This window comes from Streptomyces sp. CB02056 (assembly GCF_001905545.1).
GTDB lineage: Bacteria > Actinomycetota > Actinomycetes > Streptomycetales > Streptomycetaceae > Kitasatospora.
This window is the reverse complement of sequence record NZ_LIPD01000004.1, coordinates 344,130-401,563: the sequence shown is the minus strand read 5'-3', so window position 1 is coordinate 401,563 and position 57,434 is coordinate 344,130. Positions and strand designations below refer to the sequence as shown.

The window sequence follows — 57,434 nt, the reverse complement described above, 5'->3', positions numbered from 1 at the left end:
CATGCCCGAGATCTTCTCCGGCAGCTCCTCCGGACGGCCCTTGACCAGCTCGGTGAGCTGGGCGACCACGGTGTGCTCACGGGCCAGGAACCGGTAGGCGTCGCTGCCGACCAGCGCCTCGACGCGGCGCACGCCGGAGCCGATCGAGGACTCGCCGAGCAGCTTCACCAGGCCCAGCTGGGCGGTGTTGCCGACGTGGGTGCCGCCGCACAGCTCCTTGGAGAAGTCGCCGATGGTGACGACCCGGACCTCGTCGCCGTACTTCTCGCCGAACATCGCGATGGCGCCGGCCTTGCGGGCCTGGTCCATCGTCATGACCTCGGCGGTGACCTCCAGCTCGCGGGTCAGCACGTCGTTGATCTTCTGCTCGACGTCGACCAGCACGCTGCCGGGAACGGCGGCGGGCGAGCCGAAGTCGAAGCGGAAGCGGCCGGGGGCGTTCTCGGAGCCGGCCTGGGCGGCCGTCGGGCCGAGCGCGTCGCGCAGCGCCTGGTGGGTCAGGTGGGTGGCCGAGTGGGCGCGGGCGATCGCCCGGCGGCGCTCGGTGTCGATCGTGGCGTACGCCGAGGCGCCCAGCACGACCTCGCCGAACAGCACCCCGCCGGAGTGCACGATGACGCCCGGGACGGGCTGCTGCACGTCGCGGATCTCCACCACCGCGCCGGACTCCAGCCGGATCCGGCCCTGGTCGGCGAGCTGGCCACCGCCCTCGGCGTAGAACGGGGTGCGGTCGAGGATGATCTCGACCTCGTCGCCCTCGGAGGCAGCCGGCGCCGGGACGCCGTCCACCAGCAGGCCGACCACGGTGGCCTCGCCCTCGGTGAGCGAGTAGCCGGTGAAGACGCTGGCACCGGACGTGTCGGCGACCTCGCGGTACGCGGCGACGTCGGCGTGGCCCATCTTCTTGGCCTTGGCGTCGGCCTTGGCGCGGTCCCGCTGCTCCTGCATCAGGCGGCGGAAGCCGGCCTCGTCCACCTGGAGGCCCTGCTCCTCGGCCATCTCCAGGGTGAGGTCGATCGGGAAGCCGTAGGTGTCGTGCAGCTTGAACGCCTGGTCGCCGGAGAGCACCGCGCCGCCGGACTGCTTGGTCTCGGTGACCGCGGCGTCCAGCAGGTTGGTGCCGGCCTTCAGGGTCTGGAGGAAGGCCGCCTCCTCGCCGACGACGACCGTCTCGATGCGCTTGCGGTCGCTCTCCAGCTCCGGGTACTGCGGGGCCATCGCCTTGATGGCGATGTCGGTGAGGTCCTTGGCCACCACGCCGGTGGCGCCCAGCAGGCGCATGTTGCGGATGGCGCGGCGCAGGATGCGGCGCAGCACGTAGCCGCGGCCCTCGTTGCCGGGGGTGACGCCGTCGCCGATCAGCATCAGCGCGGTGCGGATGTGGTCGGTGACCACGCGCAGCGAGACGTCCGCCTTGTGGTCGGCGCCGTAGGTGTGGCCGGTGAGCTCGGCGGCGCGGTCGAGGATCATCCGGCTGGTGTCGATCTCGAAGAGGTTGTCGACGCCCTGCAGGATGGCGGCGAGGCGCTCCAGGCCGAGGCCGGTGTCGATGTTCCGGCTCGGCAGGTCGCCGAGGATCTCGAAACCGTCCTTGCCGTCGCCGTGGCCGCGCTCGTACTGCATGAAGACCAGGTTCCAGATCTCCAGGTAGCGCTCGCCGTTGACGGCCGGGCCGCCCTCCTCGCCGTACGCGGGGCCGCGGTCGTAGTTGATCTCCGAGCACGGGCCGCACGGGCCGGGGACGCCCATCGACCAGAAGTTGTCCTTCATGCCGAGGCGCTGGATGCGCTCCGAGGGCACGCCGATGACGTCACGCCAGATCTGCTCGGCCTCGTCGTCGTCCTTGTAGACGGTGATCCAGAGCTTCTCCTTCTCCAGGCCGTAGCCGCCGTCCGCGACGGGAGTGGTGAGCAGCTCCCAGGCGAACTTGATGGCTCCTTCCTTGAAGTAGTCGCCGAAGGAGAAGTTGCCGCACATCTGGAAGAAGGAGCCGTGCCGGGTGGTCTTCCCGACCTCCTCGATGTCCAGGGTGCGCACGCACTTCTGGACGCTGGTGGCGCGCGAGAACTGCGGCTTGACCTCGCCCAGGAAGTAGGGCTTGAACGGCACCATGCCGGCGTTGACGAGCAGCAGGGTGGGGTCGTCGGCGACCAGGGACGCCGACGGAACGACGGTGTGGCCGCGCTCCTCGAAGAAGCGCAGCCAGCGGCGGCGGATCTCAGCCGACTCCATTAGTGGTCCTTCCGGTTCGGGGTGCCGCCCCGCGGCGGCAGGGCGCGGCGGGGCGTTTCTTCAGTGGTCTGGGGGGTGGTACGGGCGCTGCGGGACGGAGGCAGGGCGGCGGCCGGGCTACCGGGCGCCGCCGAGATAGCTCGGTACTGCGGCTCGCCGCGCAGGACCCGGCGGTCGCCGCGGGGCTCCACCACGGCGGTGCCGTGCAGCCCGAGGTCGTCCTTCAGCTGCTCCTCGCGCTCGGCCATGCCGGCCTTCACGTCCTGGGCGAACTGCTTGGCCAGGTCGCCCAGGTGCAGCGCGCCGCGGGCGGCGGTGCCGGAGAGGCTGTCCGGGGTCAGCCGGTGCACGGCCTCGTTGGCCTTGTTCATGGCCCAGACGGTGGCGCCGGCGCCGACCGCCATCCAGAAGATGCGTCGCACCATGCCGTCAGCCCCTCACCGCGCGCCGGACCCGGGAGAACAGTCCGCTCCTGGGCGCCGTCGCGGCGCGGACCTCGGCCCGGATCAGCCGGGCCAGCTCCTCGCGCTCGCCGGCCTGCGAGGGCACCGGCGGCACGCCGCCCTGCTGCCGGGCGACGGCCTTGCGCACGCCGTAGCTGAACGCCGCGACCTTCACCAGCGGTCCGCCCAGGGTGGCGGCCACGGTGGAGGAGAGCGCGTTGGCGTTGGCGGCGGCGTCCTGCACGTTGGCGGTGATCTCGTCCACCCGCTCCAGCTGCTCGTTGGCGCTGCGCACCGCGGCGCCCGCGTCGGTCAGCAGCGGGACGGCCTGCTCGGTGACGGCGGAGACCAGGACGGCGGCCTCCTTGAGGACCCGGGAGAGGCGGACCAGCACCACGGCGAGCAGGGTGACCAGGACCGCCCAGAAGACGGCGACGAGCAATCCGGCCAGCTCTCCCACGGACACCTTTGCGCGCTCCCTCGCCTTGCAGCTCTTCAGAGGGAACCCTATCGCGCCGACGCCCGGTTTCCGGACCGGGTTCTCTCCCCGGCGATCCGGTCGGGTGTGCGATCGGCGCGCGTAACCTACCGGCCGGTCACCTCGTTCTGCCTGGCAGGCCGTCGCCCGTACGGCCCGACGCACGTCCGGACCGCGACGGTCCGGCCTGGAGCACGGGGAGCAGCCCTTGGCCGGGGACTGGAGAGCGGAGCCCGGGGAGCCCGAGGCGGGGCCGCCCGAGCCGGAGCCCGGCCGGCTGCCGGCCGAGCTGACCGGCTTCGTCGGGCGGCGGGGCGAGCTGGCCGAGCTGGCCGGCCTGCTGGCCACGGCCCGGCTGGTGACGGTCACCGGGCCGGGCGGCGTGGGCAAGAGCCGGCTGGCCCTGCGCGCGGCGGCCCGGGCGGCCGACGCGTTCCCGGACGGCACCTGGCTGGTGGACGTGGCCCCCGTACAGGACCGGCTGCTGCTCGGCCACGCCGTCCTGGAGGCGCTGCGGCTCACCGACGGCGGCGCCCGTCCGCCGCTGGACGTCCTGACCGACCGGCTGGACGGCCGGCGCCTGCTGCTGGTGCTGGACGGCTGCGAGCACCTGGTGGAGGCCTGCGCCGAGCTGGCCGACGCGCTGCTGCGGGCGCTGCCCGAGCTGCGGCTGCTGACCACCAGCCGCACCGCGCTGCGGGCCTCGGGCGAGCACCTGCTGACCCTCGCGCCGCTGCCGGTCGGCCCGGCGCCCGCCGGCCCGGCGCGGTCGGGCGCGCTGCCGGACGCGGTGCGGCTGTTCGCCGACCGGGCCCGGGCGGTGCTGCCGTCCTTCGAGGTGACGGAGGACAACGCGGAGGCGGTCGGGCTGCTCTGCCGCCGGCTGGACGGCATCCCGCTGGCCGTGGAGCTGGCCGCCGGCCGGCTGCGCGCGCTGTCGGTGGAGCAGGTCACCGCCCGGCTGGACGACCGCTTCCGGCTGCTCACCGGCGGCTCCCGGACTGCTCTGCCCCGGCACCGGGCGCTGCGCACGACGATCGGTTGGAGCCATGAGCTCTGCACCGTGCAGGAACGTTTACTCTGGGCCCGCCTGTCGGTCTTCGCCGGCGGTTTCGACCTGGAGGCCGCCGAGTACGTCTGCGCCGGCGAGGGCATCGAGGCCGAAGAGGTGCTCGACCTGCTCGACGAGCTGGTCGCCAAGTCCGTGGTGCTGCGCGAGGACAGCGCCTTCGGCGTGCGCTTCCGGCTGCTGGACACCCTGCGCGAGTACGGCGGCCAGTGGCTGCGGGCCGCAGGCGAGGAGCCGCGGCTGCTGCGCCGCCACCGGGACTGGTACCTGGGCGTCGCCACCTGGGGCGAGGTCGAGTGGTTCGGCCCCCGGCAGGCGGAGACCGCCGAGCGCACCCAGCTGGCCCACGGCAACCTCCGCGCGGCGCTGGAGTTCTGCCTCGCCGAGCCCGGCGAGGAGCAGATCGCCCTGCTGCTGGCCGGCACCCTCTGGTTCTACTGGATCGGCTGCGGCCACCTCGGCGAGGGCCGGCACTGGCTGGACCGGGCGCTCGCCCTGGACCGCGAGCCCACCGAGGCCCGGGCCAAGGCGCTCTGGGTGACCGGCTACACGGCCACCCTCCAGGGCGACCTCGGCTTCGCCCGCCCGGCGCTGGAGGAGTGCCGCCGCCAGGCCCTGAACACCGGCGACGACCGGGCCCTGGCCCACGCCGTCCACCGCCAGGGCTGCGTCGCCCTGGTCGGCGACGACCCCGACCGGGCCGCCGAGCTGTTCGAGGAGGCGCTCTGGCACTACCGGACCATCGGCGAGCTCAACAGCAACGTGGTGATGGCCATGCTGGAGCTGGGCCTGGCCTACCTGTTCCAGGGCGACCTGGACAGCGGCGAGCTCTGGTTCGGCCAGGCCCGCGAGCTGTGCGAGGAGCACGGCGAGCAGTGGGCCTACGGGTACGTGCTCTACGCGATGGCGTACTCGCACTGGCTGGACGGCGCCGTCCAGCCCGCCCGGATGCTGGCCCGGGAGTGCGTGCGGCTGAACCACCTCTTCCGCGACCTGCTCGGCATCGTGCTGGGCATCGACCTGCTGGCGCTGCTGGAGACCGAGCCGAGCCGCCCGGGCGAGCCGGGCGACCTGCGCGAGGCGCGGGTGCTCCAGGGGGCCGCGCACCGGATCTGGCGCGCGGTCGGCAACCCGTTCCTGGGCTCGCGGAACTTCTTCGGCCCGCACCAGGAGTGCGCGGAGCGGGCCCTGGCCGGGCTGAGCGCCCAGGAGTACGAGGAGTGCTACGAGGCCGGCACCCTGCTGGACCTGGACGCGGCGGTCGCCCGGGCGCTCGGCGGCGGGGGCACGGCGGAGGGCGCGGAGCCGGTGGTGCCGGATCCCCGCGCGGTGCCGCCCGCGCCGGCGCCCTCGGCGGTGCGGAATAGTTGAAACTTGCCGATTGCTTGAGGAGGCAAGGAACTGCTCGGAAGGAGCACCATGGCCGTCCACAACGCCGCCAACGAGTACCGCATGGCGAAGTTCTACTTCGATTCCAAGGCGTACACCGACGCGGCCCGCATGCTCGAAGGCGTCCTGGCCGAGGAGCCGACCAACCTCTCGGTCCGGATGCTGCTGGCCCGCAGCTACTTCCACTCGGCCCAGCTGCGGCGCGCCGAGGCCGAGCTGCTGCGGATCCTGGAGGCCGACCCGGCCGAGGACTACGCCCGGCTGATGCTCGGCCGCACCCTGGAGCGCCAGGGCCGCGCCGAGGAGGCCCGCCCGCACCTGCGGCTGGCCGCCGCGATGGCCGGCGAGAGCATCTGACGGCAGCGGGAGGAACCGCGGGAACAGCGGAAAAGGGGCGAGCCCCCGTCGCCTCGAAAGGCGGCGGGGGCTCGCTCGTGGTGTCGCGAAGAGCGGAACCGGGTCAGCGCGAGTAGTACTCGACGACCAGCTGCTCGTCACAGATCACCGGGACCTCCTTGCGCTGCGGCGCACGGTCCAGGCGGAAGGCCAGGGCCTTCAGGTTGACCTCGAGGTACTTCGGGGTCTGGCCCTCACCCGCGTAGCCACCCTCACGGGCGACCTGGAAGGGGACCTTCTCCTTGGAGCGCTCGCGGACGGTGACCACGAAGCCCGGCTTCATCTGGAACGACGGCTTGTTGACCTTGCCGCCGTTGACCTCGATGTGGCCGTGGACGACCATCTGGCGGGCCTGGTAGATGGTGCGGGCGATGCCCGAACGCAGGACCAGGGAGTCCAGACGGGTCTCCAGGTCGGCGACGAGCGCCTCACCGGTCTTGCCCTCGGCCTTCTTCGCGCGGTCGAACGCGCGCGCCATCTGCTTCTCGCTCAGGTCGTACTGGGCGCGCAGACGCTGCTTCTCGAGCAGACGGACCTTGTAGTCCGAGTTCTGCTTGCGGCCACGGCCGTGCTGGCCGGGCGGGTACGGGCGGGCCTCGAAGTACTTGACGGACTTCGGGGTCAGCGGCACGCCGAGCGCACGCGCGATCTTGACCTTGGGACGCTTCTGGTTCGCCATGAACCAAACCTTCCTTGCTTACGAATACGGCTTCACCAGGTGTTGACGGAGGTCGCATCTCGCGACCCGGAGACAACCCATCGCCGAGGCGATGCGGTCAGCCGCTCTCCGGAGCCGGGCACGGAAGTGCTGGTCACACGGACCGGCCCGGAATCCGGGCCCGTCCGCGACACCGAAACGGTGCGCGACGCTCCTGGTGCGGGCCCCTCGAGGGGGCCTACGGCCGGTGTCCCGCTGGTGCGGCCGGTCGGTGGGGTCTCCCCCGCCGCCGTCCCGGGACATGGCACTCCGATCGAGTATACCGGTGGATCACTCGCCCTTTTCCCCGGGCTGCTCCTCGGCCGGCGCGGCCGCCTTCCGCGGCTTCTGCTCCGCCTTCTGCTCGGCCTTCTTCTCCACCCTGCGCTCCCCGCGCAGCCGCCCGCGCGTCCACTCCACGACCTCCGCGTACCGCGCCTCGCCGCCGCGCCTGGTCGGCTGGTAGTACTCCCGGCCGTGCACCGCGTCCGGCGCGTACTGCTGGGCGGCGATGCCCTCCGGCAGGTCGTGCGGGTAGCGGTAGCCCTTGCCGTGGCCGAGCTTGCCCGCGCCGCCGTAGTGCGCGTCCCGCAGGTGGGACGGGACGGCGCCCGCCAGGCCCTGCCGGACGTCCGCCAGCGCCGCGTCGATCGCCAGGTAGGCGGCGTTGGACTTGGGCGCCAGGGCCAGCGCGATGGCCGCCTGGGAGAGGATGATCCGGGCCTCCGGGAAGCCGATCAGGGCCACCGCCTGGGCCGCCGCCACCGCCGTCTGCAGGGCCGTCGGGTCGGCCAGACCGACGTCCTCGCTGGCCGAGATCATCAGCCGGCGGGCGATGAACCGCGGGTCCTCCCCCGCCTCGATCATCCGGGCCAGGTAGTGCAGGGTGGCGTCCACGTCGCTGCCGCGGATCGACTTGATCAGCGCGCTCGCCACGTCGTAGTGCTGGTCGCCGTCCTTGTCGTAGCGCACCGCCGCCTGGTTGACCGCCGTCTCGGTGGTGGCCAGCGTGATGCTCGGCTCGCCCTTCTCCAGCGCCGCCCCGGCCGCCGCCTCCAGCGTGGTGAGCGCCCGCCGGGCGTCCCCGCCGGCCAGGCGCACCAGGTGGTCCTCGGCCTCCGCGGTCAGCTCCAGCGCGCCCTCCAGCCCGCGCTCGTCGGCCACCGCGCGGCGCAGCAGCGCCCGGATGTCCTCGTCGGTCAGCGACTCCAGGGTGAGCAGCAGCGAGCGGGACAGCAGCGGGGAGATCACCGAGAAGTACGGGTTCTCGGTCGTCGCCGCGATCAGGGTGACCCAGCGGTTCTCCACGGCGGGCAGCAGCGAGTCCTGCTGGGCCTTGGAGAAGCGGTGGATCTCGTCCAGGAAGAGCACCGTCTCCCGGCCGGACATCCCGACCGCCCGCCGGGCGCCGTCGATCACCGCCCGGACCTCCTTGACCCCGGCGGTGATCGCGGACAGCTCCACGAAGCGGCCCTCGACCGCCTGGCTGATCACGTGCGCCAGGGTGGTCTTGCCGGTGCCGGGAGGGCCCCAGAGGATCACCGAGCTGGTCGCCGCCGGGCCGCGCGAGCTCCCGACCAGGCGGCGCAGCGGCGAGCCGGGCTTCAGCAGCTGCCGCTGCCCGGCCACCTCGTCCAGGGTGCGCGGACGCATCCGTACGGCCAGGGGCGCCCGGCCGGGCTCCCTGGTCTGGCGTTCCTCGGCGGCGGCGGTGAAGAGGTCCGGTTCGTCCACACCGGAAGCCTATGCGAGGGCTCGGACAGCCCGCCAAGAGCTGCGCGGGGCCCGTCCTACTCCAGCCCGGCGGCGTGGTCCGGGACGTACTTCTGGAGGTCCCGCGGCGGCCGCTCGTAGCCGCGCGAGGCGGGGCGGGGCGGCAGCTGCACCCGCGGCTCCCTGATCTCGTGGTACGGCACGGTGGACAGCAGGTGGGCGATCATGTTGATCCGGGCCCGGCGCTTGTCGTCGCTCTCCACCACGTGCCAGGGCGAGTCCGGGGTGTCGGTGTGGATGAACATCTCGTCCTTGGCCCGCGAGTAGTCCTCCCAGCGGGTGATCGACTCGACGTCCATCGGGGAGAGCTTCCAGCGCTTCATCGGGTCCTCCAGCCGGTCCCGGAAGCGCCGCTGCTGCTCGGTGTCGCTCACCGAGAACCAGTACTTGCGCAGCAGGACGCCCGACTCGGTGAGCATCCGCTCGAAGGTCGGGCACTGGTGCAGGAACTGCCAGTACTCCTCGTCGGTGCAGAAGCCCATCACCCGCTCGACGCCCGCGCGGTTGTACCAGCTGCGGTCGAACAGGACGATCTCCCCTGCGGCCGGCAGGTGCTCGACGTACCGCTGGAAGTACCACTGGGTCTTCTGCCGCTCGGTCGGTGTGGGCAGCGCCGCGACCCGGGCGATGCGGGGGTTGAGGTACTCCGTCACCCGCTTGATCGCCCCGCCCTTGCCCGCGGCGTCGCGCCCCTCGAAGACCACCACCAGCCGGGCGCCCTCGACGCGCACCCACTCCTGGAGCTTCACCAGCTCCTCCTGGAGGCGCCGCAGCTCCCGCTCGTACGGCTTCCTGGCCAGTCGCGCCGGTTTCCCGGTCCGCTGCTGCTCGGCCACCCTCGGTTCCTCCGTCCGGCTGAATGCTGATCAGCACTCACCGTAGGCGCCCACGGCCGGTTCCGCAGGTCGGCGGGGGGCCTTGGCGACCGGGGCCGGTCTCGTGGACCGGCCCTGGGGAGAGGTGCCGGGAGAGGTCAGACGGCGACGAAGGGCTCGGGGTAGCGGCAGAGCCCGCGCGGGGTGCCGTCGTACGACGGCAGCGGCAGCACCTGGAAGTACGCCTCCGGCACCTCGAACGGGCCGGTCACCTCGTGCCGCCCGGCCGGCGCGAAGCCGAACCGCGCGTAGTACTCCGGGTCGCCGAGGACGACCACGAGCTTCTCGCCCGCGTCCTCGGCCGCCGCCAGCGCGGCCCGGACGACCAGCTCGCCGACGCCCCGGCGCTGCCACTCGGGCGCCACCGCGACCGGCCCGAGCGCCAGCGCCTTGCCGTCGCCGACGAGCAGCCGGGTGAGCAGCGCGTGGCCGATCACCAGCCCGGTCCCGTCGACCGCCACCACGGACAGCCCGGGCAGCCAGGCGGGATCGCGGCGCAGCGCGTCCACCAGGTCCGCCTCGTCCGGGCCGGGGAACGCGGCCATGTGGACGCGTCTGGTCGCCGGGGCGTCCTCCGGACATTCGATTCTTGTGGTCACCTGCAAGAGTCAACCCTCCCTGTGTCACACACCGTTGTGGACCGGCCCCGGACGGCGGGTGAGCCGTCCGGGGCCGTTGCAGGTTAGCGGATGACGCGGTGTCAGGACTGGGGCTGGGCCTCGCCCTTGGCGTCCTCGCGGACCTTCGGCTTGGCGTCCACGCCGGCCTCGCGGCGCTGCGCCGGGGTGATCGGGGTCGGGGCGCCGGTCAGCGGGTCGCCGCCGGTGGACGTCTTCGGGAAGGCGATGACGTCCCGGATGGTGTCGTACCCGCCCAGCAGGGTGACGATGCGGTCCAGGCCGAAGGCGACACCGCCGTGCGGCGGCGGGCCGTAGTTGAACGCGTCCAGCAGGAAGCCGAACTGCGAGGCCGCCTCCTCCTCGGAGAGGCCGATCGCGTCGAACGCCCGCTTCTGCACGTCGCGCTGGTGGATACGGATCGAACCGCCGCCCAGCTCCGAGCCGTTGAGGACCAGGTCGTAGGCGTTGGAGAGCGCCGAGCCCGGGTCGGTGTCGAAGGTGGCCAGCGACTCCGCGGTCGGGGCGGTGAACGGGTGGTGCACCGCGTGCCAGCCCTGGAACTGGCCCTTGTCGTCCTCGATCGGCTCGAACATCGGGAAGTCGACGACCCAGAGGAAGGCCCACTGGGACTCGTCGATCAGCTCGCAGCGGCGGCCGATCTCCAGACGGGCGGCGCCGAGCAGCTCCTGGGAGGCGCGCTCCTTGCCGGCCGCGAAGAAGACCGCGTCGCCGTTCTTGGCGCCCGCGGCGGCGGCGAGGCCGGCCAGGTGCTCCGCGGAGAGGTTCTTGGCGACCGGGCCGCGCAGCTCGCCGGTCTCGGCGTCGATGAGCACGTAGGCCAGGCCCTTGGCGCCGCGCGCCTTGGCCCAGTCCTGCCAGGCGTCCAGCTGCTTGCGCGGCTGCGAGGCGCCGCCGGGCATGACCACGGCGCCGACGTACGGGGCCTGGAAGACGCGGAACTCGGTGCCCTTGAAGTACTCGGTCAGGTCGGTGAGTTCCTGGCCGAAGCGGACGTCCGGCTTGTCCGAGCCGTAGCGGCCCATGGCGTCCGCGTAGGTCATCCGGGGCAGCGGGTTCGGGATCTCGTACCCGTGCACCTCGCGCCAGACGGAGCCGACGATCTTCTCGCCGAGGGCCAGGACGTCCTCCTGGTCGACGAACGAGGCCTCGATGTCCAGCTGGGTGAACTCCGGCTGCCGGTCGGCGCGGAAGTCCTCGTCGCGGAAGCAGCGGGCGATCTGGTAGTAGCGCTCCATGCCGGCCACCATCAGCAGCTGCTTGAACAGCTGGGGCGACTGCGGCAGGGCGTACCAGTGGCCGGGCTGGAGGCGGACCGGGACGAGGAAGTCGCGGGCGCCCTCGGGGGTGGAGCGGGTGAGGTACGGCGTCTCGATGTCGAGGTAGTCGTTCTCCTCCATCACCCGGCGGATGATGTTGTTGACCTTGGAGCGCAGGCGCAGGCCCTTGGCCGGGCCCTCGCGGCGCAGGTCCAGGTAGCGGTAGCGCAGCCGGACCTCCTCGTTGACCGTGCCCGGCTCGTACTCGGCGACCGGGAAGGGCAGCGGGGCGGCCTCGGAGAGCACCTCGATCGCGCTGACGACGACCTCGACGGCGCCGGTCGGGATGTCGGGGTTCTCGTTGCCCTCGGGGCGGACCCGGACGTCGCCGACGACCTTGACGCAGTACTCGGCGCGCAGGCCGTGTACCGAGTCGAGGTCGCGGACCACGATCTGCACGGTGCCGGAGGCGTCGCGCAGGTCGATGAAGGCGACGCCGCCGTGGTCGCGGCGGCGGGCGACCCAGCCGGCCAGGGTGACGGTGGTGCCTGCGTGCTCCGGGCGGAGCGTGCCCGCGTCGTGCGTGCGGATCACAGCTGCTTCTCCTTCAGGGTGGTGACGAGTGCGTCGAGGGCGACGGGGGTCTGCTCGCCGGTGCTCATGTCCTTGAGCTGGACGACGCCCTCGGCGAGGTCCCGGTCCCCGGCGATCAGGGCGAAGCGGGCGCCGGACCGGTCGGCGGACTTCATGGCGTTCTTGATGCTCTTGACGCCGAAGGCGAGGTCGGTGGCCACGCCGGCCCGGCGCAGCTCGACCACCTTGGCGAACAGGGTGTTCTTGGCCTCCTCGCCGAGCGCGACGGCGTAGACGGAGGTGGCCGCCGGCAGGTCGAGGGCGACGCCCTCGGCCTCCAGTGCGAGGTAGGTGCGGTCCACGCCGAGCGCCCAGCCGACGGACGGCAGCGCCGGGCCGCCGATCATCTCGGACAGGCCGTCGTAGCGGCCGCCGCCGCCGATCGCGGACTGGGCGCCGAGGCCGTTGTGCACGAACTCGAAGGTGGTGCGGGTGTAGTAGTCCAGGCCGCGCACCAGCTTGGGGTCGTCCACGAAGGCCACGCCCGCCGCGGTGAGCAGCTCGCGGACCTTCTCGTCGTACGCCTTGCAGGCCTCGCACAGGTAGTCGCGCAGCATCGGGGCGCCGACCAGCTGGGCCTGCACCGACTCGCGCTTGTCGTCGAGGACGCGCAGCGGGTTGATCTCGGCGCGGCGGCGGGTCTCCTCGTCCAGGTCCAGGCCGGAGAGGAAGTCGATCAGCGCGGCACGGTAGACCGGGCGGCACTGCTTGTCGCCGAGGCTGTTGAGCAGCAGCGAGTAGTCGCTCAGCCCCAGCGAGCGGAACGCGTCGTCGGCCAGGATGATCAGCTCGGCGTCCAGCGCCGGGTCCTCGGCCCCGATCGCCTCGGCGCCGACCTGGGAGAACTGGCGGTAGCGGCCCTTCTGGGCGCGCTCGTAGCGGTAGTACGAGCCCGAGTACCAGAGCTTGACCGGCAGGTTGCCCTGCTTGTGGAGGTTGGCCTGGAGCGCGGCGCGCAGCACCGAGGCGGTGCCCTCGGGGCGCAGCGCGAGCTCGTCGCCGCCCTTGGTGGTGAGGGTGTACATCTCCTTGGAGACGATGTCGGTGGACTCGCCGACGCCGCGGGAGAACAGCTTCACGTCCTCGAAGACCGGGGTCTCGACGTAGCCGTAACCGGCCCGGCGGGCGGGCGCGGCGATGCGCTCGCGGATCGCCAGGAAGGTCGCGGAGCTGGGGGGCAGCAGGTCGTAGGTGCCCTTGGGGGCGGTGAAGGTGCTCAACTTCTCTTCCGTCACATTCCTCGTCGCGGGAAAGCCGGGGCGCCTGCCGCCCCTGCTGCCTGTCGGAGGTAGGGGTTGGTGGCGCGCTCGCGGCCGATGGTGGTCTGACCGCCGTGGCCGGAGAGGACCACGGTGGAGTCGTCGAGGGGCAGGCACACCCGGGCCAGCGAGTTCATGATCGCCTCGCTGTCCCCGCCCGGGAGGTCGGTACGCCCGATGGAGCCGGCGAACAGCAGGTCGCCCGAGAACAGCACCGGGGGGAGGTCCTCGGCACCGGGCGTCCGGAAGGTCACCGACCCCCCGGTATGGCCCGGGGCGTGGTCCACGGTGAGCTTCAGGCCGGCCAGCTCCAGCACGCTGCCGTCGGTGAGCTCGCGCACGTCGTCGGGCTCGCCGACGGTGAGCTCGCCCATCAGCTGGGTGCCCAGGGAGCGGCCGAGCGCCTTCTCCGGGTCGGACATCATGTACCGGTCCTCGGGGTGGATCCAGGCCGGGACGCCGCGGGCGCCGCAGACCGGGACCACCGAGGCCACGTGGTCGATGTGGCCGTGGGTGAGCAGCACGGCGACGGGCTTCAGCCGGTGCTCGCGGACCATCTCCTCGACGCCGCGGGCCGCCTGGTGGCCGGGATCGACGATGACGCACTCCTCGCCGGCCGCCGGAGCGACCAGGTAGCAGTTGGTGCCCCAGGCTCCAGCGGGGAATCCGGCGATGAACACGCGCGTCCTTCGGGTGTGTGGCGGTCGGCTGCGGCGGCTGCCAGTGGTGACGCCACCAGTGGTGATTCAGGTGCAGCCTACCGGCGCCGCGGGTCCGGTTGCGAACCAGATACGGGCGGCGGGGCGCCGCGGCCCGGCAGGTTCACCGGGTTCTTACAGGCCCGGTCCCTACACTTGGCCGCCGAGGGATGCGATGATCCGCTCCGGAATCCATCCACTTTTCCCGCACATCCGTAGGAGACACGGCCGGTGGTCAGCAGCGAACAGCGGCGGCGGCAGCTCGCCCGAGAGAAGTACGAGCGCCAGTTGGAGCGCCGGGTCGAGGCCCAGGCCGCGCGCAGGCGGCGCAACACGATCCTGGGCGCCTCGCTCGCCGTCGTGGTCCTGGCCGGCGGTGGCACCCTGATCGCCACCGGCGCGTTCAGCTCGGACGACAAGGGCGACAAGAAGGCCTCGAACAGCGCCCAGGCCGCGCCGACCGGTACCGAGGAGCCGTCCGCCCCGACCCGCAAGCCGGTCGAGGGCTGCGCCGCCCCGGCTCCGGGCGCGCCCAACGGCAAGCAGTGGCAGGCCGAGCCGGCCATGACGATCGACGCGGGCGGCTCGTACGCCATGACGCTGGACAGCAACTGCGGCAAGGTGACGATCGCGCTGGACGCGGCCAAGGCCCCGCACACCGTGAACTCCTTCGCCTTCCTGGCCGGTGAGCAGTACTTCGACCACACCAAGTGCCACCGCCTCACCACCGACGGCATCTTCGTGCTGCAGTGCGGCGACCCGACCGCCAGCGCGACCGTCCCGGGCGGCAGCGGCGGCCCCGGCTACAAGTTCGCGGACGAGAACCTGACCGGCGCGACCTACCCGGCCGGCACCGTGGCGATGGCCAACTCCGGTCCGGGCACCAACGGCAGCCAGTTCTTCCTGGTCTACAAGGACACCAAGCTGCCCCCGAACTACACCCCCTTCGGCAAGGTCACCGGCGGCCTGGACGTGGTGCAGAAGATCGCCGCCGCGGGCACTCTGGAGGGCTCGTCGGACGGCCACCCGATGGCCGACGTCACCTTCAACTCCGTTACGGTGGCGAAGGGTTGATCGACTCCGGGGTCGTCGGCGGGTGGCCTGCGCGCCGCCCCCGCACGGCCCCGGACCGAAATCGCCCGGCCCGGATGCGGACAGCACCGGGCCTGGTCGCCTATGTTGGCGTTGTATAGGGTGCCCGGACCCGCCTAGCCGTCACCCTCGGCAGCAAGGCACGGCGGACGGGGACGGCGGACTCTTTCGGTCCGTCGCACATCAACTGTGGACGACGGACGCGCGCCGCCCCGGCGCGGGCGCGACGTCATGTGGAGGACGCGCTATGAGCAGCGACCCGTGGGGCCGTGTGGACGAGCAGGGCACGGTCTACGTCAGGACGGCCGACGGCGAACGAGTCGTCGGTTCCTGGCAGGCCGGCTCGCCCGAGGAGGCCCTCGCCTACTTCGAGCGCAAGTACCAGGGCATCGAGGTGGAGATCGGCCTGCTGGAGAAGCGGGTGCGCACCACCGACCTGGCCGCCAAGGACGCCCTGGCCGCGCTGGAGCACCTGCGCGCCCAGGTGGTCGAGGGGCACGCGGTCGGCGACCTGGAGGGTCTGGCCAAGCGGCTGGACACGCTCACCGGCGAGATCGAGAGCCGGCGCGAGGAGCGCAAGGCCGCCCGCGCCAAGGCCCAGGACGAGGCCCGTGCGGCCAAGGAGGCCCTGGTCACCGAGGCCGAGCAGCTCGCCGAGTCGACCCAGTGGCGGGAGGCCGGGGACCGGCTGCGCGCCCTGGTGGACACCTGGAAGGGCCTGCCGCGGCTGGACCGCAAGAGCGACGACGAGCTGTGGCACCGCTTCTCGCACGCCCGCTCGGTCTTCTCCAAGCACCGCAAGGCGCACTTCGCCACCCTGGACGCCGAGCGCGAGAAGGCCCGGCAGACCAAGGAGGCGCTGGTGTCCGAGGCCGAGGCGCTGTCCTCGTCCACGGACTGGGGCAGCACCGCGGCCGCCTACCGCGACCTGATGGCGCGCTGGAAGGCCGCCGGCCGGGCCCAGCGGGACATCGAGGACGAGCTGTGGGCGCGGTTCCGCGGCGCCCAGGACGTCTTCTTCCAGGCCCGCTCCGCGGTGTTCAGCGAGCGGGACGCCGAGCAGGTGGAGAACCAGAAGCTCAAGGAGGCGCTGGCCGCCGAGGCCGAGACGATCCTGCCGATCACCGACCTCAAGGCCGCCAAGGCCGCGCTGCGCGAGGTCAACGAGCGCTGGGAGGCGATCGGGCACGTGCCGCGCGAGGTCCGTCCGAAGCTGGACGGCCGGCTGAACGCGGTCGAGCGGGCGATCCGCGAGGCCGAGGAGGCCGAGTGGTCGCGCTCCAACCCGGAGGCCAAGGCCCGCGCGGCCGGCATGGTGGGCCTGTTCCAGGCGAAGGCCGACAAGATCCAGGCCGACCTGGACAAGGCCCGCGCGGCCGGCAACGCCTCCAGGATCGCCAAGCTGGAGTCCGAGCTGGACGGCGTGCGGACCCTGCTGGACCAGGCGCACAAGAGCCAGGAGGAGTTCAGCGGCTGATCGCCCCGGCACGCTGGACGGCGAAGGCCCCCGGGACCGTTCCCGGGGGCCTTCCGCGTTCCCCCGCCGTGCTGCCGGCGGGGGCCGCCGCTACTTGCGGGCGGAGGTGACGCGGTAGACGTCGTACACGCCCTCGACGCCGCGCACCGCCTTGAGCACGTGGCCCAGGTGCTTCGGGTCGCCCATCTCGAAGGTGAAGCGGCTCATCGCCACCCGGTCCCGGGAGGTCTGCACCGCCGCCGACAGGATGTTGACGTGCTGGTCGGAGAGCACCCGGGTGACGTCCGAGAGCAGCCGCGAGCGGTCCAGCGCCTCGACCTGGATGGCCACCAGGAAGACCGAGGACTGGGTGGCCGCCCACTCGACGTCGATCATGCGCTCCGGCTGCTGGTTCAGCGCCTCCACGTTGACGCAGTCGGCGCGGTGCACCGAGACGCCGTTGCCGCGGGTCACGAAGCCGACGATCGGGTCGCCCGGCACCGGGGTGCAGCAGCGGGAGAGCTTGACCCAGACGTCCTCGACGCCCTTGACGATCACGCCCGGGTCGCCCTTGGCCCGGCGGCGCACCGCGCGCCGGTTGTCGTGGGTCGGGGTGGCGGTCTCCGCCAGGTCCTCGGTCGCGCCCTCCTCGCCGCCGAGCGCCTGGACCAGCTTCTGCACGATGTTCGGCGCGGCGACGTGGCCCTCGCCGATCGCGGCGTAGAGCGAGGAGATGTCGGGGTAGCGCATCTCGTGGGCCAGGGTGACCAGCGAGTCGCCGGTCAGGATCCGCTGGATCGGCAGGCCCTGCTTGCGCATCGCCCGGACGATCGCCTCCTTGCCGTGCTCGATCGCCTCCTCGCGGCGCTCCTTGGAGAACCAGGCGCGGATCTTGTTGCGGGCGCGCGGCGACTTGACGAAGCCCAGCCAGTCCCGGGACGGGCCGGCGTTCTCCGCCTTGGAGGTGAACACCTCGACGGTGTCGCCGTTCTCCAGCGTCGACTCCAGCGGCACCAGCCGCCCGTTGACCCGGGCGCCTATCGTCCGGTAGCCGACCTCGGTGTGCACCGCGAAGGCGAAGTCGACCGGGGTCGCCCCGGCCGGCAGGGCTATCACGTCGCCCTTGGGGGTGAAGACGAAGACCTCGTTGCTGGCCAGGTCGAAGCGGAGCGACTCCAGGAACTCGCCCGGGTCGGCGGTCTCCTTCTGCCAGTCCAGCAGCTGCCGCAGCCAGGCCATCTCGTTGACGGCGCCGGCCTTGTCGTCCTTGCGGACCTGGGTCGGGGTGTCGGTGCGGACCTTGGAGGCCCCGGCCACCGCGCGCTGCTTGTACTTCCAGTGCGCGGCGATGCCGTACTCGGCCCGCCGGTGCATGTCGAAGGTGCGGATCTGCAGCTCGACCGGCTTGCCCCCGGGGCCGATCACCGTGGTGTGCAGCGACTGGTACATGTTGAACTTGGGCATCGCGATGTAGTCCTTGAACCGCCCCGGCACCGGGTTCCACCGCGCGTGGATGGTGCCCAGCGCCGCGTAGCAGTCGCGGACGGTGTCGACCAGGACCCGGATGCCCACCAGGTCGTAGATCTCGGCGAAGTCCCGGCCCCGGACGATCATCTTCTGGTAGACCGAGTAGTAGTGCTTCGGCCGGCCGGTGACGGAGGCGGTGATCCGGGCGCCCCGCAGGTCCCCCTGGACCTGGTCGATGACGGTCGCCAGGTACTCGTCCCGCTTGGGGGCGCGCTCGGCGACCAGCCGGACGATCTCGTCGTACATCTTGGGGTAGAGGATCGCGAAGGCGAGGTCCTCCAGCTCCCACTTGATGGTGTTCATGCCCAGCCGGTGCGCCAGCGGGGCGTAGATCTCCAGCGTCTCGCGGGCCTTCTTCTCCTGCTTCTCCCGCTTGAGGTAGCGCATCGTGCGCATGTTGTGCAGGCGGTCGGCCAGCTTGATCACCAGGACCCGCGGGTCCTTGGCCATCGCCACGACCATCTTGCGGACGGTCTCGGCCTGCGCGGCCTCGCCGAACTTGACCCGGTCCAGCTTGGTGACGCCGTCCACCAGCAGGGCCACCGAGTCGCCGAAGTCCTTGCGCAGGGTCTCCAGGCCGTAGTCGGTGTCCTCGACGGTGTCGTGCAGCAGCCCGGCCATCAGCGTCGGGGCGTCCATGCCGAGCTCGGCCAGGATCGTCGCGACGGCCAGCGGGTGGGTGATGTACGGGTCGCCGCTCTTGCGCTTCTGCCCGCGGTGCCACTTCTCGGCCACCGCGTACGCCTTCTCGATGTCGCGCAGCAGAGCCGGGTCGGCCTTGGGGTCGTTCGCCCGGATCGAGCGGAACAGCGGTTCCAGGACGGGGTTGAGCACGCTGGAGCGCTGGCCGCCCAGGCGGGCCAGCCGGGCCCGCATGCCGCCGGTGGAACCGCGGCCGGAGGGGCCGAGCGAACGCGAGGAGGTCGGCGCCGGGCGTGCCGGGGTGGCCCCCGAGGGCGTGGGACGGTTTTCGGGGGTGGCCGCTTCGGCCGTGGGCACAACCTCGTCGGGCAAGGACTACTCCTCGGGGCACCGGGGCCGACCCCTGCCGAGGCCCGAACGGTCCGGGACAACCGGGAGGGGATGAATCTTCATGGTACCGAGCCGGGCGCCGGGGTGTTCATCCGGCCGGGCCAGGAAACGGAAGGACGGCGGTCGGATGTCCCGACCGCCGTCCTCCCGACGAGTCCCTCAGACCGTGACCAGCGTCTCCAGCGGAGCGCCGCCCAGGTGCCCGGCCAGCCGCTCGCGGCCGTCCAGGAAGCCCAGCTCCATCAGCACCACGACGCCCGCCAGCTCGGCCCCGGCCTCCTTCACCAGGTCCAGCGAGGCGCCGATGGTGCCACCGGTGGCCAGCACGTCGTCCACCACCAGCACCCGCTCACCGGGCGTGAAGGCGTCGCACTGCACCTCCAGCGTCGCCGAGCCGTACTCCAGCTCGTACGAGCGCCGGAACACCTCGCCGGGCAGCTTGCCCTGCTTGCGGATCGGCACGAAGCCGAGCCCGGCCGCGAAGGCCGCCGGGGCCGCCAGCACGAAGCCGCGCGCCTCCAGGCCCACGACCTTGGTCGCACCGAGCTCCGCGGCCCGGTCCGCCAGCGCCCGGGTGAGGGCGCCGAAGGCCTCGGCGTCGGCGAGCAGCGGCGCGATGTCCTTGAACAGCACACCCGGCTTCGGGTAGTCCGGGACGTCCCGGATCCGGCTGTTCAGCAGCTCGGCCAGTGCGGTGTCGGCGGTGGTCACGGTGGGTTCCTCGGGTTCGTGGTCGGGTTCAGCGCTTGGTGGACGGACGGCCCTTGGCACGGGTGCCGGCCGAGCGGCCACGCTGTCCGACCATACCCGCAGGCTGCTCCTCGTCGTCCGGCTCCCCGTCCGCCGTGACGGCGTCCCCGGCCTCCGCCTTGGCGGCGGCCGAGGCCCGGTGCTGGAGGACCCGCTTGCGCAGCGCCTTCATCTCCGGCTGCTCCTCCTTGAGCTGCGCCAGCAGCGGGGTGGCGACGCAGATCGAGGAGTAGGCACCGGCCGCGAGGCCGATGAACAGCGCGAGCGAGATGTCGTTCAGGGTGCCGGCGCCCAGGAAGCCGCCGCCGATGAACAGCAGCGCGGCGACCGGAAGCAGCGCCACCACGGTGGTGTTGAGCGAGCGCACCAGGGTCTGGTTGAGGCCCGCGTTGGCGGCCTCGCTGTAGGTGAGCTTGTTCTGCTTGGTAATCCCCTTGGTGTTCTCCTTCACGGTGTCGAAGACGACGACCGTGTCGTAGAGGGAGTAACCGAGGATCGTCAGGAAGCCGATCACCGTACCCGGGGTGACCTCGAAGCCCACCAGGGCGTACACGCCGATGGTGATCAGGAGGTCGTGGATGAGGGCGACCAGCGCGGCCAGCGCCATCCGCCACTCGAAGGCGATCGCCAGGTAGACCGTCACCAGGACCATGAAGACGACCAGGCCGGTGAGCGCCTTCTGGGAGATCTGCTTGCCCCAGCTGGGGCCGATCACCTGGGCCTCGACGGTGTCCAGCGGCACGCCGAGCTTCTGGGAGAGCTCGGAGCGGATCTCGTCGGAGCTCTTCGACTCCTCGGTGCTGACCTGGATGCGGATCTTGCCGTTGTCGGTCGACTGCACCAGCGGGTGCGAGGAGACGACCCCGTCGGCGGTTTCCTGCGCCTGGGAGACCGTCAGGCCGGGCTTGGCCACGGTGTAGACCGAGCCGCCCTTGAACTCGATGCCCAGGTGCAGGCCCATGGCCAGGCCGATCGCCGCGACCAGCACGATCACGCCGGAGATGGAGTACCAGAGCTTGCGGCGACCGACGAAGTCGAAGCTGACCTCGCCCTGGTAGAGCCGGTGGCCCAGGTTGGAGAAGCGTGACACGGTGTCAGGCCTCCTTCACGGCGGCAGAGGAGGGGTTACGGCGACGGCTGCTGCGAAGCGGCGGGCGGGCGCCCAGTCGCTTCGGGTCCAGGCCGGACCACGGGTGGCCGTTCAGGAAGAACTTGCGGCGGGCCAGCAGCGTGATCAGCGGCTTGGTGAAGAGGAAGATCACCACGACGTCGAGCGCGGTGGTCAGACCCAGGGTGAAGGCGAAGCCCTGGACCTTGCCGACCGAGACCACGTAGAGGACGGCGGCACAGAGGAAGGACACGAAGTCCGAGACCAGGATGGTGCGCCGGGCACGCGGCCAGGCCCGCTGGACCGCCGGGCGCAGCGGGGCGCCCTCGCGGACCTCGTCGCGGATGCGCTCGAAGTACACGATGAAGGAGTCGGCGGTGATGCCGATCGCGACGATCGCACCGCAGACCGCCGGCAGGTTCAGCGCGAAGCCGATCGCGTTGCCGAGCAGGCTCATGATCGAGTAGGTCAGGGCCGCCGAGACGAGCAGACCGGCGATCGAGACCAGGCCGAGGCCGCGGTAGTAGACCAGCGAGTAGGCGACCACCAGCAGCATGCCGATCGCGCCGGCCACCAGGCCGGCCTTGAGCTGGTCGCTGCCGAGCGCCGGGGAGACGGTGGTGATGTCGCTCTTGACGAACTCCAGCGGCAGGGCGCCGTAGCCGAGCACGTTGGACAGGTCCTGCGCCTCGGCCTGGGTGAAGCGGCCGGTGATCACGGCGCTGCCGCCGGGGATCGCGTTCTTGACCTCGGGGTGCGAGACGACCTGGTTGTCCAGGACGATCGCGAACTGGTTGTTCGGCGGGGCCTGGGTGGCGAGCTGGCCGGTGACCTTGGTGAAGTCGTCGGTGCCGTTGCCGTTGAACTGCAGCTGGACCTGCCAGCCGGCACCCGTCTGGGTGTCCAGGGTCGGCTGCGCCTTGGAGACGTCCGAGCCCTTCACGGCGACGGGGCCGAGGGCGAGCTTCTCGTAGTAGCCGTTCTCGGGCTTCTGCGAGCAGGCGACGACGGCCTTGTCGTCGGGGCCGGTCTGGGCGGTGCGGACCTCGGGCTTGGAGCAGTCGAGGGCGGCGAACGCGGCGCTCAGCTCCGGCGGCACGGTGCCCTGGGTCATCGCGGCGCTGAGGTCGGCGGCGCTCGGCGGGGTGGCCGCGGCGCTCGGGGCGCCGGTGGCGGGGGCGGTGGGCGCGGCGGTCGGGCTGGCGCCCTCGGCGGCCAGCGCCTCGCTCTCGGGGCGGCCCTGCTTGGTGGCGCTCGCGCCCGGGGACGGGGTGCCGGCCGTGGCGGCGGGCGGGGTCGCGCCCGGGGTGCCGGTGGCGGCGGCGGACGGGGTGCCCGTGGGAGCCGGGGCGGTGACGCCGCTGGGCGCCACGGCCAGGACCGGACGGAAGAACAGCTTGGCGGTGGTACCCACCTGGTCCGCCGCGTTCTGCTGGTTCCCGCCCTTGGGGATGTTCACGATGATCGTGTTGTCGCCCTGGGTCTGGACCTCCGCCTCGGAGACACCCATACCGTTGACGCGGCGCTCGATGATCCCGGTGGCGATGTCCATGTTGGACTTGGTGATCGCCTTGGGGTCGGTCGACTTCGCGGTCAGCGTGATGCTGGTGCCACCGGCGAGATCGATCCCGAGCCGGGGCTTGGTGGTGCCCGTCCCGAACATGAGGGCGACCAGTCCGACGGTGACGACCAGGATGAGGGCCAGCGCCCGCCCTGGGTAGCCGTCGCGCGGGCGCGACTTGGGTGTTGCCACCTTGCTCGTTTCTCCCTGTCCATGCCACTTCCCCGACCGGACCCCCGTCCGGCTCGTGGCGGGACAGGGGTCCGGCGGTTCTGCGGCCCTGAGGTCCTGTGGGCTCGCGGCACTGTGCCGCGCGGCCGGGCGGGTTGCCCGTCCGTACTACTTGCTCGCGGGAGCCCCGCCCTCGACGTCGCCCTTCTCGGCGCTGTCCTTGGAGAGCGACAGCGGCTTGTCCTCGACCGGCTCGGCGTCGGCCTCCTCGGCCTCCGGCTCGGGCAGCTCGTCATCGGCGGGGCGGCCGTTGATGATCGCGTCGTACTCCTGGGGGTCCAGGACGGCCGCGATGGCGCTCTTGGTGAAGTGGGTGACCACGCCGGGCGCGATCTCCAGCTCGACGGTCTCGTCGTTGACCGCCTTCACCTGGGCGTACAGACCGCCGATGGTGCGCACACCGGCCCCCGGCTCCAGCGCCGTCTGCATCTGCTGCATCTGCGACTGGCGCTTCTTCTGCGACCGGAACATGAGCACGATCGCGATGATCGGGAGGAGAAGGATGATGAGGTTCACTGCAGCCAGGGTCCTTTACGGGCCGCCGGCCGGCGGCCTGTGTGGTATTGGTCGGCCCGTCAGGTGAGAGGGGCGGTCCGGCGGAGTCTAGGCGACCCCGAATCGATCGGACAACGCCAAGCATCGCATCATGCCGCCGAAAGTGGCGACCCTCCGCCTGCACAGTTTCCCCGGACGCCACTCCCGGCTCCCCCGTGCGCCACCACGGGAGCACCGGCCGGGAACCGACCGGCCCGACTCACCCGTTCAGCCGATGGCGGTCAACTTTCGTCGGCGGGGAACAGCTCCGACTGCGCCGGAACACGCCCGCGGGTGGTCTGGACCGGCGGGGTCAGGCCGAGGTGCTGCCAGGCGGCCGCGGTGGCGATCCGGCCGCGCGGGGTGCGGGCGAGCAGGCCCTCGCGGACCAGGAAGGGCTCGGCGACCTCCTCGACCGTCTCCGACTCCTCACCCACGGCGACCGCCAGTGTCGACAAACCGACCGGACCGCCGCCGAACAGCCGCAGCAGCGCGTCCAGCACCGCGCGGTCCAGCCGGTCCAGCCCGCGGGCGTCCACCTCGTAGACGTCCAGCGCCTGGGCGGCGATCCCGGCGTCGACCACGCCGTCGTGCCGGACCTGGGCGTAGTCGCGGACCCGGCGCAGCAGCCGGTTGGCGATGCGCGGGGTGCCGCGCGAGCGCCCGGCGATCTCGGCCGCGCCGGCCGGGTCTATCTCCACGTCCAGCAGCGCGGCCGAGCGGTGCACCACCCGCTGGAGCTCGGCCGGGGCGTAGAACTCCATGTGCCCGGTGAAGCCGAAGCGGTCGCGCAGCGGGGGCGGCAGCAGGCCGGCCCGGGTGGTGGCGCCGACCAGGGTGAAGGGCGGCAGCTCCAGCGGGATGGCGGTGGCGCCCGGGCCCTTGCCGACGATCACGTCGACCCGGAAGTCCTCCATCGCCATGTAGAGCATCTCCTCGGCCGGCCGGGACATCCGGTGGATCTCGTCGAGGAAGAGCACCTCGCCCTCGGTGAGCGAGGAGAGGATCGCCGCGAGGTCCCCCGCGTGCTGGATGGCCGGGCCGGAGGTGATCCGGATCGGGGCGCCCAGCTCGGCGGCGATGATCATGGACAGGGTGGTCTTGCCGAGCCCGGGCGGGCCGCTCAGCAGCACGTGGTCGGGCGCGCTGCCGCGCTGGCGGGCGGCCTGGAGCACCAGCGACAGCTGCTCGCGCACCCGCTCCTGGCCGATGAACTCGTCCAGCAGCTTGGGGCGCAGCGCCGCCTCCACCGCCTGGTCCTCACCGTCGGCGGCGGCCGTGACCAGCCGGTCGGTGGGTTCCGGGTCGTACATCGTCGCGGGCTCCAGAGTCTCCGGTGTCGACAAAAGGACAGATCGTCAGTTGGTCAGCGGGCACGGTTGAGGCCGCGCAGGGCGAGCCTGAGCAGGGCGCCGACGTCCGTCACCGCCTGCGCCTCGGCCTCCGGGGTGACGGCCGCGACCGCCTCGTCCGCCTCGCGCGGGGCGTAGCCGAGGCCGGTCAGCGCGGAGTGCAGCTGCTCGCTCCACGGCGCCGGGCCGCTCGCGACCGGCTTCTGCGCGGGCACCGCCCCGTGCGGGGCGCCGAGCTTGTCCTTGTACTCCAGCAGCAGCTTGGCCGCCTTGGCCTTGCCGATGCCCGGCACCGCGACCAGCGCCTTCTCGTCGCCGCCCGCGATCGCGGCGCGCAGCGCGTCGGGGCTGTGCACGCCCAGGATCGCCTGCGCCAGCTTGGGGCCGACACCGGGCGCGGCCTGGAGGATCTCGAACACGGCGCGCTCGTCGTCGTCCGCGAAGCCGAACAGGGTCAGCGAGTCCTCCCGGACCACCAGCGAGGTGGCCAGCCGGGCCGGCTCGCCCAGCCGCAGCCCGGCCAGGGTGTTCGGGGTGCACTGCACGGCCATGCCGACCCCGCCGACCTCGACCACCGCGATCCCGGAGGAGACGGCCGCCACGGGCCCTTGCACGAAGGCGATCATCGGACGGTGCCTTTCGGAGGAGTGGAGCGGGAGGTGGCGCGGGCGGCCCGGACGGCGGCCTCCAGCCGGTTGGTCGCCCCGCCGCGCCAGATGTGGCAGATGGCCAGCGCCAGCGCGTCGGCGGCGTCGGCGGGCTTGGGCGGCGCGTCCAGCCGCAGCAGGCGCTGCACCATGGCGGTGACCTGCGCCTTGTCGGCCCGGCCGGAGCCGGTGACGGCGGCCTTGACCTCGCTGGGGGTGTGCAGGGTGACGGGGATGCCGCGCCGGGTGGCGCAGAGCATCGCGACGGCGCTGGCCTGGGCGGTGCCCATCACGGTGCGCACGTTGTGCTGGGCGAAGACCCGCTCGACGGCGACCAGGTCGGGCCGGTGCTCGTCCAGCCAGGCCTCGATGCCCTGCTCGACCTGGAGCAGCCGCTCCCCGATCTCCGCCTCGGCGGGGGTGCGCACCACGCCGACCCCGGCCATCCGCAGCGGCCGGCCCGGCGCGCCCTCGACCACGCCGACCCCGCACCTGGTCAGCCCCGGGTCCACGCCCAGTACCCGCACCACTCGCCCGTCTCCCTGCCACTCGCCACGAAGGACCTCCGCAGGCTACCGCCCGGGTCCGACAACCCCGCCGACGACACCGGCCCGATGGTCCAGGGACCACCGGGCCGGGCAGTGGGATCGATCACCCACCGACGATCACTGGGCGGTGATCACTCGGCGTCGAGCTGCGCGCCGACCTCGTCGGAGATGTCGAAGTTGGCGAAGACGTTCTGCACGTCGTCGCTGTCCTCGAGCGCGTCGATCAGCTTCAGGATCCTGCGGGCGCCGTCGGCGTCCAGCTCGACCTGCATGCTGGGGAGGAAGTTGGCCTCGGCCGAGTCGTAGTCGACGCCGGCGTCGACCAGCGCGGTGCGCACGGCGACCATCTTCGAGGCCTCGGAGACGATCTCGAACGAGTCGCCGAGGTCGTTGATCTCCTCCGGCTCCTGGTCCAGGACGACCTCGAACAGCTTGTCCTCGTCCACGCCGTCGGCCTTGGGGACGATGACGACACCCTTGCGGGTGAACAGGTACGAGACCGAGCCCGGGTCGGCCATCGAGCCGCCGTTGCGGGTCATCGCGACGCGCACGTCGGAGGCGGCGCGGTTGCGGTTGTCGGTGAGGCACTCGATCAGGACCGCGACACCGTTCGGGCCGTAGCCCTCGTACATGATGGTCTGGTAGTCGGCGCCGCCGGCCTCCAGGCCGCCACCGCGCTTGACGGCGCGGTTGATGTTGTCGATCGGGACCGAGCTCTTCTTCGCCTTCTGGATGGCGTCGTAGAGGGTCGGGTTGCCCGCCGGGTCGGGTCCGCCGGTGCGCGCCGCCACCTCGATGTTCTTGATCATCTTGGCGAAGAGCTTGCCGCGCTTGGCGTCGATCACGGCCTTCTTGTGCTTGGTGGTAGCCCACTTAGAGTGGCCGGACATCGCCAGCTCCTTTACGTCGCCAAAGGGAAATGAACAGATGAGATCTTACCGGTGTCGCCGGCGGTGGGGCGCACACGGTGGGCGGCGGTCTACCGACCGGCGAGGTGCTCCTCGACCATCCGCACGAAGTACGCGTGGACCCGGTGGTCGCCGGTCAGCTCGGGGTGGAAGGAGGTGGCCAGCAGGTTGCCCTGGCGCACCGCGACGATCCGGCTCTCCGGGCCGTCCGCGGCGGGCAGCTCGGCCAGCACCTTGACGCCCGCGCCGACCCCCTCGACCCAGGGGGCGCGGATGAAGACGCCGTGCACCGGCGCGTCGTCCAGGCCCGCGAACTCGATCCCGGACTCGAAGGACTCGTTCTGGCGGCCGAAGGCGTTGCGGCGCACCGTCATGTCGATGCCGCCGACGGTCTGCTGGTCGTCGCGGCCGTCCAGGATCTTGTCCGCCAGCATGATCATGCCCGCGCAGGTGCCGTAGACCGGCATCCCGTCGGCGACCCGCTCGCGCAGCGGCTCCATCACGCCGAACAGCAGCGCCAGCTTGGACATGGTGGTGGACTCGCCGCCGGGGATCACCAGCGCGTCGACCTCGGCCAGCTCCTCGGCGCGGCGCACCGGACGGGCGAGCGCGTCGGCCTCGGCCAGCGCCACCAGGTGCTCGCGGACGTCGCCCTGCAGGGCGAGGACGCCGATGACAGGAGTGCTCACGGTCTTCAACCTCTATCGATCGTTACGACGGACTACGTGGCGCGGCCCGCCGCGCGCCGAGGCGCTGCGGCGGGCCGGCTCGGAAACTGCGGGTGGTTACCAGCCGCGGTTGGCGTAGCGCTCGGTCTCCGGCAGGGTGTCGCAGTTGATGCCGACCATGGCCTCGCCCAGGTTGCGGGAGGCGTCCGCGATGACCTTCGGGTCGTCGAAGAAGGTGGTGGCCTTCACGATCGCGGCGGCACGCTTGGCCGGGTCGCCCGACTTGAAGATGCCGGAGCCGACGAAGACGCCCTCGGCACCCAGCTGGCGCATCAGCGCGGCGTCGGCCGGGGTGGCCACGCCACCGGCGGAGAACAGCACGACCGGCAGCTTGCCGAGCTCGGCGACCTCCTTGACCAGCTCGTACGGGGCGCGCAGCTCCTTGGCGGCGGCGAACAGCTCGTTGTTGTCCAGCGCGCGCAGCTTGCCGATCTCGTTCTTGATCTGGCGCAGGTGGCGGACGGCCTCGACGACGTTGCCGGTGCCGGCCTCGCCCTTCGAGCGGATCATGGCCGCGCCCTCGGCGATGCGGCGCAGGGCCTCGCCCAGGTTGGTGGCGCCGCAGACGAAGGGGGTGGTGAAGGCCCACTTGTCCGAGTGGTTGACCTCGTCGGCCGGGGTCAGCACCTCGGACTCGTCGATGTAGTCGACGCCCAGCGACTGGAGCACCTGGGCCTCGACGAAGTGGCCGATGCGGGACTTGGCCATCACCGGGATGGAGACCGCCTCGATGATCTCCTCGATCATGTTGGGGTCGGACATGCGGGCCACGCCGCCGTCCTTGCGGATGTCGGCCGGAACCCGCTCCAGGGCCATGACGGCCACGGCGCCGGCGTCCTCGGCGATCTTGGCCTGCTCGGCGTTGACCACGTCCATGATCACACCGCCCTTGAGCTGCTCGGCCATGCCGCGCTTGACCCGGGCGGTGCCGATCTGCGGCTGGTCTGCGGTGGTGGGGGTCGTGGACACGTGAGACCTCACTCGAAGATGAATCAGTGCTATCGCCCTATGGTAGGCAGACCGGATGGCCCACTCATGCGCCACCAAGTCCAGCCAGGACGACGGGACACGACAAACGGGCCGTATCCGGGGGACACCTTAAGCAGGCGCCCCTTCGGGCGTGAGAGCGGGCGGCGGTGCATCGTCCATCTCGAACGCCAACGGGAACGGCGCCTTCCCCGCCAACCGGAAGTACCGCACCAGCCGGTGCTCGCGCACCGCCCGCGCCGCCCGCACCGCGTCGTTGTGGAACCGGCGGGCCATCGGCACCCGCCGCACCGCGGCCGTCAGCTCACGAACCGCGTCCTCGCCACCCGGCTCCGCCACCAGCGCCGCCATCTGCTCCGGCTCCTCGAACACCGCCCGCAGCGCCAGGCTCAACTGGCTCTCCGCCACCTCGCGCTGCTCGTCATCGGCCTGCCGGGCCGCGTGCGCCGCGTCCAGCAGCAGCAGCGAGGCCGCCGGATCCAGCAGCGAGGACGTCGCCAGCTCCATCGCCACCGAGGCCCGGCGCACCAGCTGCGCGTCCAGCGCCGCCCGCGCCGCGTCGATCCGGGCGTGCAGCCGGTCCAACCGACCGGCCGTCCAACTCAGGTACATGCCGAACAGCACCACGGCCACGCCGGCCCAGATCCAGGTAGTCACGGGCCGCTACGTTACCCGGTGTCACCGGTTCAGCCCCGGGCGGTCGCGTTCCGGTAGCTCTCCCGGTCGATGTCCGCGATGTTCACCGCCGTGAACAGCCGGGTGCCCGGCGCCGGCCGGACGAACCGCGCCAGCAGCGCCAGCACGCCCTCGCTCATCGCCGCCTTCGCCTCCGGCGAACGGCCCGGGAAGATCTGGAACTCCACGAACACCTGGGTGTCGCCGGCCGCCCCGCTGGTCCCGACCACCAGCAGCTCGCTCTGCCGGAACACCGTCTTGCAGGACTCCGGCTTCGCGTCGATCGTCGCCTCGGCCAGCCGGTTGATCGCCAGGCCGAGACCCCGGCGGTCGAAGGTTCCGGCCAGGTCGGCCGAGTAGTCGACGGAGATCTGCGGCATCGTCGCCCCCGTGGATCGCAGTGGTACGGACGCCCGACCCTAACCCCACCGGCCCCGGGGATCAGTCCCGGGCCAGCCCGAACCGGCCGCGCCGACCGCTGCGCACGTCCTCCTCGACCACCGCCGCCTGGCCCGCCGTCACCGTCTCGTACACCGCCAGGATGTCCGCGCCGACCGTCGACCAGTCGAACCGCCGCACGTGCCGCGAAGCCGCCTCCCGCAGCTCCTCCAGCCGCGCCGGATCACCCAGCAGCCGCAGCGCCGTACGGGCCAGCGCGTCCGCGTCCTCCACCGGGAACAGCTCGCCCGCGTCCCCGCCGTCCAGCACCTGCTTGAACGCGTCCAGGTCGCTCGCCAGCACCGGCGCACCCGCGGACATCGCCTCGACCAGGATGATCCCGAAGCTCTCGCCCCCGGTGTTCGGCGCCACGTACAGGTCCACGCTGCGCAGCAGCCGGGCCTTGTCCCGGTCGCTCACCATGCCGAGGAACTCCACCTGCCGGCGCACCTCCGGCGCCAGGCCCGCGACCGCCTCCTCCTCGTCGCCCTTGCCCGCCACCAGCAGCCGCACCCCCGGCCGCTCCGCCAGGATCCTCGGCAGCGCCGCCAGCAGCGTCGGCAGGCCCTTGCGCGGCTCGTTGATCCGGCCGATGAAGCCGATCGTGCCCGGCTCCCCCTTCGCCGCACCGCCCGTCCAGCGCTCGTCCGGCTCGGCCTCCGCGAAGAAGCCCACGTCCACGCCGTTGGGGATCACCACCGCGTCCCCGCCCAGGTGCTCCACCAGGGTGCGCCGGGCGTACTCCGACACCGCGATCCGGGCCCGGATCTTCTCCAGCCCCGGCTGGAGGATCGGCGAGGCCGCGATCATCATCCGGGACCGCGGGTTGGAGGTGTGGAACGTCCCCACCATCGGCCCGGTCGCCGACCAGGCGGCCAGCATCGACAGGCTCGGCGCGGCCGGCTCGTGCACGTGCAGGATGTCGAAGCGGCCGTCGTGCAGCCACCGCCGCACCCGCGCCGCCGACAGGATGCCGAAGCTCAGCCGCGCCACCGACCCGTTGTACGGCACCGCCACCGCCCGCCCGGCCGGGACCACGTACGGCGGCAGCGCCTCGTCGTCCTCGGCCGGCGCCAGCACCGACACCTCGTGCCCCAGACCGATCAGGTGCTCGGCCAGGTCCCGGATGTGGAACTGCACCCCACCGGGGACGTCCCAGTCGTACGGGCAGACGATGCCGATCTTCACGGGTTCCTCAAGCTCCTTCGGACGGTCGTGCGGGCGGGACGGCGGAACGGATCAGGACCCGGAGGCCTCGGCCACCGGCTCCGGGGCCCCCTCCGCGCGCTCCGCGGGCGCCGCCTTCACCGTCTCACGGACCGGCAGGTCGGCGAGCCAGAACCTCTGCAGCATGTGCCAGTCCTGGGGGTGCTCGCGGATGCCCCGCTCCCACACCCCCGCCATCGCCTGGGTCATCGCCCGGGTGCGCTCCTTGCGGTCGCCCTCCTCTGGCACCGGCACCTCCGGGTGGATCCGGCCCCGCAGCACCGGACCGTCGTACCAGAGCGTCACCGGCATCAGCGCCGCCCCGGTCCGCTGGCACAGCGCCGCCGGACCGGCCGGCATCCGGGTCTCCTCACCGAAGAACGTCACCCCGATACCCGCCTCCGACAGGTCCCGGTCCCCCACCAGGCAGACCAGCCGGCCCTCGCGCAGCCGCCGCGCCAACGTCCCGATCACGTTCACCGAACCGCCGGTCAGCGCCAGGACCTCCATGCCCTGGCCCTCCCGGAACTCCACGAACCGGTCGAACAGCCGCTCCGGCTTCAACCGCTCCGCGACCGTGGTGAACGGGTAGCCCTGCTGCGCCACCCAGGTCCCCGCGAGGTCCCAGTTGCCCATGTGCGGCAGCGCTATCACCGCGCCCCGACCGGCCTCCAGCGTCTCCCGCAGGTGCTCGAAGCCGTCCACCTGGACATCCCGGGCCACCCGCTCCCGGCTCCACACCGGCAGCCGGAACGACTCCATCCAGTACCGCAGGTACGAGCGCATCCCGGCCCGCGACAGCTCCCGCATCGCGGCCTCGTCCAAGCCCGGACGGACCCGGCGCAGGTTCGCCTCCAACTGGAGCACCCGCTTGCCGCGCTTGCGCCACGCGTAGTCCGCCAGCCGGTCGAACAGCCCCGCGGCCACCCGCTCCGGCAGGTGCTTCAGCAGCCCCCACCCCAGCGCGTACGCCCAGTACACCAGTCGGTCCGTCACCGCAGGACGCCCCCCATCAGCTCCCGGCCGCCGCTCGGTCGGCCTCGAACGCCTCCCGGCGCACGGTCAGCATGCGCTGGAACACCGTCACCAGGCTGCCCGCCGCCACCAGCCACAGCGCCACCGGCAGCAGCCACTCCACGTACGGCACACCGAACGTGTGCAGACCCGCGACCCCGGCCGCCACCAGGCTGGCCACCAGCCGCTCGGCCCGCTCCACCAGCCCCGACACGTCGCACGGCAGACCCTGGCTCTCCGCCCGCGCCTTCGTGTACGACACCACCAGGCCGCTCGCCAGACAGAAGATCGCCACCGCGCAGAGCAGGTTGTCGTCACCCTTGCCCGCGTACCACATCGCCAGACCACCGAAGATCGCCGCGTCCGCGACCCGGTCCAGCGTGGAGTCGAGGAACGCCCCCCACTTCGAGGTCCGGCCCAACTGGCGGGCCATGTTCCCGTCGACCAGGTCCGAGAAGATGAACAGCGTGATCGTGATGGTGCCCCAGAAGAACTCCCCGCGCGGGAAGAACACCAGCGCACCGGCCACCGAACCGGCGGTACCGATCAGCGTCACGGCGTCCGGACTCACACCGAGGCGGATCAGGAACGCGGCGAACGGGGTCAGGACACGTGTGAAGAAGGCACGCGCGTATTTGTTGAGCATGGCCTTCCCAGCCGCTCCGATCTCCCAGATACCGCCTGGCGCGGAACGCGCGGCAGACGGCCGGGCGGATCAGCCCGTCCGGCCCACCCATCGTAGCCACGCCGGAGACACGCTCCGGCGCACGCACCGCCGGGTCGGCGCCCCCGCCACCACCCACACACGGACCGTCACCGACCGGCCCCTACGACACGCGCCCCGCAGAACCCGACCCTAGACTGCCAAAGACAGCCTCGGCGCCACGGGAGGAGACCCCGATGCCCGACCGCAGCACGGCACGAGCCGGCCAGGCACCCCCCGTCAACGGCCCGAAGGACCTGCGCAACGTCGTCCTCATCGGCCCCAGCGGTGTGGGCAAGACCACCCTCGCCGAATCCCTCGCCCTCGCCTCCGGCGCCACCGGCCGGGCCGGCCGCGTCACCGACGGCACCACCGTCTCCGACCACGAGGACATCGAGCACCAGCAGCAGCGCTCCGTCCAGCTCGCGCTCCTCCCCCTCGAATGGAAGGGCGTCAAGATCAACCTGATCGACCCGCCCGGCCACCCCGACTTCACCGCCGACCTGCGCGCCGCCCTGCACGCCGCCGACGCCGCCGTCTTCGTCGTCTCCGCCACCGACCCGGTCACCGCCCCCACCCGCGCCCTGTGGCACGAATGCGCCGCCGAAGGCATCCCCCGCGCCATCGCCGTCGCCAAACTCGACCTCGCCCACACCGGCTTCGACGACATCCTCACCGCCTGCCACGACGCCTTCGACCTCGGCCCGGACACCCTCCGCCCGCTCTTCCTGCCCGTCCTCCACGACGGACACCCCGACGGCAGCGTCGACCTCCTCACCGGCGACACCTACGGCGACACCGACCCCCTCCCCGACACCACCCCCGCCCACGACAGCCTCGTCGAGGCCATCTCCGGCCAGGACGACACCCTCATGGAGCGCTACCTCTCCGGCGACCCCCTCGACACCGACTCCCTCGAAGCCGGCCTGCGCCGCGAAGTCCTCTCCTGCACCCTCCACCCCGCCGTCCCCACCAGCGAGAACGGCCTCGGCGCCGCCGAACTCCTCGACCTCATCGCCCACACCTTCCCCGACCCCACCGAACGCACCCGCCCCGCCCCCGCCTGCGACCCCGACGCCCCGCTCGCCGCCCAGGTCGTCCGCGTCACCGGCGACGCCTACGTCGGCCGGATCAGCCTGCTGCGCCTCTACGCCGGCACCCTGCGCCCCGACACCAGGATCCACCTCACCGGCACCGCCCACACCGCCGACCAGAACGGCGACGAACGCGTCACCGCCCTCACCAGCCCCTTCGGCAAACTCCAGCGCCCCGTCCCGCACGCCGTCGCCGGCGACCTCGTCTGCGCCGCCAAACTCACCACCGCCCGCGCCGGCGACACCGTCCACGACCCGGGCCACCCCGTCGAACTCGACGGCTGGAACCTCCCCGAACCGCTGCTCCCGATCGCCGTCGAAGCCCACAGCAAGGCCGACGACGACAAGCTCTCCCAGGCCCTCGCCCGCCTCACCGCCGAGGACCCGGCCCTACGCCTCGAACAGAACCCCGACACCCACCAGCTCGTCCTCTGGTGCACCGGCGAGGCCCACGCCGAGGTCGTCCTCGACCGCCTCCGCACCCGCCACGGCGTCCACGTCGACACCGTCGAACCCAAGGTCGCCCTGCGCGAGACCTTCGGCACCGCCGCCGCCGGCCACGGCCGCCTGGTCAAGCAGTCCGGCGGCCACGGCCAGTACGCCATCTGCGACCTGGAGGTCGAACCGCTCCCGGCCGGCTCCGGCTTCGAGTTCCAGGAGCACGTCGTCGGCGGCGCCGTCCCCAAGCACTTCATCCCCTCCGTCGAGAAGGGCGTCCGCGCCCAGCTCGCCAAGGGCGTCGCCACCGGCCACCCGCTCGTCGACGTCCGGGTCACCCTCACCGACGGCAAGGCGCACTCCGTCGACTCCTCCGACGCGTCCTTCCAGAACGCCGCCGCCCTCGCCCTGCGCGACGCCGCCGAGCACGCCGTCATCCGCCTGCTCGAGCCCGTCGCCGCCGTCAGCGTCCTGCTCCCCGACGACTACCTCGGCGCCGTCCTCGGCGACCTCTCCGCCCGCCGCGGCCGCGTCCTCGGCAGCGAGACCGGCGGCACCGGCCTCACCCTGCTGCGCGCCGAGGTCCCCGAACTCGAACTCGTCCGCTACCCGGTCGACCTGCGCTCGCTCACCCACGGCACCGCCGAGTTCTCCCGCGCCTACCTGCGCCACGAGCCGATGCCCGCCGCCCTGGCCGAGCGCTACACCGACTGAGCGGCCCCGCGCCCGACCACGGCCGGACGGGTCTACGGCTGGACGGGCTTCCGGGCCGGCAGCGCGCACGCCGCCGTACCCCCCGGCATCCGGTGCCGGTTGCGCGCCACCCAGCGGTAGACAACCCCCGCCAGCGGCCGCACCGGCGCCGCCGTCAACACCGCGCCCAGATATGCCCACGCCCCGCCGGAGCGCATCAGCAGCCGCGCAACCCCCTGCGCGCCCCCGTACACCCGGCCGGTCGGCGTCACCCAGAGCACCTCGCGCTCCGCCCGCTCCGCCGACACCTCGCCCCGCCCGCCCGCACGCCCGTCCAGCCCCGCCAGGTCCGCGAACTGGAACGGCACCGCCTCCCAACCCCCCGAGGCCAGCGTCTGCCGCAGGTACCGCTCCGCCCAGCGCACGCAGGACGAGCAGAACGAACAGTCCCCGTCGAAGACCAGCACCGGATCCTTCACGGCCGCGCCCCTTTCGTCACTCCCACCACCCATCCTGCCCCACCGCCCCCATCCCTCCCACGGCGGGCATCGACCCGCCCGAAGCTGGGCATCATGCCCCTCAGGCCTCCGGTGACGGTACTTCAGACGATCATCCGCGCGGGGGTGCCACGGCACGGTAACCTGCCGCTGACAAGGGGAGGAGGGGACGCCACCGTGACCACACTCGACATGACCCCGGGTGCGCAGATACCCCGGACCGACACCGGGCCGCAGACCGCCATCACCCAGGGACTCTCCTCGACCGCCTACCGCGACGGCGAGATCCAGGGCTTCGTCGGCGCCGTCACCGACGCCACCGCGAAGAAGGGCCGCTTCGCGCTCTTCCGCCCCAACCTCGGCGAGGCCTTCAGCAAGGCGCTGGTCTCCCGCGCCCTGGGCGGCGCCCGCAAACCCCTCGTCCCGGCCTTCGGGGTCGACACCCGCCAGGTCGTCGAGCACTGCCTGGCCGCCGAGGAACTGCGCAACACCCGCGACCGGCAGCTCAGCACCGTCTCCATCGCCACCGGCGTGCTCTTCCTCCCCGGCACCCTCGTCTGGCTCGGCGCCTTCCAGCTCCGCGCCTGGCTCAAGCGGGACAACCCGAAGAACGCGGCCGTCTACGGCGGCATCGTGCTCGCCGCGGCCGCCGCCCTCGCCGTCCTGCTCGCCCTGCGCCCGCCGGCCACCGGCTTCATCGGCGTCTACCTGCGCGTCACCATGCTCGCGCCGGTCATCGGCTGGTACCTCGCCCGCCGGATCGTCGAGCGCTCCGCCAAGGACCTGCGCAGCCGCTGGCAGGCCCTGGTCGAGGGCAGCGCCGTCGCCGCCACCGTCGCCAAGGCCGTCCCCCGGGACGACCTCGACAAGAAGGCCGCCGACCTGCGCGACAAGCTCGGCCGCCTGGACGCCGAGCAGGAGACCAACATCCACCACTACGCCGGCCCCAAGGGCATCCTCGGCGCCGGCCGCCGCTGGGGCGAATGGCGCCTCGCCGACACCCTCCACCCCGCCGAGGGCCACGTCGACTTCCGCGCCTTCCACCCCTGGGACCTGATCCGCCGGATCTCCTCCCACCTGAAGGGCCTCGGCGTCAGCCACGTCGCCAACAGCGGCATGCCCAACGTCGCCATCAAGCAGTGGGTCGTCTTCGACATCGGCGAGGGCGCCGACGAGATCAGCCGCCCCGGCAACGCCGACATGGACGGCGACCGGATGCGCGACTTCGCCGTACAGAGCGTCGCCGACAAGCAGACCTTCTCCGGCGGCCCCCGGCACTACCTCGCCACCCAGTTCATCACCCACGACGGCAAGCTGGTCCTCACCTTCACCGTCACCGTCACCCTGCTCGCCAACGTCCTCAACATCACCGTGTCCGGCTACGCGCTCGGCCCGGTCAAGGGCGTCTTCTTCGACAAGCCCAAGGACAAGGAGAAGTCGGTCGCCAAGACCGTGAAGTTCTGGGAGGAGCGCACCGTCAAGCTCCCCCTGATCGACAACGACGAGGTCGTCCGCCAGGCCGTCCGCGCCCCGTTCTACCGGATGCCCGGGCTGCTCACCTGGCTCGGCGGCGGACTCGGCCTGCCCGAGCCGTTCGGTCTGCGGCACATCTGGGCCGGCCGGGCCTGGGAGAACCGCTCCATGGTCGACAACGCCCAGAACGCCTCCGTCCCGGTGCTCGCCGCCGTCCACGCGGCCACGCTGGAGTTCCTGGAGGAGCACGACCTGGACGCCGACCGCTTCTTCAAGAACCGCACCTCGATCATCAAGTCCGAGGCGCAGAGCCCCCGCCCGTACGACGTCGACACCTTCAACGCCGGCTGACCCGCGGAACGCGGGAGGGCCCCACCGAGATCCTCGGTGGGGCCCTCCCGCGTCCGTGCTGTGGATCAGCCCTGCGGCCAGACCTCGGCCAGCATCTTCCGGGTGTCCGCCAGCAGCTGCGGCAGCACCTTGGTATGGCCGACCACCGGCATGAAGTTGGTGTCCCCGCCCCAGCGCGGCACCACGTGCTGGTGCAGGTGCGCCGCGATCCCGGCCCCGGCCGCCGCGCCCTGGTTCATCCCGATGTTGAACCCGTGCGCCCCGGAGGCCGCCCGCAGCGCCGTCATCGCCTTCTTGGTGAAGTCCGCCAGCTCGGCCGTCTCGGCCTCGTCCAGGTCGGTGTAGTCGGCGACGTGCCGGTACGGGACCACCATCAGGTGCCCGCCGTTGTACGGGTACAGGTTCAGCACCGCGAACACGGCACTCCCCCGGGCGATGACCAGCCCCTCCTCGTCGCTCAGCGACGGGATCGAGCAGAACGGACAACCGTCGTCCGGAGCCGGGCCGGTGGGCTTGTTCTCACCCTGGATGTACGCCATCCGATGAGGCGTCCACAAGCGGCGGAAGCCGTCCGGCTCGCCGACGCCCCGCTGAAGTTCCGGCTCAGTCGTCATGCTGATCAGCATATTCGCCCGACGGGGCTTGCAAAGCCGCGCGGGGCAGACTCATCGAGAGCCTGCCCCGCGCAACCCCGCGAACGCGGGGCCTACGGCACCTTCCTCCGGTGCGCGTTCCGAATCTTCGGATCACCCCCGCTCAGGCGGGGCCCACCTCACACCTGGATACGACGCGCCACAGCATCAACGATCTCGGCGATGGCCTCGTCACGGGGCACGCCGTTCTTCTGCTCGCCGTTGCGGTAGCGGAAGGACACCGCACCCGCCTCGACATCGTCGTTGCCCGCGATCAGCATGAACGGCGTCTTGGTCTTCTGTGCGTTGCGGATTTTCTTCTGCATGCGGTCGTCCGAGGTGTCGACCTCGACCCGGATCCCGTGCTTCTTGAGCTCGGCCGCGACCTCCAGCAGGTACGGCACGTGCTCGTCGGTGATCGGGATGCCGGTCACGGTGACGGGAGCCAGCCACGGCGGCATGGCGCCGGCGTAGTGCTCCAGCAGCACCGCGAAGAACCGCTCGATGCTGCCGAACAGCGCCCGGTGGATCATGACCGGCCGTTGACGCGAGCCGTCCGCCGCCGTGTACTCCAGGTCGAAGCGCTCGGGGAGGTTGAAATCCAACTGAATTGTCGACATCTGCCACGTCCGGCCGATGGCGTCCCGTGCCTGCACCGAGATCTTCGGGCCGTAGAAGGCCGCGCCGCCCGGGTCCGGCACCAGCGGCAGGCCCTGCTTCTCGGCCACGCTCGCCAGGACGGCGGTGGCCTCCTCCCAGGTCTCGTCGCTGCCGACGTACTTGACCGGGTCCTTGGTCGACAGCTCCAGGTAGAAGTCGGTCAGACCGTAGTCGCGGAGCAGGTTGAGCACGAAGGTCAGCGTGGAGTCGAGCTCCTCCGCCATCTGCTCGCGGGTGCAGTAGATGTGCGCGTCGTCCTGCGTGAAGCCGCGGGCCCGGGTCAGGCCGTGCACGACGCCGGACTTCTCGTAGCGGTACACCGTCCCGAACTCGAAGAGGCGCAGCGGCAGTTCACGGTACGAGCGGCCGCGCGCGTCGAAGATCAGGTTGTGCATCGGGCAGTTCATCGGCTTGAGGTAGTAGTCCACGCCCTCGTCGAGCTGCATGGGCGGGTACATACCGTCCGCGTACCAGTCGAGGTGGCCGCTCTTCTCGAAGAGCTTCCCCTTGGTGGCGTGCGGGGTGTAGACGAACTCGTAGCCCTCCTCCTCGTGCCGCTTGCGCGAGTAGTCCTCCATGGCCCGGCGGATGATGCCGCCCTTGGGGTGGAAGACGGCGAGGCCGGAGCCGATCTCCTCGGGGATGGAGAAGAGGTCGAGCTCGTTGCCGAGCTTGCGGTGGTCGCGCTTCTCGGCCTCGACGAGGAAGTCGAGGTGGGCCTTGAGCTCGTCCTTGGTCGGCCAGGCGGTCCCGTAGATGCGCTGGAGCATCGGGTTCTTCTCGCTGCCGCGCCAGTAGGCGGCCGCGTTGCGCATCAGCTTGAACGCCGGGATGTGGCGGGTGCTGGGCAGGTGGGGGCCGCGGCAGAGGTCGCCCCAGCACTGGTCGCCGGTCTTGGCGTCCAGGTTGTCGTAGATGGTGAGCTCGCCGGCGCCGACCTCGACGTCGGCGCCCTCGCCGGCGGTGGCGGCGGAGCCCTTGAGGCCGATCAGCTCCAGCTTGTACGGCTCGGCGGCCAGCTCCTCGGCGGCGGCCTCGTCGGTGACCACGCGGCGGGAGAACTTCTGCCCGCGCTTGATGATCTCCTGCATGCGCTTCTCGATGGCCTTGAGGTCATCGGGGTGGAAGGGCTTCTCGACGTCGAAGTCGTAGTAGAAGCCGTCCTTGACCGGCGGGCCGATGCCGAGCTTGGCCTCGGGGTAGAGCTGCTGCACGGCCTGGGCCATGACGTGCGCGGTGGAGTGGCGCAGGATGTCGAGGCCGTCCTTGCTGCCGATCTCGACCGGCTCGACCTCGTCGCCGTCCTGGACGGCGTAGGCGAGGTCCTTGAGCTGGCCGCCGACCCGGGCGGCGATGATCGAGCGGTCGTCGGCGAAGAGCTCGGCGGCCGTGGTGCCCGTCGTCACCACGCGCTCTTCCCGATCGGGTTCGCGGCTGATGATTACCCGGACGTCCGTCACCGGTCTCTCCTGACGTGCTGGATTTCAGAGGACGCAACACTGCGCTGCGCGTGACGATGGTACCGAGAGCGCCGCCCCTGCCGTCCACCTACGCCCCTCCTCCCCCTTCCTCCGCCTTCTCTCCGAGCGACTTCAGCAGCCGCTCGCGGTCCCCGTCCTCCCAGCCGCGGAGCTCCAGCCCGTGCGGGCGGACGAGCCGGCGGAAGCCGTCGTGCCGGTCCAGCCGGCCGGAGACCCGGACGGGCAGGCCCGCGAGGTGGGCCTCGGCGGCGAGCCGGTAGTCGGGGTCGGGCAGGCGGAGCTTGAGCTCCCGGACGTCAGCGCCGGTCAGTACCCGGAGCCGTACCGAGCCCGGTCCGGCCGGGTCGGCGCGCTTGAGGCGGGTGACCACGCCGAGCACGGTGACGGCGATGGCGGGTTCGGTCCGTTCCAGCAGGTCGGCGGCCTCCGCCAGGGCGGGCAGGTCACCGGGCGAGAAGTCGAGGTCGATCCGGCGGTCGCCGAAGCCGCCCGGTGTTCCGGCGGCGGGTGACCAGGCGACGCTGAGCCGGGCGGCGGTGGCGTCGCGCACCAGGTCCTCGACGGACCGGACGAGCTCGCGGCTGACCCCGGCCCGGACGGCGTTCCCGAAGGCCTCGGGCCCGCCGCTGACCCGCCGGTAGTCGACCGCGTCGCGCAGCGCCTCCAGGGCCCGGACCAGGGTGGTGACGGCGGCGCGGCCCTCGGGAGCGGGGGTGTACGCGGTGAGGGCGGCGCCCTGTTCGACCAGCAGGACGCGGTCCAGGTAGTCCCCGGCGAGGCCGTCCAGCCGGGCTCCGAAGTAGCCGGCCCTGGTGCGGGCGGCCTTGGCGCCGGCGGCGAGCATCCCTCGGGCCGCCCCTCTGAGCCGCTCGGCCTCGTCCCAGGAAACGGTCCCGGCGGGCCCGGGCGGCTCGCGGTGCCAGCGCAGTTCGTCGCCGGGGACGGCCAGGGCGAGCAGGATCGAGCGGGCGGAGGGGGTGCGGGCGCGGGAGAGCGCGGCGACGGCGTCGGTGAGGAGTTCGACGGCGTCGTCGAAGCCGTCCCCGGCCGGGACGAGCAGGCTGGTGCCGGGCTCCTCGTCGGGCGGGGTCCAGCGTCCGTACCGGGCGGCCGGGCCGCCGCGGCGGACCCAGCCGTGCCGGGCGAGCAAGGTGGCCAGCACGGCGGGGTCGACGGCGGCCGGGTCGGGCAGGGGCCGGGCCGGCTCGCCCGGTGGGTACGGCGGTGTCATGGGTCCGGTTCCTCCCTGCCGCGGCCGGGCCGTCACGGGCTGCCGCCCGCACCGATCCGGGCCATGATGTCGCAGAGCGCGCGGTCGTCGAAGACCTTGTCGGTGGGCACCCGGACGTTGGTGCGCCGCTGCCCGGTGACGGGGTGGCCGGCCAGGTTGACCCAGTAGCAGCAGTGCCGCAGTTCCAGGGCGTCCGGGCGGGCCCGCAGCCAGTGGTCGACCCGGCGCGGGAGCAGCATCACGACCAGGATCCGCGGGACGGCGACCCGGGGCCGGGCGAGCTTGCGCAGGTGGTCGTTGTCCAGGGTGAAGCTGAAGAACGGTCCGGCCGGGTCGGGCGCGACCTGCTGGGTGGCCTTGAGCTGGATCTTGATGGTGACCTCGTCGTCCACCTCGTGCGCCCGGGATCCGTGGCTGACGTGCCAGTCGATGCCGTTGTCCGGGAACGGCTGGGAGAGCGAGCAGCCGGCCGCGGCGGCGACCGCGTGCAGGTAGCCGACCTGCAACGTCTCCATGCAGGCGGTGACCGCGAGGTTCCCCCGCGGTGCGGCCGCCGCCTCCTCGGGCTGCGGCTGGGTCAGTGCCATCGCCCCGTGGCCTCCCCCGGCTCGGGCCCGTCCCGGTGTCCGGACGGGTCGGTCGATTCGATCGGGACAGTCATGGGCAGGATCCCCGGTCGGGCTTGGGCCAAACGGGTTGAAGGGGCGTCAGAACCGGGTATCAACCGGGCGCAACGCTCGTCTGAGGGGCAGTCATGCAGCAGCACTGGTACACCGGCCCGCTCGCCTCCTTCGACACCGAGACGACCGGCGTGGACGTGGAGAACGACCGGATCGTCTCCGCCGCCCTGGTCGTCCAGCTCGCGCCGGGCGCACCGGCGCGGACCACCACCTGGCTCGCCGATCCGGGGGTTCCGATCCCGGACGGCGCCCGCGCGGTTCACGGCATCACCGACGAGCGGGTGCGCGCCCACGGGCGTCCGGCCCGCGCGGTGGTGGCGGAGGTCGCCCACGCGCTGGCGGCCGAGGCGCTGGCCGGGCACCCGGTGGTGGTGATGAACGCGCCCTACGACCTGACGCTGCTGGACCGGGAGCTGCGCCGTCATCACGGGCTGACGCTGGCCGGGGGGCCGGCGGCGGCCGGGTTGGTGGTGCTGGATCCGCGGGTGCTGGACAAGCACGTGGACCGCTACCGCAAGGGCCGCCGGACGCTGACCGACCTGTGCGCCCACTACGGCGTGGAGCTGGCCGGGGCGCACGACGCGGCGGCGGACGCGGCGGCGGCGCTGGCGCTGACCCGGCGGATCGGCGCCCGCTACCCGGCGGCGCTGGGCGGGCTGTCGGCGGCGGAGCTGCACCTGCGGCAGGCGGTCTGGCACGCGGCGCAGGCGCGGGGGCTGCAGAACTGGTTCGACCGCTCGGGGAAGGCGGAGCGGGTGGACCTGTCCTGGCCGCTGCGGCCGGCCCGGTGCGGCTGCGGGCGCCGGCTGGAGCCGGAGCACGGCTGCGAGGCGGCGGCGTAGACGGGCGGCCCCGGTGTCCCGGGCCCGAACGCGCCGCAGGCCCTGACCTGTTTCCTGGTCAGGGCCTGCGTGCTGTCCGGGTGGGCGATACTGGGATCGAACCAGTGACCCCTTCGGTGTGAACGAAGTGCTCTCCCGCTGAGCTAATCGCCCGGGCAACGAGAAGAACTGTAGCACCATTCGGGGCCGGTCGTACAACTCGCCCGTTCCGGGTACTGCCGACACCTCCGCAGAACTCGCGCCCCACGCGGAAGATGACTGTGCCTCAGGCGATTACCGACGGCTCTTCGGGCGGATTCCGGAAATACACGTGAGGCCCAGCCGATAATCGGCTGGGCCTCACGTATCACTGTGCATTCCGGTGGGCGATACTGGGATCGAACCAGTGACCCCTTCGGTGTGAACGAAGTGCTCTCCCGCTGAGCTAATCGCCCGGGTGCAGAGAAAACATTACCGCATCCCGGAGGGTGCTCCGACCACCCTCCCCGCCCGCGACCCCGCTCCCGGTCGCCCCCTGGGCTCCCGTCCGGCCGCCCCGGTTCGCGGCGGCGCACCCGCGGGTCACGGCCCGCCGGGCGGCCTCCGTGACCTCGCGGCGGATCCGGTGCGGGGCCGGGCCCGGTCGGTCGGGCCCCCGCACCCAGGAAGATCACCAGCCGCCGGACCGGGTGCGGCGGACGCCGGCCGGGGCCCGTCAACCAGTCGCCCGTCCGCCGTCGACGACTGCGTCAACCGCCACAGCCGCTTCACCCGTTCCCGTGTTCCCGCGCCTCTTGTCGTTTCGCACAGTCATGCCAGGAAACTAACCAAGTAGCGCCCGGGTAATGCCCGGCCCGGCCGCTGCGGGGCGATTCCGCAATGCGCCGTAAGGGGTACGACTCGCGCCCGAATCGGGACAGAGGGGTTTACATCGGTCTTGGGGGTGGGATGGTCCGTTCGCCGACGTGCGATTCCCCGAGCGCACACTGAGCGAAAGGCCATGGCGCTTATGAACACCACGGTCAGCTGCGAGCTGCACCTGCGCCTCATCGTGTCCAGCGAGTCCTCACTGCCCGTCCCCGCGGGCCTGCGCTATGACACCGCCGACCCCTACGCCGTGCACGCCACGTTCCACACGGGCGCCGACGAGACCGTGGAGTGGGTGTTCGCCCGAGATCTCCTCGCGGAGGGGCTGCACCGACCCACCGGTACCGGCGACGTCCGGGTGTGGCCGTCCCGCAGTCACGGGCAAGGGGTGGTCTGCATCGCACTGAGCTCTCCGGAAGGAGAAGCCCTGCTGGAGGCCCCGGCCCGAGCGCTTGAGTCGTTCCTCAAGCGGACGGACGCCGCGGTGCCCCCCGGCACCGAACACCGTCACTTCGACCTCGACCGGGAGCTGTCCCACATCCTCGCCGAAAGCTGACCCCGTCCGGAGGGCGGTCACGCCCCGCTGTCGGCGGGGCAATACCGCCTGCCGCCATCGCAGCCGTCCTACTCGGGGGCACGGCAGCGGACTCAGCCGCGCACGACGCGGTCTCGGGGCCGGTGAGGCGGTCCCGCTCTCCCCGGAGCGGGCCCCAGCACCGCAGGCGCCCGGCACCGAGGCCGGTCATCCTCACGGGTGGCCGGCCTCGGTGCCGGGCGCCGACGTCTTCCGGCGGCCCTACGGACAGTGCCCCGGGGACCGTCCGGCCCGGGCGGTGTCCGGTTTCGGACGCCTTGCCGGACTGCGCACACATCTTCGAAGGAAGGCACCGCCCTACCGGTACGAGGCCCGGTATGGTCTGGGGTAACCGCGGACGCGGGGTATCGGAGTCCCCCTGCGCGAGGAGCCCCCAACGTGCTGATCACCCATGACACCGAGTGCGCGCTGAGCCTCCTCGTGGAGCTGCTCAACACCGCGCCCGAGGTGTGCGGCGCCGAGCGGCTGCCGGACGTCGCCGCACTGGACGCCTTCGTGGTCCGCCAGGAGATCAGCGAGATCGACTCGCTGACCGAGGACGACCTGCGGCGGGTGCACGAGCTGCGCACCCGGCTGCGCGAGGTGTTCGCGACGGAGTCCACCGCGGAGGCCGCCGAGCTGGTCAACTCGATGGTCGCGGCCGCCGGGACGACGCCCCGGCTGACCAACCACGACGGCCACGACTGGCACATCCACTACTTCGCGCCGCACGCCGCGCTCGGCGACCACCTGGCGGCCGAGCTGGGCATGGCGCTGGCCTTCATCCTCATGGCGGGCGAGCGGGAGCGACTGCGCCGCTGCGAGGCGCCGGACTGCGCGCGGGTCTTCGTGGACCTCTCCCGGAACCGTTCGCGGCGCTACTGCGACAGCCGTACCTGCGGCAACCGGCTGCACGTCGCCGCCTACCGGGCGCGGCAGCGGTCGGCGGAGGCCGTTCCCTCCGCCTGACCGCCCGGGTCCGCCCGGTCCGCCGGATCCACCCGTCCCGCTCAGATCCCGCGCTTGCGGAGGATCTCCTCGATGTCGGCGAAGTCGCCGAGGCCGTCCTCCCGCTTGCCCGCGGCCGGCTTCTTCGCGGCCTTGGGGGCCGGCGCCGCCACCGCCGGGCGCTCGGGCGCCGGGCCGGCCGCGGCCGGGCGCTCCGGGGTGCTCTCCACCGCCGTACCGCCCCGGCGGCCCACCCAGCGGGTGGTGACCAGCAGGACCGCGGAGACGCCGAGCAGGGCGATGCCGGTCCAGACCCGTGGGTCGAAGACCAGCCTGGTCGCCCAGTCCGCGAACTCCCGGGCGACCGTGCTCGCCAGCGGGAACAGGCCGGTGAGGTAGAGCCCGGCGGGCAGCAGCGCCACCGCGAACCAGCGGGTCGCCGACAGGAAGCGCCGCCGGTAGGCCCGCAGCCCCGCGAAGGCCACTCCGCCCGCCGTGAGGATGAAGCTGATCGCCGCGCTCAGCACGAAACCGCTCCTTCGTGTCCGGTCGTCCTGGTCATCGGTGCCTTCCTCTCGGTCCGCCCTCGGGCGCACCTCCGGCCGGAGCGGGCGCCCACTAGTGGAACACTGAGGGAATGATCGATGGTTCCCTCCCCCGCCTCGAGTTCTGGTGCGACCTCCAGTGCCCGGACTGCCACACCGCGCTGGACGACGTACGGGCGCTGCGCGCGCAGTACGGCGACGCGCTGCCGCTGGAGGTGCGGCACTTCCCGCTGGAGAAGCACAAGCACGCCTACGCCGCCGCGGAGGCGGCCGAGGAGGCGTTCGCGCAGGGGCTGGGCTGGCCCTTCGTGGAGGCCCTGCTGGCCCGCACCGCGGAGCTGGACGCGCGCGGGCAGCAGGTGCTGCTGGAGATGGCCCGGGAGGTCGGGGCCGACGTCGAGGAGGTCGACACCGCGCTGGTCGACGGCCGGCACATGCTGACCGTCGACGCCGACCAGGCCGAGGGCAAGGCGATCGGGGTCACGGGCACGCCGACGTACGTGATCGGCGGGAAGCGCCTCGACGGCGGGCAGAGCCAGGACGGGCTGCGCGAGCGGATCGTGGCCGTCCTCGAGGCGGCGAAGTCCTCCTGACCGCACGCCCGGTCACAGCTGCTTGCCGTAGACGCGCTCGGTGACCCGGTAGCCGAGCGCGGTGTAGAGCCGGATGGCGACCTCGTTGCCGGCGAAGACGTTGAGGCCGAGGTGCCGCACCCCGGCGGCCAGGCACTCGCGTTCGGCGAGCAGCATCAGCGTGCGTCCGTGTCCCTGGCCCTGATGGGCCGGGGACACCTCGACCTTCATCACCCAGGCGAGCGGTTCGCCGTCCGGCTGGTCGCGCAGGCGCGGCTGCAGCCAGAGCAGGCCGTACGGGCCCTCCCCGCCGTCGGCGCCGTACAGGCGGCGCACGACCATGCCGGGGGCCTCCGGGTCCGGCGTGGGCGGGCTCTGCGGCCCGGCGGCCATGCGGGCGCGGGCCTGTTCCTCGGTGAGGCCGGAACCGACCATCATGCGGACGTAGTCGTCCGCGGACTCCTCGTACCAGGCCCGGAGTTCGGCCGGGTCGTCGAAGGGACGCGCGCTCAGCCCGACGGGCAGCTCGGGGACGTCGACCAGCGGCTTGGACATGGCCAGGGCCCGCTCGGTGTAGCCGAGGGTCGCGGCGAGCCCCCGGGCCGCCGCGGCCGACTCCGGGACGGCGACGTCGACCCGGGTGCAGCCCCAGGTGCGCAGCACCTCCTCGGCGGCCAGCCCGCCGAAGGTGCCGCGGCCCCGGCCGCGGCCCTCGGTGACTTCCAACTCGGATATTCTCCCGAAGAGTTGACCGCCCTGCGGGTCGGCGGTGGTGCGCACCGCGCCGACCGGGCGGCCGTTGGAGAGGATCAGCCAGCGTCTGGTGCGGCCGCCGGCCGCGGTGGGTGTCTCCGGGCCCTCGGGGCGCAGCGTGGTGGTCATGTGGTGGTCCCTTCCCGTTGCGGGGGAGGTTATCCACGCGGTCGGCCTGCTCCCCGGCCGGGGATCACGGGTCGAGGTCGTCGCCGCTGCGCTCGGCGAAGACGGCCATGGCCTTGGCGGTGACGGGGCCGATGCCGGGCAGTTCGCGGTCGTCGACCCGGGTGACGGCCTGGACGTCGCGGGTGGTGGAGGTCAGGAAGACCTCCTCGGCGTCCTGGAGGGCGGTGAGCGGGAGGTCGGCCTCCTCGGCGCCGCACCAGTCGATGACGAGCCGCCGGGTGATGCCGGCCAGGCAGCCGGAGGCGAGGGCGGGGGTGAGCAGGCGGCCGCCGAGGACCACGAAGACGTTGGAGCCGGTGCCCTCGCAGAGCAGGCCGGCGGTGTTGGCGAACAGGGCCTCGGAGGCGCCGGCGCGGTGGGCGGCGGCCAGGGCGACGACGTTCTCGGCGTACGAGGTGGTCTTGAGGCCGGCGACGGCGCTGTGCTCGTTGCGGCGCCAGGGGACGACGGCGACGGCGGTCTCGTCGGGGCGGTGGCCGATCGCGCTGAGGGCGACGACCAGGGTGGGGCCGGTGGTGCCGCGCTCGGAGCTGAGCGGGCCGTTGCCGCCGGTGTAGGTGATGCGCAGCCGGCCGAGCGGTGCGGGGTTGGCGGCGAGGACCTGGGCGCAGGCCTCGCGGACCAGGTCGTGGTCGGGGTCGGCCAGGCCGAGGCCGCGGGCGGAGCGGGTGAGCCGGTCGAGGTGGCGGGTGACCGCGAAGGCCCGGCCGTCGACCGTCTTCAGGGTCTCGAAGACGCCGTCGCCGGTGGTGAGGCCGTGGTCGAGGACCGAGACGGTCGCGTCGGCGGAGTCGACGAGGGCCCCGTTGACCCAGCTCGTGGTGCGGTTGCGCATCGGGTGCTGCTCCTAGGCGGTGGGGGCTCAGGCCCCGGTCGGGTCGGATCCGCTGCCGGACTCGCCACCGGGTTCGCCGCCCGACGCTATCGCGACCAGGCGGGCGGCCTTCAGTTCGGTTTCGGCCCATTCGCGTTCGGGGTCGGAGCCCCAGGTGATGCCGGCGCCGGTGCCGAAGCGCAGGACGGGTGCGGCGGGGTCCGTCCGGTCGATCCAGAAGGTGCGGATGCCGACGGCGAGTTCGGCCTCGCCGCGGTCGGCGTCGACCCAGCCGACGGCGCCGCAGTACGGGCCGCGGGGGGCGGTCTCCAGGGCGTCGATGATCCGCAGGGCGCTGGACTTGGGGGCGCCGGTGACGGAGCCGGGCGGGAAGGTGGCGGCGAGGAGTTCGGGCCAGCCGGCGCCCTCGCGCAGGGTGCCCTCGACGGTGGAGACGAGGTGGACCAGGCCGGGGTGCTTCTCGACGGCGCAGAGGTCGGGGACGGTGACGGTGCCGGTCCCGCAGACCCGGCCGAGGTCGTTGCGGACCAGGTCGACGATCATCACGTTCTCGGCGTGATCCTTGTCGAGGAGGTCGTCCTCGGTGCGGCCGGTGCCCTTGATCGGGCCGGAGGAGATGGTGCGGCCGGTGCGGCGCAGGTAGAGCTCGGGCGAGGCGGTGGCGATCTCGACGCCGTGGTCGGGCAGGCGGACGGTGCCGGCGTAGGGGGCGGGGTTGCCGTGGGCGAGGAGGCCGGTGAGGGCGTCGACGTCGCTGCGGTCCGGGTCGGGCAGTGGCGCGGAGAGCACCCGGCAGAGGTTGGCCTGGTAGACCTCGCCGGCGGCTATGTGCTCGCGGATGCGGCGGACGCCCGCGGTGTAGGCGGCGCGGTCGAGGGAGCTGTGCCAGCCGCCGGCCTCTGGTCCGCGCCAGCCGGCGCCGGAGGGCGGGGCGGGGGCGGGGCGGACCTCGTCGAAGCGGGCGCAGGTGAGGCGGCCCTCGAAGTCGTAGGCGACGGCCCAGTAGCCGGCGGAGTCCAGGGCGGCCGGGTCCGAGGTGACGTCGCGCAGTCCGGTGGCGAGGCGGCCGCCGAAGCGGGCGAGCGGGGTGCGGGGGGCGGGGTGGCCGGACACGGTTCTCCTGCGCGGTGGTGCTGGGGGGCGGTGCCTGAAGTGTAGGTCGGGGGGCGTGGGCCCGGCCCGGCTCGCGCCCCCGCGTACGAGCAGTCGCGTGCGTCGTGCGGGTGTGCGCCGGGTGGCCTGCGGATGATCGTCCGGGAGCGGCGCAGGTGGTGGCCGGTGGTCGGCCGGGAGGGCTGACGGGACGGCACTCGCCGGCCATCCCCTCGGCATGCTGCGGGAACGGATTTTTAGCTGGCCCGGGAATCCGCTAGAGTTCAACACGTCGCCAGGGAGCGCAGCCGAAGAAAAGCGGTGAAGCCCCCCGGGAGACAGGCGGACGTGGCTCAGTTGGTAGAGCATCACCTTGCCAAGGTGAGGGTCGCGAGTTCGAATCTCGTCGTCCGCTCGATGGAGAACAGTGTAAGATCGTTCTTCATGTGTTGCCTGGTGGAGTGGCCGAGAGGCGAGGCAACGGCCTGCAAAGCCGTGTACACGGGTTCAAATCCCGTCTCCACCTCCAAGAGGTCCTCCCGGTTCTTCCGGGAGGCCTCCCCGCGCGATTAGCTCAGCGGGAGAGCACTACCTTGACACGGTAGGGGTCACTGGTTCAATCCCAGTATCGCGCACGTCAGGCCCCTCGGGGCTTGCTGCGGGACCGCCACATCAGGCGCGATTAGCTCAGCGGGAGAGCACTACCTTGACACGGTAGGGGTCACTGGTTCAATCCCAGTATCGCGCACAGTAACGGGCCTTCCGGGGTCTGCTGCAACACCGCCGCACCAGGCGCGATTAGCTCAGCGGGAGAGCACTACCTTGACACGGTAGGGGTCACTGGTTCAATCCCAGTATCGCGCACGTCAGGCCCCTCGGGGCTTGCTGCAGGACCGCCACATCAGGCGCGATTAGCTCAGCGGGAGAGCACTACCTTGACACGGTAGGGGTCACTGGTTCAATCCCAGTATCGCGCACAGTAACGGCCGGGGCCGCGATCCGTAAGGGTCGCGGCCCCGGCCTTTTGTCGTCCCGTTCGGGTGGTTCCGGGCGCCGGGCCTCCGGCGGGGAAGCGCCGGGAAAAGAGAAGAGCCGCGTACGGACGCCCTCACCGACGTCCGTACGCGGCGTCTCCGCCTTCCGGGGCGCTCTGCGCACCGCCCACGCCCGTCCGCGTGTCATCGCGGCCGCGGCCTCCCCGGCGGCACCGCTCCCCGTCCCCAGGGGTTCGGTGCCCGTCTTCGACCGGCCTCGGGGCCGGTGTCCTTCTTTCCCCTGCTCAGCGGGCGATCAGATCGGCGACGGCCTGGGCCTGGTTCGCCATCTGCTCCCACCCTCCGAAGAGCAGCACCAGCAGCACGGCGCACGGCAGGGCCATGGCCAACGCCACGGCGGGGTGCCGCGTGGGCTGCTCGGCGGACCCCGTCCGGAGGGAGGCCTGCCGACGGCGGCGGGGGGTTCCCGTGAGCTGCGGTGGCATGTCCTGGCTCCTGATCCGGTCGAGTTGGCGCGGTGGACGGCTTACCTCGGGGGACGAGCTCCCCGTCCACCGCTGAGCACAACGCTATTGGTCGGGGGCCCCTCCGGGCGTCATGCCGTCGTACTGTTCCTCGGACGTCCCGGAGGATGACGATCGGACTTGAGGCCTACTACCGCAGGGGGACAGCGGGCTCATCCGACCCCCGGGGGAACCCTGAGGGGCAACCCCGAGAGGCCCTCCGACGGCCCTGTGACCTGCAGGTCAGCGCAAGATCCGACAATCGCACGGTGGCTACGGGTGTTGCGTATCAGCACACCGCAGCGGGCAGTCCGTAAGCTGTGCCAGACAGGAACTGACGATGGCCCAACCGACGGGGCCTCACCCACCGGCTGACGGGGAACGAAACATGGCGATGATGCGGCTGAGGCGTGAGGACCCCCGCATCGTCGGGCCGTACCGCCTGCACCGGCGACTGGGCGCCGGCGGCATGGGCGTGGTCTACCTCGGCTCCGACCGCCGCGGGCAGCGCGTCGCCCTCAAGCTGATCCGCGCCGAACTCGCCGAGGACCAGGAGTTCCGCACCCGCTTCGCCCGCGAGATCGCCGCCGCCTCCCGGATCCGGGGCGGCTGCACCGCGCGCGTGGTCGGCTCGGACATCGAGACCGAACGGCCCTGGCTCGCCACCGCGTACGTCCCCGGGCCCTCGCTGTACAAGCGGGTCGGCGACGAAGGACCGCTGAACTGGCCCGAGGCGGCCCGGATCGGGGCCGCGCTGGCCGACGGACTGGTCAAGGTGCACGAGGCCGGAGTGGTCCACCGGGACCTCAAGCCCTCCAACATCCTGCTCTCGCCCCGGGGCCCGCGGATCATCGACTTCGGCATCGCGTGGTCGCGCGGCGCCAGCACGCTCACCCACGTCGGCACCGCCGTCGGCTCCCCCGGCTTCCTCGCGCCCGAGCAGGTGCGCGGGGCCGCCGTCACCCCCGCCACCGACGTCTTCGCCTTCGGGGCCACCCTCGCCTACGCGCTCACCGGGGACACCCCGTTCGGGTCCGGGGCCTCCTCCGAAGTGATGCTGTACCGGGTCGTCCACGAGGAGCCCGACCTCGCCGCCGTACCGCCGCAACTGGCGCCGCTGATCCGGGCCTGCCTGGCCAAGGAACCCGCCGAACGGCCCGGGGCCGCCGCGCTGCACGAGCGGCTCAGCGAACTGGCCGCGCGCGGGACCGCGGCCGGGGCCTCCGGCACCACCCGCGCGGCGCGAGCCGGACGGAGCGGCCCCGCGCCGGTCCCCGCCCCGGCCCAGGCCCCGCAGGAGAACGGCCGGCCGGGCGTGCCCGCCCCCGGGCGCTCGCCCGAACCACCCGCCGCGGCCCGGGCCCGAGCGGCGGCGGGCCGCCCCGGCGCGCAGGCCGCCGGGGCGGCCGGACGGCGCCCCCAGGGGCCGGGCGCCCCGCTCCCCCGGCCCGAGCCGACACCGGTCACCCGGCCGCTGCGGGCACGCCCGGACCGGCCGCAGACCCCGCCCCCGGCCCGGCCCGGGCCCCGCGACACCCGTGACCCCCGCGACGCCCGCGAGCGGGTGCGTCCCCGGGACCGCCAGCACACCCCCGCCCCCGGCGGGCGGCCCGGCGCCGCGCGGCAACGGCTGCTCCGGCAGCGGCTGGTCGTCTTCGTCACCGTGACCATCGGGGTGGCGCTGGCCATCGCGGCGGCCCAGGGGTGCGAGAACCGGGACAACCGGAGCGTGCGGCCACCGGCCGCGGTGGTGACCAACACCGGCTCCGGCGGCGAGCAGGCCGTGCCCGGGACATCGGCGGACGTCGCGCCGCAGGCCTCGCCCACCCCCCTCCCGGCAGCGGCACGCGGCGGTACGGACAGCGGGCTGACGGCCCCCCAGGCGCCGCTGCCAGCCGTGGACTGGCCCAACCGCAGCTACCCCGACGGGGCCGGCGGGCCGGCCATCGCCCTGCAGAACGGGCACTCGGTCGGCGCCGGGCCCCAGGTCGCGCTGAGCGCGGTGCTGCCGGCCCGGTACAAGGGCCTGCCGGCCGCGGTGGTCGTCCTGCGACGGGTGGAGGGCTCGGCCCCGGTCGACCTCGTCCAGCTCTACACCTTCACCGGGGACGCCCCGGCCGCTACCACCTCCCGCACCTCGGTGGCGGACCCGCAGGCGACGGCCAGCTGGCGACTGGACGGCAGCACGGTCGTCCGCGAGGAACGCGCGGCCGCCACCGGCACCGTCACCTCCACTCGCTACGCCGTCCGCCCCGACGGCACCCTCGACGAATCCTGGACCGGCGCCGCCACCACCCCGCCCCCCGCCGCCGCCCCGGCCCCGCCCACCTCCCCCACCAGCTGAAGCCTCCGGGCCGGCTCCCGGCCTTGCACCGGAAGTCGGGCCAGCCGACCTCCGGTTGTGCGGCGGCCGCTGCGAAGGCGTGCGCAGGCGGGGCATGGCGCGAGAAGTCGGGCCCGCCGACTTCCGGTGCAGGGCGGTCCCGGAAGGGCGCTGCGGGCCGGCAGGCGGGATAGCGGCCTCAGCGAAGCCAGTACGCGTGAGAAGTCGGGCAGGCCGACTTCCGGCGATGCGGCGGAGCCCGGCGAAGCGATGAGTGAGCTGGCCGCGGCGTGGGAAGTCGGGCGGGCCGACTTTCGGTGCGGGGATGGCCGGCTTCCCGGGGGTGGGGCCGCGGCTGCGGTGTCAGGGGCCGGGCAGCGCGCGGGAAGTCGGGTGGGGCGACTTCTCGCGCGCCGGTGAGGGGGTCAGGGGGTGGTGACGGCGTAGAAGGCGACGGCGGCGGCGGCGCCGACGTTGAGGGAGTCGATGCCGTGGGCCATCGGGATGCGGACGGGGTGGTGGGCGGCGGCGATGGCGCGGGGGGTGAGGCCGTCGCCCTCGGCGCCGAGCATGAGGGCGGCCTTGGGGAGGCTGTGCGGGGCGAGGGTGTGGAGGTCGACGGCGGTGTCGGCGGGGGTGAGGGCGAGCAGGGTGAAGCCGGCCTCGCGGACGGTGTCGAGGGCGGCGGGCCAGGGGTCGAGGCGGGCGTACGGGACCGCGAAGACCGCGCCCATGGAGACCTTGACGGCGCGCCGGTAGAGCGGGTCGGCGCAGTCGGGGGACAGCAGGACGGCGTCCATGCCGAGGGCGGCGGCGCTGCGGAAGATGGCGCCGAGGTTGGTGTGGTCGACCAGGCCTTCCAGGACGGCGACCCGGCGGGCGCCGGCGAGCACCTCGGCGGCGTCAGGAAGGGGCTTGCGCTCCATCGAGGCGAGGGCGCCGCGGTGCACGTGGTAGCCGGTGACGGCTTCGGCGAGGGCGGGCTCGACCACGTGGACGGGGGCGTCGGCCTCGGCGATGACGTCGCCCATCACCTCCAGCCACTTGGAGGTGAGCAGCATCGACCGCATCCGGTAGCCGGCGGCGAGAGCGCGGCGGATGACCTTCTCCCCCTCGGCGATGAAGAGGCCCTCGGCGGGTTCGCGGCGGCGGCGCAGCTCGACGTCGGTGAGGCCGGTGTAGTCGGCGAGGCGGGGGTCGGCCGGGTCGGTGATGGTGCGGGGTTCGGACACCCTGCGATCTTGCCAAGCCCGGGCGGGGAAGGCCAAACGGCGGAGGGGGCGGGTGGTCCCCGGCTGGCCGTAGTGCAAATATGACCGTATGGCCCGAAATCCGGGCCGATCCTGGGCTCCGTCGGCCTCTGGCGCCACTGGCTCCGCCGGCTCCCCCGGTGGGCGCCCACACGGTCGGCCGCAGCTGCCGCACGCGAAGCCGCGGTGGCCCGTGTGGCACCGGTCGGTGGCGGGGCAGGTGTTCGCGCTCCAGATCCTGGTCGTGCTGCTGCTGGTGGTGGCGGCCGCGGTGGCGCTGGTGGTGCAGTCGCGCAACGACGCCGAGCACGAGGCGCGCAACCGTTCGGTGGCGGTGGCGCAGACCTTCGCCAGTTCGCCGGGCATCGTCGACGCGCTGCGCTCCCCCGACCCGACGGCCGTCCTGCAGCCGAGGGCGCAGTCCGCACGGGTCGCCGCGGGCGTGGACTTCATCGTCGTGCTGAACAACCAGGGCATCCGCTACACCCACCCGAACCCGGCGCTGATCGGCCGGAAGTTCGTCGGCACCTACGAGCCCGCGCTGCACGGGCAGGTGGTGACCCAGCGCGTCTCGGGCACGCTCGGCTCGCTGGTGCAGGCGGTGGTCCCGGTGTACGCGCCGGACGGTTCGGTGGTCGGGCTGGTCTCGGCGGGCGTGACGCTGAAGAGCGTCAGCAGCGCCAGCGAGCGCCAGCTTCCGGTGGTGCTGGGCGCGGCGGCGGCCGCGGTGGGGCTGGCCACGCTCGGGACGGCGCTGGTCAGCCGCAGGCTGCGGCGCCAGACGCACGGGCTGGGCCCGGTCGAGATGACCAGGATGTACGAGCACCACGCGGCGGTGCTGCACGCGGTGCGCGAGGGCGTGATGATCCTCGGCGGGGACGGCCGGCTGCTGCTCTGCAACGACGAGGCGCGCCGGCTGCTGGACCTGCCGCCGGACGCCGAGGGCCGCCCGGTGGCCGGGCTGGGCCTGGAGCAGCGGCCGCTGGACCTGCTGACCGCCGAGCGCCCGGTGACCGACGAGGTGGTGCTGTCCGGGGAGCGGCTGCTGGCGGTGAACGTCCGGCTGATCGACCAGCCGGGCGGCCCGCCCGGCCGGGTCGCCACGCTGCGCGACTCCACGGAGCTGGCGGCGCTGTCCGGCCGGGCGGAGGGCGCGCAGCGGCGGCTGCGGCTGCTGTACGACGCCGGGGTGACGGTGGGCAGCACGCTGGACGTGACGCGGACGGCGGAGGAGCTGGCGCAGGTCACGGTGCCGCGGTTCGCGGACTTCGTCACGGTGGATCTGGCGGACCAGGTGCTGACGGGCGAGGAGCCGCCGCCGGGCCCTTCACTGGGGCGGATGCGCCGTACGGCGGTGACGGGCGTACGGGACGACGCGCCGTTCTACCCGGTCGGCACGGTGCTGGACGTGGTGCCCGAGACCCCGCTGGCCGGGGCGCTGCACAGCGGGGAGCCGGCCATCGAGCCGCGGCTGGCGGAGGCCGGCCGGTGGCGGGAGCAGGACCCGGAGCGGTCGGCGCGGGTCCTGGCGTACGGGGTGCACTCGCTGGTGCGGGTGCCGCTTCGGGCGCGCGGGGTGCTGCTGGGGGTGGCCCGGTTCTGGCGGGCGCAGCGGGCGGAGCCGTTCGAGGCGGAGGACCTGGCGCTGGCCGAGGAGCTGGTGGCGCACGCGGCGGTGTGCATCGACAACGCCCGCCGCTACACCCGGGAGCACGCGATGGCGGTGACGCTCCAGCACAGCCTGCTGCCGCGCAAGCTGCCGGAGCAGACGGCGCTGGACGTGGCGCACCGTTACCTGCCGGCCCAGGCCGGGGTGGGCGGGGACTGGTTCGACGTGATCCCGCTGCCGGGCGCGCGGGTGGCGCTGGTGGTCGGGGACGTGGTGGGGCAGGGGCTGCACGCGGCGGCGACGATGGGCCGGCTGCGGACGGCGATCCACAACTTCTCGACCCTGGACCTGCCGCCGGACGAGCTGCTGGGGCACCTGGACGAGCTGGTGAGCCGGATCGACCAGGACGAGGCGGCGGGCGGGGAGCGCGCCGGGGTGGCCGGGGCGACCTGCCTGTACGCGATCTACGACCCGGTGTCGCGGCGCTGCACCCTGGCCACGGCCGGGCACCCGCCGCCGGCGGTGGTGGACCCGCAGGGCCGGGTGGTGTTCCCGGAGCTGCCGACCGGGCCGCCGCTGGGGCTGGGGGTGCTGCCGTTCGAGAACGCCGAGCTGGAGCTGGCCGAGGGCAGCCGGCTGGTGCTGTACACGGACGGGCTGGTGGAGGACCGGCAGCGGGACATCGACGAGGGGCTGGAGCTGTTGCGGGCGGCGCTGGCCGGGCCGCCGCGCACGCCCGAGCAGACCTGCGCGGACGTGCTCGGGGCGATGCTGCCGGAGCACCCGCAGGACGACATCGCGCTGCTGGTGGCGCGGACCAGGGTGCTGGCGCCGGAGCAGGTGGCGCAGTGGGAGGTGCCCTCCGACCCGGCGGCGGTGCGCGAGGTCCGGGCCGCGGTGGCGGAGCGGCTGACGGCCTGGGGGCTGGCGGAGGCGGCGTTCGTCACCGAGCTGATCCTGAGCGAGCTGGTGACCAACGCGATCCGGTACGGCTCCGGGCCGATCCGGGTGCGGCTGCTGCGGGACCGTTCGCTGATCTGCGAGGTGTCGGACGGCAGCAGCACCTCGCCGCACCTGCGGTACGCGGCGACCGAGGACGAGGGCGGGCGCGGGCTGTTCCTGGTCGCGCAGTTCGCGGACCGCTGGGGGACGCGTTACACGGCGACCGGGAAGGTCATCTGGACGGAGCAGCCGCTGGAGTAGGAAGTCGGCCGGGCCGACTTCCCACTCCCCCGCGGGCCTACCGCTGGAAGGCGGCCGCCAGCACGTTGACGACGTCGCCGATGACGATGACCGCCGGGGGCTTGACCCCCTCGGCCTCGACCACCGCGGCGACGGTTCCGAGGGTGGCGTCCACCCGGCGCTGGGCGGCGGTGGTGCCCTCCTGGACGATCGCGACGGGGGTGTCCGCCGGCCGGCCGTACTCGACCAGCCGGGCGGCGATCGCGCCGATCTTGTCCACGGCCATCAGCAGCACCAGGGTGCCGCTCATCCGCGCGGCGGCCTCCCAGTTGGTGAGCGAGCGCTCGTCGTCCGGGCCGACGTGGCCGGAGATGACGGTGAACTCGTGGGTCATGCCGCGGTGGGTGACGGGCACGCCGGCCGCGGCGGGGACGCTGATCGAGCTGGAGATCCCGGGCACCACGGTGACCGGCAGCCCGGCCTCCGCGCAGGCCAGCAGCTCCTCGCCGCCGCGGCCGAAGACGTACGGGTCGCCGCCCTTGAGCCGGACCACGAACTTGCCGGCCTTGGCGTGCTCGACCAGGGTGCGGTTGATCGCCTCCTGGGCCATGAACCGGCCGTACGGGATCTTGGAGGCGTCGATCACCTCGACGTGCTCGGGCAGTTCGGCGAGCAGCTCGCGCGGGGCGAGGCGGTCGGTGACGACCACGTCGGCGTCGGCGAGCAGCCGGCGGCCGCGCACGGTGATCAGGTCCGGGTCGCCGGGGCCGCCGCCGACCAGGGCCACGCCGGCCCCGTGCGAGCGGTACT

49 protein-coding genes, 8 tRNA genes and 1 pseudogene (2 of these 58 cut by a window edge) are annotated in these 57,434 nt (G+C 72.8%); 18 read left to right on the top strand and 40 right to left on the bottom strand.

Annotated elements, in window-relative coordinates:
• The 3 genes in view from alaS to AMK13_RS13705 are tightly spaced (at most 4 nt apart) and all read right to left on the bottom strand, a layout consistent with a single transcriptional unit that may run on beyond the window.
• Positions 1–2,232, bottom strand: the 5' portion of a protein-coding gene (gene alaS / locus AMK13_RS13715) for an alanine--tRNA ligase (protein ID WP_049653992.1). The gene continues 438 nt to the left of window position 1, outside the view; only the first 2,232 of its 2,670 coding nucleotides appear in the window; it begins with the start codon at positions 2,230–2,232; the stop codon falls past the left edge of the window.
• Complete coding sequence (locus AMK13_RS13710; protein ID WP_053112171.1) at positions 2,232–2,657, bottom strand: DUF6167 family protein; 426 nt, start codon at positions 2,655–2,657, stop codon at positions 2,232–2,234. Before AMK13_RS13710 ends, alaS begins: the two co-directional genes overlap by 1 nt.
• 4 nt (positions 2,658–2,661) lie before the next feature.
• Positions 2,662–3,141, bottom strand: coding sequence for a DUF948 domain-containing protein (locus AMK13_RS13705; protein WP_049653994.1), 480 nt, complete (start codon positions 3,139–3,141; stop codon positions 2,662–2,664).
• Positions 3,142–3,361: 220 nt separating this feature from the next.
• Between AMK13_RS13705 and AMK13_RS13700 the strand changes: the two genes are divergently transcribed.
• Both AMK13_RS13700 and AMK13_RS13695 read left to right on the top strand, forming a co-directional pair.
• Complete coding sequence (locus AMK13_RS13700) at positions 3,362–5,593, top strand: ATP-binding protein (protein ID WP_241852870.1); 2,232 nt, start codon at positions 3,362–3,364, stop codon at positions 5,591–5,593.
• A gap of 48 nt (positions 5,594–5,641) precedes the next feature.
• Positions 5,642–5,968 carry a tetratricopeptide repeat protein gene (locus AMK13_RS13695; protein WP_049651814.1) on the top strand — a complete coding sequence of 109 codons (327 nt, stop codon included), beginning with the start codon at positions 5,642–5,644 and terminating at the stop codon, positions 5,966–5,968.
• Between the two features lie 103 nt (positions 5,969–6,071).
• On the opposite strand, the gene rpsD is transcribed toward AMK13_RS13695, so the two are convergent.
• The 7 genes from rpsD to AMK13_RS13660 form a co-directional block, all read right to left on the bottom strand.
• Positions 6,072–6,686, bottom strand: coding sequence for a 30S ribosomal protein S4 (gene rpsD, locus AMK13_RS13690; RefSeq protein ID WP_030240707.1), 615 nt, complete (start codon positions 6,684–6,686; stop codon positions 6,072–6,074).
• A 309-nt stretch (positions 6,687–6,995) separates the two neighbouring features.
• Positions 6,996–8,438, bottom strand: a complete 1,443-nt coding sequence (locus tag AMK13_RS13685; protein WP_241852869.1) for a replication-associated recombination protein A — start codon at positions 8,436–8,438, stop codon at positions 6,996–6,998.
• A 56-nt stretch (positions 8,439–8,494) separates the two neighbouring features.
• Positions 8,495–9,313: a polyphosphate kinase 2 gene (ppk2, locus tag AMK13_RS13680; protein ID WP_074002381.1), complete on the bottom strand. Its 819-nt coding sequence runs from the start codon at positions 9,311–9,313 to the stop codon at positions 8,495–8,497.
• A 137-nt stretch (positions 9,314–9,450) separates the two neighbouring features.
• Positions 9,451–9,951, bottom strand: coding sequence for a GNAT family N-acetyltransferase (locus AMK13_RS13675; RefSeq protein ID WP_241852868.1), 501 nt, complete (start codon positions 9,949–9,951; stop codon positions 9,451–9,453).
• Between the two features lie 101 nt (positions 9,952–10,052).
• Positions 10,053–11,843, bottom strand: coding sequence for an aspartate--tRNA ligase (gene aspS, locus AMK13_RS13670; RefSeq protein ID WP_074002380.1), 1,791 nt, complete (start codon positions 11,841–11,843; stop codon positions 10,053–10,055).
• Positions 11,840–13,102, bottom strand: a complete 1,263-nt coding sequence (gene hisS / locus AMK13_RS13665) for a histidine--tRNA ligase (RefSeq protein WP_049651818.1) — start codon at positions 13,100–13,102, stop codon at positions 11,840–11,842. Before hisS ends, aspS begins: the two co-directional genes overlap by 4 nt.
• Positions 13,103–13,113: 11 nt before the next feature.
• On the bottom strand, positions 13,114–13,821 hold the full coding sequence (locus AMK13_RS13660; RefSeq protein WP_074002379.1) for an MBL fold metallo-hydrolase: 708 nt from the start codon (positions 13,819–13,821) through the stop codon (positions 13,114–13,116).
• 249 nt (positions 13,822–14,070) lie between these two features.
• On the opposite strand from AMK13_RS13660, the gene AMK13_RS13655 reads away from it, so the two are divergent.
• Together AMK13_RS13655 and AMK13_RS13650 are read left to right on the top strand one after the other, a co-directional pair.
• A complete protein-coding gene (locus AMK13_RS13655) occupies positions 14,071–14,913 on the top strand; it encodes a peptidylprolyl isomerase (protein WP_049651820.1) in 843 nt (280 codons plus the stop codon).
• A 265-nt stretch (positions 14,914–15,178) separates the two neighbouring features.
• A complete protein-coding gene (locus AMK13_RS13650; protein WP_049651821.1) occupies positions 15,179–16,408 on the top strand; it encodes a DUF349 domain-containing protein in 1,230 nt (409 codons plus the stop codon).
• A gap of 90 nt (positions 16,409–16,498) precedes the next feature.
• Here the strand turns inward: AMK13_RS13650 and AMK13_RS13645 are convergent, their stop codons facing one another.
• From AMK13_RS13645 to pgsA, 16 genes are all read right to left on the bottom strand, one after another.
• Positions 16,499–18,928 (bottom strand): RelA/SpoT family protein, encoded by a 2,430-nt coding sequence (locus AMK13_RS13645; RefSeq protein WP_181970527.1) that lies wholly within the window; start codon positions 18,926–18,928, stop codon positions 16,499–16,501.
• 177 nt (positions 18,929–19,105) lie between these two features.
• Positions 19,106–19,657, bottom strand: coding sequence for an adenine phosphoribosyltransferase (locus AMK13_RS13640; RefSeq protein WP_049651822.1), 552 nt, complete (start codon positions 19,655–19,657; stop codon positions 19,106–19,108).
• A gap of 28 nt (positions 19,658–19,685) precedes the next feature.
• Entirely contained in the window at positions 19,686–20,786 is a 1,101-nt protein-coding gene (gene secF / locus AMK13_RS13635; RefSeq protein ID WP_074002378.1) for a protein translocase subunit SecF, read from the bottom strand.
• A gap of 4 nt (positions 20,787–20,790) precedes the next feature.
• Positions 20,791–22,557, bottom strand: coding sequence for a protein translocase subunit SecD (secD, locus tag AMK13_RS13630; protein ID WP_074002377.1), 1,767 nt, complete (start codon positions 22,555–22,557; stop codon positions 20,791–20,793).
• 147 nt (positions 22,558–22,704) lie between these two features.
• The gene (gene yajC / locus AMK13_RS13625) at positions 22,705–23,112 is read right to left on the bottom strand and encodes a preprotein translocase subunit YajC (protein ID WP_053112055.1); all 408 of its coding nucleotides are present in this window, start codon (positions 23,110–23,112) and stop codon (positions 22,705–22,707) included.
• Positions 23,113–23,372: 260 nt separating this feature from the next.
• On the bottom strand, positions 23,373–24,443 hold the full coding sequence (gene ruvB, locus AMK13_RS13620) for a Holliday junction branch migration DNA helicase RuvB (protein WP_049651426.1): 1,071 nt from the start codon (positions 24,441–24,443) through the stop codon (positions 23,373–23,375).
• A 53-nt stretch (positions 24,444–24,496) separates the two neighbouring features.
• Positions 24,497–25,108: a Holliday junction branch migration protein RuvA gene (gene ruvA, locus AMK13_RS13615; protein WP_074002376.1), complete on the bottom strand. Its 612-nt coding sequence runs from the start codon at positions 25,106–25,108 to the stop codon at positions 24,497–24,499.
• Positions 25,105–25,656 (bottom strand): crossover junction endodeoxyribonuclease RuvC, encoded by a 552-nt coding sequence (gene ruvC / locus AMK13_RS13610; RefSeq protein ID WP_049651444.1) that lies wholly within the window; start codon positions 25,654–25,656, stop codon positions 25,105–25,107. The genes ruvA and ruvC overlap by 4 nt, the downstream gene beginning before the upstream one ends.
• A gap of 152 nt (positions 25,657–25,808) precedes the next feature.
• On the bottom strand, positions 25,809–26,567 hold the full coding sequence (locus AMK13_RS13605) for a YebC/PmpR family DNA-binding transcriptional regulator (RefSeq protein ID WP_074002375.1): 759 nt from the start codon (positions 26,565–26,567) through the stop codon (positions 25,809–25,811).
• Positions 26,568–26,656: 89 nt separating this feature from the next.
• Positions 26,657–27,274: a pyridoxal 5'-phosphate synthase glutaminase subunit PdxT gene (pdxT, locus tag AMK13_RS13600; protein WP_049651445.1), complete on the bottom strand. Its 618-nt coding sequence runs from the start codon at positions 27,272–27,274 to the stop codon at positions 26,657–26,659.
• A 96-nt stretch (positions 27,275–27,370) separates the two neighbouring features.
• On the bottom strand, positions 27,371–28,282 hold the full coding sequence (pdxS, locus tag AMK13_RS13595; protein ID WP_049651429.1) for a pyridoxal 5'-phosphate synthase lyase subunit PdxS: 912 nt from the start codon (positions 28,280–28,282) through the stop codon (positions 27,371–27,373).
• A gap of 129 nt (positions 28,283–28,411) precedes the next feature.
• Positions 28,412–28,957 carry a membrane protein gene (locus AMK13_RS13590; RefSeq protein ID WP_049651430.1) on the bottom strand — a complete coding sequence of 182 codons (546 nt, stop codon included), beginning with the start codon at positions 28,955–28,957 and terminating at the stop codon, positions 28,412–28,414.
• Positions 28,958–28,986: 29 nt separating this feature from the next.
• On the bottom strand, positions 28,987–29,355 hold the full coding sequence (locus tag AMK13_RS13585) for a 5-carboxymethyl-2-hydroxymuconate Delta-isomerase (protein WP_074002374.1): 369 nt from the start codon (positions 29,353–29,355) through the stop codon (positions 28,987–28,989).
• Positions 29,356–29,416: 61 nt separating this feature from the next.
• On the bottom strand, positions 29,417–30,601 hold the full coding sequence (locus tag AMK13_RS13580; protein WP_049651432.1) for a glycosyltransferase family 4 protein: 1,185 nt from the start codon (positions 30,599–30,601) through the stop codon (positions 29,417–29,419).
• A gap of 51 nt (positions 30,602–30,652) precedes the next feature.
• Positions 30,653–31,615 carry a phosphatidylinositol mannoside acyltransferase gene (locus tag AMK13_RS13575; RefSeq protein WP_241852867.1) on the bottom strand — a complete coding sequence of 321 codons (963 nt, stop codon included), beginning with the start codon at positions 31,613–31,615 and terminating at the stop codon, positions 30,653–30,655.
• 16 nt (positions 31,616–31,631) lie between these two features.
• Positions 31,632–32,279 (bottom strand): phosphatidylinositol phosphate synthase, encoded by a 648-nt coding sequence (pgsA, locus tag AMK13_RS13570; protein WP_049651434.1) that lies wholly within the window; start codon positions 32,277–32,279, stop codon positions 31,632–31,634.
• 254 nt (positions 32,280–32,533) lie between these two features.
• Between pgsA and AMK13_RS13565 the strand changes: the two genes are divergently transcribed.
• On the top strand, positions 32,534–34,582 hold the full coding sequence (locus tag AMK13_RS13565; protein ID WP_074002373.1) for an elongation factor G-like protein EF-G2: 2,049 nt from the start codon (positions 32,534–32,536) through the stop codon (positions 34,580–34,582).
• A 32-nt stretch (positions 34,583–34,614) separates the two neighbouring features.
• Here the strand turns inward: AMK13_RS13565 and AMK13_RS13560 are convergent, their stop codons facing one another.
• Positions 34,615–35,040, bottom strand: a complete 426-nt coding sequence (locus tag AMK13_RS13560; RefSeq protein WP_241852866.1) for a thiol-disulfide oxidoreductase DCC family protein — start codon at positions 35,038–35,040, stop codon at positions 34,615–34,617.
• A 195-nt stretch (positions 35,041–35,235) separates the two neighbouring features.
• Here AMK13_RS13560 and AMK13_RS43460 point away from each other — a divergent pair, with 195 nt between their 5' ends.
• Positions 35,236–36,882: a hypothetical protein gene (locus AMK13_RS43460; protein WP_079272097.1), complete on the top strand. Its 1,647-nt coding sequence runs from the start codon at positions 35,236–35,238 to the stop codon at positions 36,880–36,882.
• A gap of 65 nt (positions 36,883–36,947) precedes the next feature.
• Here AMK13_RS43460 and AMK13_RS13550 read toward each other — a convergent pair whose 3' ends face one another.
• The 4 genes from AMK13_RS13550 to AMK13_RS13535 form a co-directional block, all read right to left on the bottom strand.
• Positions 36,948–37,508 (bottom strand): HIT family protein, encoded by a 561-nt coding sequence (locus AMK13_RS13550; protein WP_049651438.1) that lies wholly within the window; start codon positions 37,506–37,508, stop codon positions 36,948–36,950.
• A gap of 146 nt (positions 37,509–37,654) precedes the next feature.
• The gene (thrS, locus tag AMK13_RS13545) at positions 37,655–39,634 is read right to left on the bottom strand and encodes a threonine--tRNA ligase (protein ID WP_074002371.1); all 1,980 of its coding nucleotides are present in this window, start codon (positions 39,632–39,634) and stop codon (positions 37,655–37,657) included.
• A gap of 88 nt (positions 39,635–39,722) precedes the next feature.
• A complete protein-coding gene (locus tag AMK13_RS13540) occupies positions 39,723–40,886 on the bottom strand; it encodes a hypothetical protein (RefSeq protein WP_074002370.1) in 1,164 nt (387 codons plus the stop codon).
• Between the two features lie 32 nt (positions 40,887–40,918).
• Positions 40,919–41,473, bottom strand: coding sequence for a DUF4365 domain-containing protein (locus AMK13_RS13535; RefSeq protein WP_074002369.1), 555 nt, complete (start codon positions 41,471–41,473; stop codon positions 40,919–40,921).
• 167 nt (positions 41,474–41,640) lie between these two features.
• Here AMK13_RS13535 and AMK13_RS13530 point away from each other — a divergent pair, with 167 nt between their 5' ends.
• Positions 41,641–42,408 (top strand): exonuclease domain-containing protein, encoded by a 768-nt coding sequence (locus tag AMK13_RS13530; RefSeq protein WP_074002368.1) that lies wholly within the window; start codon positions 41,641–41,643, stop codon positions 42,406–42,408.
• A gap of 81 nt (positions 42,409–42,489) precedes the next feature.
• Here AMK13_RS13530 and AMK13_RS13525 read toward each other — a convergent pair.
• Both AMK13_RS13525 and AMK13_RS13520 read right to left on the bottom strand, forming a co-directional pair.
• Positions 42,490–42,561, bottom strand: a tRNA-Val gene (locus AMK13_RS13525).
• A 209-nt stretch (positions 42,562–42,770) separates the two neighbouring features.
• A tRNA-Val gene (locus tag AMK13_RS13520) sits at positions 42,771–42,842 on the bottom strand.
• A gap of 554 nt (positions 42,843–43,396) precedes the next feature.
• Between AMK13_RS13520 and AMK13_RS13515 the strand changes: the two genes are divergently transcribed.
• Entirely contained in the window at positions 43,397–43,810 is a 414-nt protein-coding gene (locus tag AMK13_RS13515) for an SsgA family sporulation/cell division regulator (protein WP_030056266.1), read from the top strand.
• 417 nt (positions 43,811–44,227) lie between these two features.
• Positions 44,228–44,797 (top strand): CGNR zinc finger domain-containing protein, encoded by a 570-nt coding sequence (locus tag AMK13_RS13510; protein WP_049656188.1) that lies wholly within the window; start codon positions 44,228–44,230, stop codon positions 44,795–44,797.
• A gap of 41 nt (positions 44,798–44,838) precedes the next feature.
• Here the strand turns inward: AMK13_RS13510 and AMK13_RS13505 are convergent, their stop codons facing one another.
• Positions 44,839–45,303 carry a hypothetical protein gene (locus AMK13_RS13505; RefSeq protein ID WP_074002367.1) on the bottom strand — a complete coding sequence of 155 codons (465 nt, stop codon included), beginning with the start codon at positions 45,301–45,303 and terminating at the stop codon, positions 44,839–44,841.
• Positions 45,304–45,413: 110 nt separating this feature from the next.
• Between AMK13_RS13505 and AMK13_RS13500 the strand changes: the two genes are divergently transcribed.
• Entirely contained in the window at positions 45,414–45,914 is a 501-nt protein-coding gene (locus AMK13_RS13500; protein ID WP_074002366.1) for a DsbA family protein, read from the top strand.
• Between the two features lie 12 nt (positions 45,915–45,926).
• Here the strand turns inward: AMK13_RS13500 and AMK13_RS13495 are convergent, their stop codons facing one another.
• The 3 genes from AMK13_RS13495 to AMK13_RS13485 all read right to left on the bottom strand — a co-directional run bounded on the left by AMK13_RS13495 (position 45,927) and on the right by AMK13_RS13485 (position 48,783).
• Complete coding sequence (locus AMK13_RS13495; protein ID WP_074002365.1) at positions 45,927–46,775, bottom strand: GNAT family N-acetyltransferase; 849 nt, start codon at positions 46,773–46,775, stop codon at positions 45,927–45,929.
• Positions 46,776–46,839: 64 nt separating this feature from the next.
• A complete protein-coding gene (locus AMK13_RS13490; RefSeq protein WP_074002364.1) occupies positions 46,840–47,670 on the bottom strand; it encodes an aminotransferase class IV in 831 nt (276 codons plus the stop codon).
• A 27-nt stretch (positions 47,671–47,697) separates the two neighbouring features.
• Positions 47,698–48,783, bottom strand: a complete 1,086-nt coding sequence (locus AMK13_RS13485; RefSeq protein ID WP_074002363.1) for a chorismate-binding protein — start codon at positions 48,781–48,783, stop codon at positions 47,698–47,700.
• Positions 48,784–49,104: 321 nt separating this feature from the next.
• Between AMK13_RS13485 and AMK13_RS13480 the strand changes: the two genes are divergently transcribed.
• From AMK13_RS13480 to AMK13_RS13455, 6 genes are all read left to right on the top strand, one after another.
• Positions 49,105–49,177: transfer RNA gene (locus tag AMK13_RS13480), tRNA-Gly, on the top strand.
• Positions 49,178–49,217: 40 nt separating this feature from the next.
• Positions 49,218–49,291, top strand: a tRNA-Cys gene (locus AMK13_RS13475).
• A gap of 34 nt (positions 49,292–49,325) precedes the next feature.
• A tRNA-Val gene (locus AMK13_RS13470) sits at positions 49,326–49,397 on the top strand.
• Between the two features lie 41 nt (positions 49,398–49,438).
• A tRNA-Val gene (locus AMK13_RS13465) sits at positions 49,439–49,510 on the top strand.
• A 44-nt stretch (positions 49,511–49,554) separates the two neighbouring features.
• Positions 49,555–49,626, top strand: a tRNA-Val gene (locus tag AMK13_RS13460).
• A gap of 41 nt (positions 49,627–49,667) precedes the next feature.
• Positions 49,668–49,739: transfer RNA gene (locus tag AMK13_RS13455), tRNA-Val, on the top strand.
• A gap of 302 nt (positions 49,740–50,041) precedes the next feature.
• On the opposite strand, the gene AMK13_RS13450 is transcribed toward AMK13_RS13455, so the two are convergent.
• Positions 50,042–50,242, bottom strand: coding sequence for a hypothetical protein (locus AMK13_RS13450; protein ID WP_049656200.1), 201 nt, complete (start codon positions 50,240–50,242; stop codon positions 50,042–50,044).
• A 406-nt stretch (positions 50,243–50,648) separates the two neighbouring features.
• On the opposite strand from AMK13_RS13450, the pseudogene AMK13_RS13445 reads away from it, so the two are divergent.
• Positions 50,649–51,971 (top strand): annotated as a pseudogene (locus AMK13_RS13445) (protein kinase domain-containing protein); the annotation flags it as partial.
• 1,037 nt (positions 51,972–53,008) lie between these two features.
• Here AMK13_RS13445 and AMK13_RS13440 read toward each other — a convergent pair.
• A complete protein-coding gene (locus AMK13_RS13440; RefSeq protein ID WP_049658657.1) occupies positions 53,009–53,815 on the bottom strand; it encodes a TrmH family RNA methyltransferase in 807 nt (268 codons plus the stop codon).
• An 88-nt stretch (positions 53,816–53,903) separates the two neighbouring features.
• Between AMK13_RS13440 and AMK13_RS13435 the strand changes: the two genes are divergently transcribed.
• Complete coding sequence (locus AMK13_RS13435; RefSeq protein WP_079272096.1) at positions 53,904–56,645, top strand: SpoIIE family protein phosphatase/ATP-binding protein; 2,742 nt, start codon at positions 53,904–53,906, stop codon at positions 56,643–56,645.
• 37 nt (positions 56,646–56,682) lie between these two features.
• Here AMK13_RS13435 and cobA read toward each other — a convergent pair whose 3' ends face one another.
• A protein-coding gene (gene cobA / locus AMK13_RS13430; RefSeq protein WP_074002361.1) for a uroporphyrinogen-III C-methyltransferase crosses the window boundary here: on the bottom strand, positions 56,683–57,434 show its 3' portion. Its footprint extends 496 nt past the window's final position; the window shows 752 of its 1,248 coding nt (coding positions 497–1,248); its start codon lies beyond the right edge, outside the window; the stop codon is at positions 56,683–56,685.

Bases quoted from the DNA above. Each gene is read 5' to 3' on its own strand.
- AMK13_RS13530 (WP_074002368.1), top strand. From the start codon at position 41,641: ATGCAGCAGCACTGGTACACCGGCCCGCTCGCCTCCTTCGACACCGAG.
- AMK13_RS13605 (WP_074002375.1), bottom strand. From the start codon at position 26,567: ATGTCCGGCCACTCTAAGTGGGCTACCACCAAGCACAAGAAGGCCGTG.
- AMK13_RS13515 (WP_030056266.1), top strand. From the start codon at position 43,397: ATGAACACCACGGTCAGCTGCGAGCTGCACCTGCGCCTCATCGTGTCC.
- AMK13_RS13490 (WP_074002364.1), bottom strand. From the start codon at position 47,670: ATGCGCAACCGCACCACGAGCTGGGTCAACGGGGCCCTCGTCGACTCC.
- AMK13_RS13435 (WP_079272096.1), top strand. From the start codon at position 53,904: ATGGCCCGAAATCCGGGCCGATCCTGGGCTCCGTCGGCCTCTGGCGCC.
- ruvB (WP_049651426.1), bottom strand. From the start codon at position 24,443: ATGTACGACCCGGAACCCACCGACCGGCTGGTCACGGCCGCCGCCGAC.
- AMK13_RS13500 (WP_074002366.1), top strand. From the start codon at position 45,414: ATGATCGATGGTTCCCTCCCCCGCCTCGAGTTCTGGTGCGACCTCCAG.
- AMK13_RS13450 (WP_049656200.1), bottom strand. From the start codon at position 50,242: ATGCCACCGCAGCTCACGGGAACCCCCCGCCGCCGTCGGCAGGCCTCC.
- AMK13_RS13585 (WP_074002374.1), bottom strand. From the start codon at position 29,355: ATGCCGCAGATCTCCGTCGACTACTCGGCCGACCTGGCCGGAACCTTC.
- ruvA (WP_074002376.1), bottom strand. From the start codon at position 25,108: ATGATCGCCTTCGTGCAAGGGCCCGTGGCGGCCGTCTCCTCCGGGATC.
- AMK13_RS13540 (WP_074002370.1), bottom strand. From the start codon at position 40,886: ATGACACCGCCGTACCCACCGGGCGAGCCGGCCCGGCCCCTGCCCGAC.
- AMK13_RS13695 (WP_049651814.1), top strand. From the start codon at position 5,642: ATGGCCGTCCACAACGCCGCCAACGAGTACCGCATGGCGAAGTTCTAC.
- AMK13_RS13710 (WP_053112171.1), bottom strand. From the start codon at position 2,657: ATGGTGCGACGCATCTTCTGGATGGCGGTCGGCGCCGGCGCCACCGTC.
- AMK13_RS13535 (WP_074002369.1), bottom strand. From the start codon at position 41,473: ATGGCACTGACCCAGCCGCAGCCCGAGGAGGCGGCGGCCGCACCGCGG.
- AMK13_RS13550 (WP_049651438.1), bottom strand. From the start codon at position 37,508: ATGCTGATCAGCATGACGACTGAGCCGGAACTTCAGCGGGGCGTCGGC.
- pgsA (WP_049651434.1), bottom strand. From the start codon at position 32,279: ATGCTCAACAAATACGCGCGTGCCTTCTTCACACGTGTCCTGACCCCG.
- AMK13_RS13565 (WP_074002373.1), top strand. From the start codon at position 32,534: ATGCCCGACCGCAGCACGGCACGAGCCGGCCAGGCACCCCCCGTCAAC.
- AMK13_RS13650 (WP_049651821.1), top strand. From the start codon at position 15,179: ATGAGCAGCGACCCGTGGGGCCGTGTGGACGAGCAGGGCACGGTCTAC.
- AMK13_RS13495 (WP_074002365.1), bottom strand. From the start codon at position 46,775: ATGACCACCACGCTGCGCCCCGAGGGCCCGGAGACACCCACCGCGGCC.
- rpsD (WP_030240707.1), bottom strand. From the start codon at position 6,686: ATGGCGAACCAGAAGCGTCCCAAGGTCAAGATCGCGCGTGCGCTCGGC.